At 58.6% G+C, this 57671-nt stretch carries 51 protein-coding genes and 1 pseudogene (1 of these 52 running past the window's edge); 19 read left to right on the forward strand and 33 right to left on the reverse strand.

What is annotated here, in order from left to right; translation table 11 throughout:
- Positions 1–365: transposase (locus DCC24_RS07805; protein WP_199446252.1), on the forward strand; the 365-nt coding region annotated here is incomplete at its 5' end.
- A 145-nt stretch (positions 366–510) separates the two neighbouring features.
- Here the strand turns inward: DCC24_RS07805 and DCC24_RS07810 are convergent.
- From DCC24_RS07810 to DCC24_RS07850, 9 genes are all read right to left on the reverse strand, one after another.
- Positions 511–705 carry a hypothetical protein gene (locus DCC24_RS07810; protein WP_110099372.1) on the reverse strand — a complete coding sequence of 65 codons (195 nt, stop codon included), beginning with the start codon at positions 703–705 and terminating at the stop codon, positions 511–513.
- 188 nt (positions 706–893) lie between these two features.
- The gene (locus DCC24_RS07815) at positions 894–1286 is read right to left on the reverse strand and encodes a hypothetical protein (protein WP_110099373.1); all 393 of its coding nucleotides are present in this window, start codon (positions 1284–1286) and stop codon (positions 894–896) included.
- Positions 1287–1572: 286 nt separating this feature from the next.
- Positions 1573–1965, reverse strand: coding sequence for a hypothetical protein (locus tag DCC24_RS07820; protein WP_110099374.1), 393 nt, complete (start codon positions 1963–1965; stop codon positions 1573–1575).
- A 47-nt stretch (positions 1966–2012) separates the two neighbouring features.
- Positions 2013–2807: a hypothetical protein gene (locus tag DCC24_RS07825; protein ID WP_110099375.1), complete on the reverse strand. Its 795-nt coding sequence runs from the start codon at positions 2805–2807 to the stop codon at positions 2013–2015.
- A complete protein-coding gene (locus tag DCC24_RS07830) occupies positions 2804–3319 on the reverse strand; it encodes a hypothetical protein (protein WP_110099376.1) in 516 nt (171 codons plus the stop codon). The genes DCC24_RS07825 and DCC24_RS07830 overlap by 4 nt, the downstream gene beginning before the upstream one ends.
- Positions 3320–3391: 72 nt before the next feature.
- The gene (locus DCC24_RS07835) at positions 3392–4636 is read right to left on the reverse strand and encodes a hypothetical protein (RefSeq protein ID WP_110099377.1); all 1245 of its coding nucleotides are present in this window, start codon (positions 4634–4636) and stop codon (positions 3392–3394) included.
- 26 nt (positions 4637–4662) lie between these two features.
- Positions 4663–5001 (reverse strand): hypothetical protein, encoded by a 339-nt coding sequence (locus DCC24_RS07840; RefSeq protein WP_110099378.1) that lies wholly within the window; start codon positions 4999–5001, stop codon positions 4663–4665.
- A gap of 181 nt (positions 5002–5182) precedes the next feature.
- A complete protein-coding gene (locus DCC24_RS07845; protein ID WP_110099379.1) occupies positions 5183–5491 on the reverse strand; it encodes a pore-forming ESAT-6 family protein in 309 nt (102 codons plus the stop codon).
- Between the two features lie 73 nt (positions 5492–5564).
- Complete coding sequence (locus tag DCC24_RS07850; RefSeq protein ID WP_110099380.1) at positions 5565–5900, reverse strand: hypothetical protein; 336 nt, start codon at positions 5898–5900, stop codon at positions 5565–5567.
- Between the two features lie 479 nt (positions 5901–6379).
- Here DCC24_RS07850 and DCC24_RS07855 point away from each other — a divergent pair, with 479 nt between their 5' ends.
- From DCC24_RS07855 to eccCa, 4 genes are all read left to right on the forward strand, one after another.
- The gene (locus DCC24_RS07855; RefSeq protein WP_183145634.1) at positions 6380–6661 is read left to right on the forward strand and encodes a hypothetical protein; all 282 of its coding nucleotides are present in this window, start codon (positions 6380–6382) and stop codon (positions 6659–6661) included.
- Positions 6658–7965, forward strand: coding sequence for an EsaB/YukD family protein (locus tag DCC24_RS07860; RefSeq protein WP_158524635.1), 1308 nt, complete (start codon positions 6658–6660; stop codon positions 7963–7965). Before DCC24_RS07855 ends, DCC24_RS07860 begins: the two co-directional genes overlap by 4 nt.
- A 63-nt stretch (positions 7966–8028) precedes the next feature.
- Positions 8029–8964, forward strand: coding sequence for a hypothetical protein (locus DCC24_RS07865; protein ID WP_110099382.1), 936 nt, complete (start codon positions 8029–8031; stop codon positions 8962–8964).
- Positions 8961–13214, forward strand: a complete 4254-nt coding sequence (eccCa, locus tag DCC24_RS07870) for a type VII secretion protein EccCa (RefSeq protein WP_233492029.1) — start codon at positions 8961–8963, stop codon at positions 13212–13214. The genes DCC24_RS07865 and eccCa overlap by 4 nt, the downstream gene beginning before the upstream one ends.
- Before the next feature lie 18 nt (positions 13215–13232).
- Here the strand turns inward: eccCa and trpS are convergent, their stop codons facing one another.
- From trpS to DCC24_RS07890, 4 genes are all read right to left on the reverse strand, one after another.
- Positions 13233–14303, reverse strand: a complete 1071-nt coding sequence (gene trpS / locus DCC24_RS07875) for a tryptophan--tRNA ligase (RefSeq protein ID WP_369860123.1) — start codon at positions 14301–14303, stop codon at positions 13233–13235.
- Positions 14304–14470: 167 nt separating this feature from the next.
- Entirely contained in the window at positions 14471–15394 is a 924-nt protein-coding gene (locus DCC24_RS07880; protein ID WP_369860102.1) for an exodeoxyribonuclease III, read from the reverse strand.
- Positions 15395–15429: 35 nt separating this feature from the next.
- Positions 15430–15993, reverse strand: coding sequence for a hypothetical protein (locus DCC24_RS07885; RefSeq protein ID WP_199446253.1), 564 nt, complete (start codon positions 15991–15993; stop codon positions 15430–15432).
- A 70-nt stretch (positions 15994–16063) separates the two neighbouring features.
- Positions 16064–17644, reverse strand: a complete 1581-nt coding sequence (locus DCC24_RS07890; protein WP_369860104.1) for an MDR family MFS transporter — start codon at positions 17642–17644, stop codon at positions 16064–16066.
- Between the two features lie 121 nt (positions 17645–17765).
- Here DCC24_RS07890 and DCC24_RS07895 point away from each other — a divergent pair, with 121 nt between their 5' ends.
- Positions 17766–18227 (forward strand): MarR family winged helix-turn-helix transcriptional regulator, encoded by a 462-nt coding sequence (locus DCC24_RS07895; protein ID WP_110099384.1) that lies wholly within the window; start codon positions 17766–17768, stop codon positions 18225–18227.
- Here DCC24_RS07895 and DCC24_RS07900 read toward each other — a convergent pair.
- Both DCC24_RS07900 and glyA read right to left on the reverse strand, forming a co-directional pair.
- Entirely contained in the window at positions 18224–19111 is an 888-nt protein-coding gene (locus DCC24_RS07900; RefSeq protein WP_110099385.1) for a bifunctional methylenetetrahydrofolate dehydrogenase/methenyltetrahydrofolate cyclohydrolase, read from the reverse strand. The genes DCC24_RS07895 and DCC24_RS07900 overlap by 4 nt on opposite strands.
- Before the next feature lie 27 nt (positions 19112–19138).
- The gene (gene glyA, locus DCC24_RS07905; RefSeq protein ID WP_110099386.1) at positions 19139–20419 is read right to left on the reverse strand and encodes a serine hydroxymethyltransferase; all 1281 of its coding nucleotides are present in this window, start codon (positions 20417–20419) and stop codon (positions 19139–19141) included.
- Positions 20420–20818: 399 nt separating this feature from the next.
- On the opposite strand from glyA, the gene DCC24_RS07910 reads away from it, so the two are divergent.
- Positions 20819–21367 (forward strand): Fur family transcriptional regulator, encoded by a 549-nt coding sequence (locus tag DCC24_RS07910; protein WP_110099387.1) that lies wholly within the window; start codon positions 20819–20821, stop codon positions 21365–21367.
- Positions 21368–21412: 45 nt separating this feature from the next.
- The gene (locus DCC24_RS07915; RefSeq protein WP_110099388.1) at positions 21413–22870 is read left to right on the forward strand and encodes a catalase; all 1458 of its coding nucleotides are present in this window, start codon (positions 21413–21415) and stop codon (positions 22868–22870) included.
- A gap of 125 nt (positions 22871–22995) precedes the next feature.
- Here the strand turns inward: DCC24_RS07915 and DCC24_RS07920 are convergent, their stop codons facing one another.
- Positions 22996–25854, reverse strand: a complete 2859-nt coding sequence (locus DCC24_RS07920; RefSeq protein ID WP_110099389.1) for a fibronectin type III domain-containing protein — start codon at positions 25852–25854, stop codon at positions 22996–22998.
- Between the two features lie 186 nt (positions 25855–26040).
- Between DCC24_RS07920 and DCC24_RS07925 the strand changes: the two genes are divergently transcribed.
- Both DCC24_RS07925 and DCC24_RS07930 read left to right on the forward strand, forming a co-directional pair.
- A complete protein-coding gene (locus tag DCC24_RS07925; RefSeq protein WP_110099390.1) occupies positions 26041–26919 on the forward strand; it encodes a formyltetrahydrofolate deformylase in 879 nt (292 codons plus the stop codon).
- A gap of 44 nt (positions 26920–26963) precedes the next feature.
- Positions 26964–27503 carry a gamma carbonic anhydrase family protein gene (locus DCC24_RS07930; protein ID WP_110099391.1) on the forward strand — a complete coding sequence of 180 codons (540 nt, stop codon included), beginning with the start codon at positions 26964–26966 and terminating at the stop codon, positions 27501–27503.
- On the opposite strand, the gene DCC24_RS07935 is transcribed toward DCC24_RS07930, so the two are convergent.
- From DCC24_RS07935 to DCC24_RS07950, 4 genes are all read right to left on the reverse strand, one after another.
- A complete protein-coding gene (locus tag DCC24_RS07935) occupies positions 27500–28756 on the reverse strand; it encodes an ABC transporter ATP-binding protein (protein ID WP_110099392.1) in 1257 nt (418 codons plus the stop codon). The genes DCC24_RS07930 and DCC24_RS07935 overlap by 4 nt on opposite strands.
- Positions 28757–28822: 66 nt before the next feature.
- A complete protein-coding gene (locus tag DCC24_RS07940; RefSeq protein ID WP_110099443.1) occupies positions 28823–29686 on the reverse strand; it encodes a carbohydrate ABC transporter permease in 864 nt (287 codons plus the stop codon).
- 35 nt (positions 29687–29721) lie between these two features.
- Positions 29722–30705: a carbohydrate ABC transporter permease gene (locus DCC24_RS07945; RefSeq protein WP_233242732.1), complete on the reverse strand. Its 984-nt coding sequence runs from the start codon at positions 30703–30705 to the stop codon at positions 29722–29724.
- Entirely contained in the window at positions 30702–32003 is a 1302-nt protein-coding gene (locus DCC24_RS07950) for an extracellular solute-binding protein (protein WP_199446254.1), read from the reverse strand. Before DCC24_RS07950 ends, DCC24_RS07945 begins: the two co-directional genes overlap by 4 nt.
- A 384-nt stretch (positions 32004–32387) precedes the next feature.
- Between DCC24_RS07950 and DCC24_RS07955 the strand changes: the two genes are divergently transcribed.
- The 4 genes and pseudogenes from DCC24_RS07955 (at position 32388) to glsA (ending at position 37456) form a co-directional block, all read left to right on the forward strand.
- Positions 32388–32954, forward strand: a complete 567-nt coding sequence (locus DCC24_RS07955) for a hypothetical protein (protein ID WP_110099393.1) — start codon at positions 32388–32390, stop codon at positions 32952–32954.
- Positions 32955–33465: 511 nt separating this feature from the next.
- Positions 33466–33893 (forward strand): annotated as a pseudogene (locus tag DCC24_RS07960) (transposase); the annotation flags it as partial.
- Positions 33894–34419: 526 nt separating this feature from the next.
- On the forward strand, positions 34420–35412 hold the full coding sequence (locus tag DCC24_RS07970) for an NAD(P)-dependent oxidoreductase (protein WP_110099396.1): 993 nt from the start codon (positions 34420–34422) through the stop codon (positions 35410–35412).
- 97 nt (positions 35413–35509) lie between these two features.
- Positions 35510–37456, forward strand: a complete 1947-nt coding sequence (gene glsA, locus DCC24_RS07975) for a glutaminase A (RefSeq protein ID WP_110099397.1) — start codon at positions 35510–35512, stop codon at positions 37454–37456.
- A gap of 99 nt (positions 37457–37555) precedes the next feature.
- Here the strand turns inward: glsA and DCC24_RS07980 are convergent, their stop codons facing one another.
- From DCC24_RS07980 to purN, 4 genes are all read right to left on the reverse strand, one after another.
- Positions 37556–39781: an NADP-dependent isocitrate dehydrogenase gene (locus DCC24_RS07980; RefSeq protein WP_110099446.1), complete on the reverse strand. Its 2226-nt coding sequence runs from the start codon at positions 39779–39781 to the stop codon at positions 37556–37558.
- 172 nt (positions 39782–39953) lie between these two features.
- Positions 39954–41327 carry a magnesium transporter gene (gene mgtE / locus DCC24_RS07985; protein ID WP_110099447.1) on the reverse strand — a complete coding sequence of 458 codons (1374 nt, stop codon included), beginning with the start codon at positions 41325–41327 and terminating at the stop codon, positions 39954–39956.
- A 325-nt stretch (positions 41328–41652) separates the two neighbouring features.
- On the reverse strand, positions 41653–43374 hold the full coding sequence (gene purH / locus DCC24_RS07990) for a bifunctional phosphoribosylaminoimidazolecarboxamide formyltransferase/IMP cyclohydrolase (protein ID WP_110099398.1): 1722 nt from the start codon (positions 43372–43374) through the stop codon (positions 41653–41655).
- Between the two features lie 65 nt (positions 43375–43439).
- A complete protein-coding gene (purN, locus tag DCC24_RS07995; protein ID WP_110099399.1) occupies positions 43440–44102 on the reverse strand; it encodes a phosphoribosylglycinamide formyltransferase in 663 nt (220 codons plus the stop codon).
- A gap of 160 nt (positions 44103–44262) precedes the next feature.
- Between purN and DCC24_RS08000 the strand changes: the two genes are divergently transcribed.
- Positions 44263–44667 (forward strand): hypothetical protein, encoded by a 405-nt coding sequence (locus DCC24_RS08000; RefSeq protein WP_110099400.1) that lies wholly within the window; start codon positions 44263–44265, stop codon positions 44665–44667.
- Positions 44668–44673: 6 nt separating this feature from the next.
- Here the strand turns inward: DCC24_RS08000 and DCC24_RS08005 are convergent, their stop codons facing one another.
- Entirely contained in the window at positions 44674–46020 is a 1347-nt protein-coding gene (locus DCC24_RS08005; protein ID WP_146206304.1) for a DUF6350 family protein, read from the reverse strand.
- 249 nt (positions 46021–46269) lie between these two features.
- Between DCC24_RS08005 and gdhA the strand changes: the two genes are divergently transcribed.
- Positions 46270–47610: an NADP-specific glutamate dehydrogenase gene (gene gdhA / locus DCC24_RS08010; RefSeq protein WP_110099402.1), complete on the forward strand. Its 1341-nt coding sequence runs from the start codon at positions 46270–46272 to the stop codon at positions 47608–47610.
- A gap of 71 nt (positions 47611–47681) precedes the next feature.
- On the opposite strand, the gene DCC24_RS08015 is transcribed toward gdhA, so the two are convergent.
- On the reverse strand, positions 47682–48164 hold the full coding sequence (locus tag DCC24_RS08015; RefSeq protein WP_110099403.1) for a thioesterase family protein: 483 nt from the start codon (positions 48162–48164) through the stop codon (positions 47682–47684).
- A 50-nt stretch (positions 48165–48214) separates the two neighbouring features.
- A complete protein-coding gene (locus DCC24_RS08020) occupies positions 48215–49504 on the reverse strand; it encodes an App1 family protein (protein ID WP_233492030.1) in 1290 nt (429 codons plus the stop codon).
- A 98-nt stretch (positions 49505–49602) separates the two neighbouring features.
- Between DCC24_RS08020 and DCC24_RS08025 the strand changes: the two genes are divergently transcribed.
- Both DCC24_RS08025 and DCC24_RS08030 read left to right on the forward strand, forming a co-directional pair.
- Complete coding sequence (locus DCC24_RS08025; protein WP_158524636.1) at positions 49603–50523, forward strand: inositol monophosphatase; 921 nt, start codon at positions 49603–49605, stop codon at positions 50521–50523.
- Positions 50524–50595: 72 nt separating this feature from the next.
- Positions 50596–51135: a pyridoxamine 5'-phosphate oxidase family protein gene (locus tag DCC24_RS08030; RefSeq protein WP_233492031.1), complete on the forward strand. Its 540-nt coding sequence runs from the start codon at positions 50596–50598 to the stop codon at positions 51133–51135.
- On the opposite strand, the gene DCC24_RS08035 is transcribed toward DCC24_RS08030, so the two are convergent.
- Together DCC24_RS08035 and DCC24_RS08040 are read right to left on the reverse strand one after the other, a co-directional pair.
- Complete coding sequence (locus DCC24_RS08035; RefSeq protein WP_110099450.1) at positions 51132–51458, reverse strand: DUF202 domain-containing protein; 327 nt, start codon at positions 51456–51458, stop codon at positions 51132–51134. The genes DCC24_RS08030 and DCC24_RS08035 overlap by 4 nt on opposite strands.
- Positions 51459–51462: 4 nt before the next feature.
- Entirely contained in the window at positions 51463–51852 is a 390-nt protein-coding gene (locus DCC24_RS08040) for a YidH family protein (protein ID WP_110099405.1), read from the reverse strand.
- Positions 51853–51970: 118 nt separating this feature from the next.
- Here DCC24_RS08040 and DCC24_RS08045 point away from each other — a divergent pair, with 118 nt between their 5' ends.
- Entirely contained in the window at positions 51971–53059 is a 1089-nt protein-coding gene (locus DCC24_RS08045) for a VIT1/CCC1 family protein (RefSeq protein ID WP_110099406.1), read from the forward strand.
- On the opposite strand, the gene DCC24_RS08050 is transcribed toward DCC24_RS08045, so the two are convergent.
- The 4 genes from DCC24_RS08050 to sucC form a co-directional block, all read right to left on the reverse strand.
- Entirely contained in the window at positions 53056–54438 is a 1383-nt protein-coding gene (locus DCC24_RS08050; RefSeq protein WP_110099407.1) for an aspartate aminotransferase family protein, read from the reverse strand. The genes DCC24_RS08045 and DCC24_RS08050 overlap by 4 nt on opposite strands.
- A gap of 61 nt (positions 54439–54499) precedes the next feature.
- Positions 54500–55528, reverse strand: a complete 1029-nt coding sequence (locus DCC24_RS08055; RefSeq protein ID WP_110099408.1) for an AEC family transporter — start codon at positions 55526–55528, stop codon at positions 54500–54502.
- Positions 55529–55704: 176 nt separating this feature from the next.
- Positions 55705–56622: a succinate--CoA ligase subunit alpha gene (gene sucD, locus DCC24_RS08060; RefSeq protein ID WP_110099409.1), complete on the reverse strand. Its 918-nt coding sequence runs from the start codon at positions 56620–56622 to the stop codon at positions 55705–55707.
- 22 nt (positions 56623–56644) lie between these two features.
- On the reverse strand, positions 56645–57671 hold the 3' portion of the coding sequence (gene sucC / locus DCC24_RS08065) for an ADP-forming succinate--CoA ligase subunit beta (RefSeq protein ID WP_110099410.1). 143 nt of this gene lie beyond the right edge of the window; only the last 1027 of its 1170 coding nucleotides appear in the window; its start codon lies beyond the right edge, outside the window; its stop codon occupies positions 56645–56647.

Below are 57671 nucleotides of genomic sequence, written 5' to 3' on the forward strand. Positions count from 1 at the left end.
CGTCAGCGGTCGCGACCTGGACAAACGCCTGGGAGCGTTTCGTGCCGTTTTTGGCGTTCCCGCCAGCGCTGCGGCGGGTGATCTATACGACGAATGCGATCGAGTCATTGAACTATCAGCTGCGCAAGGTCACGAAGAACCGCACTCAGTTCCCCACCGACGACGCGGTGGTGAAACTCTTGTGGCTAGCGATCTGCACGATCGAGGACAAACGCGCACGCCAACGAGCCAAGGAACGCGGCAAACCCGCCAGCCAGCGCAAAGCCGCCGGCAGACTCGTCGAAGGACAAGTCACCACGAACTGGAAACAGGCACTAGCCCAACTCGCGGCAGCCTACCCCGACCGAATGAACCCATACCTGTAAACCCAACCCCCGTACACAACAGAATTGACAACCTCCGACAGCTCGCCGATCAGTTCGGCGATTTCCGGGTTTTCCATCAGCTTCGCGCTGATCTCATTGACCCTACTCGGGTCATAGCCTTTCTTCGGTACCACAGTAGTCATTATCAGTGAAACTCCTTCAGGATCAGAGCCTCACACACAAAACTCCTGACACCCTCGAAGTGGTACCCCACAGCACCAATCAAACCGATCACAGCCATGACCAAGGAGCCAATAGTCAGAGCCGTAACGACAAAGTCCGTGACTAAACCGCCCCAATATCCCGAGATTTCGTGCAACATCAATACGGCAATAGCCATGAAACGGGGAACAGTACGGGATGACCCCACAGGTTAGGAATTTCACGGTGGTCCCTATACCAATCGGTGTTCTCTTGCAAGCGCACAAAGATCATGAAATAGATAAACACCGCGGTCGAAACAACGAACAGCCCGATCTAGAGCAAAATCTCCATGAGAAACGACCTTCCTTCCCAGTACTGCCTAGGCTATCCGCCTTCTTTTCGCCTCCGACGACGCGCCTTCCTTTCAGCACGATCTTTCTTACGTCGCTCAACCACCCAGCGGGGAACGAAAGGCCACGGTAAGGGGATACCGAGCAACCCCAATAGCCCAATCAGACCCATGAGGAGGGCAATTATTGCGACAACCCGCAACAGATTGAAGACGACAACACCGCCCCAATACCCCGACAGTTCGTACAGCTCACCCAATGCAACGAAAATCACCATCGGAGTCCAGTAGGGCATAATCCAAAGATTCCCCGGCTCGCGCCAATCGTCATACCATTCCGCGTTCTCTTGAAACCGAACATGGAACATATAGAAAATGAATACCGCCGTGGTAACGACGAGGATACCTATCCAGAGAAGAATCTCCACCAGCTCACGCCCCTTTTATGACACCGTCACTGGACCAATCCGCAGGCCTACCACGTAGAAATCATTCGCTGTCTCGGCAGCTGATAAGAAGCCATCATGAACAACATCCAGGCGTCGACCGGCTCCAAATAGTGCGCTTTTCCAAAAAATTTCCCAGGTTGCAAAAAGAAGGACAGATAACCGTGTGGAGTCGACATCCAAGCAGTCGCAATCGGCGTTGGTCCCTGCTCAGTAGGCGATTCAGAGACAACAACAACCTGCTGATAGAAACCTCGACGAATCTAGGCTATCCGCCTTCTTTTCGCCTCCGACGACGCGCCTTCCTTTCAGCACGATCTTTCTTACGTCGCTCAACCACCCAGCGGGGAACGAAAGGCCACGGTAAGGGGATACCGAGCACCCCCAATAGCCCAATCGGAATCATGAGGATGGTAATTATTGCGACAACCCGCAACAGATTGAAGACGACAACACCGCCCCAATACCCCGACAGTTCGTACAGCTGACCCAATGCAGTGACAATCATCGCCGGAGTCCAGTAGGGCATAATCCAAAGATTCCCCGGCTCGCGCCAATCGTCATACCATTCCGCGTTCTCTTGAAACCGAACATGGAACATATAGAAAATGAATACCGCCGTGGTAACGACGAGGATACCTATCCAGAGAAGAATCTCCACCAGCTCACGCCCCTTTTATGACACCGTCACTGGACCAATCCGCAGGCCTACCACGTAGAAATCATTCGCTGTCTCGGCAGCTGATAAGAAGCCATCATGAACAACATCCAGGCGTCGACCGGCTCCAAATAGTGCGCTTTTCCAAAAAATTTCCCAGGTTGCAAAAAGAAGGACAGATAACCGTGTGGAGTCGACATCCAAGCAGTCGCAATCGGCGTTGGTCCCTGCTCAGTAGGCGATTCAGAGACAACAACAACCTGCTGATAGAAACCTCGACGAATATCGTCAGCCATGTCAGGTGATACTTGGGCGACCAGCTCTGAGGCTTGTCGTTGGGCTAGTTGTTGGGCTAGTTGCTGTTGTCGTCCAGCATCTGGACCGACTACCAGACTTTCCCATGTCTTGGCTGGGATCTTGACAGCATCTACCGACACGAAGTTCGTATCGGCAATAGCCACCAGTCCCATCAAATCAATCAACACGGTATACCGGCTTGAGAGTGGATGAGATCGCAATAAAAAGGTAGGAGCATCAGACCCTGACTGAACCTGGATGGTTTCAGCAGTCACGCACGCGTCTCTCCCCAGCCACAAAAACCTATTGTCTTCAATTCCGACACCATTTGTGGAAGAAATTGTGACGTTGTAGCGCTGTGTCTGAAGCGTATTCCAGATCTCTTCCGTGCCCTGAGCGACGTGCTGGCTACTAAAGACAACCCGCTCGTTCACATCGAAAATTTCAGATCCATCGTGAGGCACTCCCTGATCCAGCAGGGTCATGAAAGTCTCAGCACTGAGTTCTACACCGGAGCCTTCCCGGCCGGTGCTTCGTTGCTCAATCATGATGCCACCTCCTTCCACAACAGTCCATGCCCCATGTCTAAAATCAGTTGAGCGCGCTCTCCGAACATCTCTGTCGGGTAGGTGATGGTGAGGTCAACTTGGACGTTATTTTGTACTACCACCCACTGAAACATCGTCAGAGGAAGGTCATCGGGGTTTTTATAGGACGCTACACGAAGCAACCCGAGAAGACCTTGCACTCCAATGGTGTCTGCATCCAGATGCAGTAGCCGATAATCCGCTAAGGCTTCGGGATATGAAGCTTCAACAGGTTCTTGGGCGCGTGCTAAAGCTTCCAACGATTCGGTGCCAGGTTCAGCTGCTCGCTGGATGACAACGATATTGGGACGAAACTGCTGGTTCCAGATCTCGTCGGAAAGGTAGATGAAGACCCCGCGATCAGCTCCGGAGAGGTCTTCTTCCCACCCGCGAGGTGCAAAAACCTCAAAGACCATCTCCGGATGGGTATAGGTTGTGTTGTCCGTTGACCCTGCCTTGCCTGAGTTAGGCATTCCATCTCCTTACAACTTATCGCTACTCCCGAGCTCCCTGAATAGCGCCGGAACTTGAACGTCTCAACAACGTCAGTTAAATAATCCGCTGACGAGGTCTTTGGCCTTGTCGCCGATCCAGCCACCAGCCTTAGATCCTGCAATACCGCCGACAATACCGCCTGCGACACCGCCAACCACAGTACCAACGGGGCCTGCGAAAGAACCAACGGCGGCGCCAATTGACGCACCGGCCTTGCCACCGGCCCATCCACCAGCGGCAGTAAAACCACCAGAAACAACCGCCCGTGTGCCTTTTTCACCGTTACCCATATTGGGATGTGTACTGGAGTCGGTCTGCCAAGACTCCACGATAGAAGTTCCAAAGGACAAGACGTTCCCGGTACGGGAGGCAATCTTGGACCCCTTCGCGACTCTGTCCCACGTGCCACCTTTGCCACCATGACCCGCATTGGGGATTCGCGAGTTCTTACCATCAAGCTTGAGGGTACTCCGTGCAATCACCGTCTGAAGGGCTTCAAAGGGGCCCTTCGGGTGTGCCATCGGATTCATTGGCGAGTTCTTGGCAAGGAACTGACCGTTGTTCGTGACAGCGCTAGCGTCCCATTTGGACAGGATCCTGGCCAGACCTTCGCCAAACTTCCCCCTCCCTGCAAGGTTCTGCAAGAGCTGAGGGGCCCAACCTTGCCGCAGTTGAACACGACCGTTCCTGACGAAATACGCCATACTGCCGTACTTGACGGAATCAGCACCCAGTCGACCAACCTGAAATAATGTGCCCAAGGCTCCCTCGACATTATTGTTGCGGAAAATGGCATTCAACAACGTTTCACCAATGCCATCACCAGCGCCTTGAGCAGCCGACCGGATCGAGGTGGCACACTCTGAATCTGCTTTTTCTACGCCTACCCTAAGGTGAAAACACTTCCTATGCAGTTCGGCTTCCCACCGCTTGAAATACTCCAGGACTGCAGGATCGCTAAGATCAGCCGCCACGTTCGCCGCCTGGTAAGCGGCAATTTCCCCTAAAAGGGCTTCTCTACGTTGTTTCAACACCGCCAGTTCAGAAGAGTATTGGTCCAACTCAGTGCCAACTTTATCCGCGGCAGACATCAATTCTGTCGCCATCTCTTCAGGTGTCCTCATTGCGCGATACACTTGGCTTGCTTCAGGCGCACGATATTGGCCACGAATCGGTTGCCAAGCGCTGGAAGCATCTTTCATCTTCTGGTCGATCTTCTCCCCAGCAGTCCTAATCTCCTGGGCACCAGAGCTCACGACCGACGGACTGTCCACCTCCGGGACATCAAAAGCCATCTCAATTCCTCTCTGGTCAATCCCTCTTACCGAACACCTGGCATATCAGTAACGTTGACCTGTTGCAGTGCCCCATCAGCAGCCACGCACATAGCTTGATCACCGTTGCCATACTCATTGACGGCTTCCGTGGTGGCGGAAATATTGTTTTGGAGCATTGAGACCAACGCTTCTCCAGCGGACTGGAACGCCTGGCTGACGTCGCCGTTCAATGCGCCCGAGGTCTGCGGACTGTAGGAAAGCTGGCCTCCCAAGGACGATGCCTGAGATTCCAGAGAATCGTTAGCGGACTCGATTTCAGGTATTTTGCTACTCGTTTGCGAAATGGTGGACCGGGCTGCTTCGGGGTGAATTTCGTAGAACATCTTAGATCTCGCGACTTTCTGGGGCTTTGAAATACAAGAAGTAGTAGTCAGTCATCCTCGCCAAAACTCACAGCACAGTTGTAGAGGCGACGGGGTACAAAAGAACCCTTGTCTCGCAAACGGGCGGACGCCATCGCCGAAGGAAATGCGCCCGCCCATAAGCAAGGAACGTCGGTAACGACTACCCGATGTTGGACACAGCCTGACGAGTCCGCGACTGGGTCGTGGTGGCGGTCTGATCGTTGGTGGACAGGGTCTCACGAACCAGAGCGATAATGGCTTTGACCTCGTTGGAGGCATTGCGCCACCGGGTCTCCACATGCTGGTACTCGGCGTCAACGCCATCCATCTGGAAATCAGACATAGCCTGAGCGACCTGTTGGTCTCGCTGGCTCATCAGGTTTTCCAAACGGCCGACAATGCCGTGGATATCGGACTGAACGTTTGCGGAGACGTCGGTGTCGTAGGAAATACGATCCATAGTTGCCATGATGAATTACTCCTGTGAAGTAGAAAAGTCTGGGTTATCTCTCAGCAGTGACCTGACAGGCACCGGGAGGAGGTTAGCGGCTGGAGGAGAACCGGGCGCCTTCGAAGTTGGCCTTGCTCTGGCTCTGGCTGGCGTTGTCTGCGGTCTCCTGGTCACCGGTCACGGTGGCAGTATCCATCTCGGACTGCCCCTGGACGATGCGGGCCAACGAGGAGTTCAGGTCATCAGCTACCTCATCGGTGCGAGCCTTGAACTCGTCAAACCGAGCGCGACCTTGACCGTTGAACTTACCTTCCAGCGGAGTCACGGCATCAACAAGCTGACGGACCAGTCCGCCCAGATCATCATTGGAACCGGAGGTCTGCTGGTTCAAGGTGGACAGGGTGCTTGAGCCCATATCGAATTTCACGATAACTCTCCTTTGATCTTCTCTACGACGCAATACATCGAAAGTCTAAAAATTAATGATTCACGGACTGTCTTCACATTGTCGACCGAACTTTCCGGGTACAGATGCAACTATTGCAGATACGCCCCGCCAGAATCCACCGTTCATCCCTGATAATTTCCTGAGTATTCCGAAGTCAGCGACGGATCGAGACGCTGCTTCCGCATGAGCATGGGGACGTAGCGAGATTGTCGTGATTCTGAATAACTTTGCACTGACCTGGGAGAGTAACGACCACCCAAACGCAGGTTACTCAGATTTAACCCTTTATTCATCGGAGGGAAACACTTATCCACTCCGAGGGGATTTATTTTCGTTTGCAGATTTGAAATACCTGGCACGGCTTGGGGTTATATTGATTTTTCCGACTAAACCGTCAAAAATGAAGTGTGCCCACCTGGGACAACTTTGCCCCCATGACAGAAGTACAGGACTAGTTGATGCTCGATCATGACGAACAACTCCTAGAGTCTCTCTCGGTTCGTCGCCAGCGACTAACGATGGCTTTTCTTTTTGGCCGCGAACGCCGCAATAGAAAGTACAACGACGGAATCAAACACGCCATTATTAGCCTCGTGGTGGCCGCTCTGATTTGCGCAGGATGCGTGGGATATTCCTTCATCATGCATCTGTTTCAACAACAAGAGCGGCAACGACTGAATCCTCACGGTGCGGTAGTGGTGATGATGATCGATCAGGATGGAATGCACGTCGAGTCATGAGCAAATACTTACGCCTTACTGTCTTATCTGACCAGCGCAATGTCGAGCTGATGCTTCCGGAGTCCGTTCCAGTCGGTGAGCTGATGCCCGAAGTTCTCAAGCTGACCCACCCACAATCTCCGCCGAACCCCCGCGAACTGACCTTGACTCCGGTTGGTGGTCGCTCCTTATCGACCTCTCAGACCCTGAGTGACGCCTCGATTGTTGATGGCGCACAAATTCGGCTGGATCGTCGAGATCAAGCCATTCATGCCCCCATCGTCTACGACCTGGCCGATACCACCGGGCAACTCACCTCCGATTCCGCCGCCACGTGGACCATTCGCCGAGGCCGGCTGACCACGATTGCTCTGCTCACGATGCTGCTCACCGTGCTCGTGACCGGCCTACAAGGTCAGCTTGAGCCCGATCTGGCCCGCAATATCGGACTAGGTATCTCCGCCGGCCTCCTCGCTCTGATGGCCGGCCTGGGGCAGGAACTGGTCAAATGCGACCTGGAACTGGTCATCCCCTCAGCACTGATCTTCGCGCTCACCCAGTGGAACTACCGCGACGGGATCACCTCGGCGTGGTTTGAATCCTGCCTATGGTTCGGACTGCTAGTGCTCTGTCTAGCCGTTACGCATCGAGCGATGCACACCATCGTGATCGCGGTGACCTCCATGGTGTTCTTCGGACTACTGTGGTGGGCTGGAATCACCTGGATCGATGATCTGGGCTACCGGGGCATGTCTTTGGCCACCGCAACCGTGATTATCATCGGGATCTTGCCACGCTTCGCCCTGATCCTCTCCGGGCTCACCAGCATCGACGATCACCTAGCCGCCGGTGAGCGACCCCAGCGAGTCCGCATCTCCCGGGCGGTCAGCCAGGCCCACGAAGGTCTCTCCACCGCGGTACTGGTATGCTGCCTGTCCTTTGTGACTGGGCTGTATCTCCTCCGTGAGCTACGGGATAATGGCTGGGCCATCGGATTGGGTCTGGTGCTCTTGGCACTGATCGGACTGCGAGCGCGCACCATGCCGCAGGTGATTGAACGTACCGCCATGATCGCGACCCTCTTACTGGGCTTGGTCTACTACGCCTGGCTGTTCCGTAACGACGTGCCCGACTGGCTGACCATGGTGCTGTTGATCGCCACCATCGTGATCGTTGTGGCCGTGCGGCTGCTTCAGTTGCCACCGCATATCGCCGCCTGGCTGCGGATTGCCGCCCGCCGGGCAGAGATGCTGTTGGCCATCACGATCTTCCCGCTGTTGATCGGAACCTTCGGTATTTACGGCCAACTGGTCAATGTGTTCTAGCCGGTCATTGACTCCCGCCGGTGACCACCACATCATGTCCCAAATTTGAGAGGACTTACCGAGATGAACTCTCACGGAAATGTTTCTCGCCTCAATTCCACTCCCCCACCCCAACAGCAGAACCCGCTACCCGAAACTCCGCGTAGCCAACGTCGCCACCAACAACCCGCGCCCTCCTCCCCGGAGTTGCCGGCGCGTCGCGGCGATAGCCTGGTGCTACGTGGCTGGCGAGCGGTGAAATACCTGTTCGCCTCCGATCCCTTCCCGGAACAGCTCGAGGACGCCCTGGAGATGTGCCAGGCCCCGGTGACCTCGGGGCGCCGGATCGCGGTGATGTCGCCGGTGGGCGGGGCTGGGGTGAGCACCCTGGTGGCCTTGATGGCACGCCAATTTGTCTCGATTCGTACCGAGCCGATCTATGCCGTTGAGCTCAACCACCCGTTATCCGCTGAGGCCGGCCTGCAACGACGGATCGACCCGGATCCGGCCGAGAACCTCACCGTGGTCAGCGAGTTCGCCACCCACCCCGATGATCTGGATCGCGAGTGCATCAACGATGCCTTCCAGTACTACGCCCAGAACGCTGCGGTGACACTCTTCGACCTGCCACCACGCCTGGACCTGCTCGAGCCACTGCACCACGGGCTACACGAGCTGATCATTCCGGTGCCGTGTTATCCGGCTGCCGTGGAAGCCACTGAGAAATTCTGCACCCGGGTCGCCGCGGCCTACCCGGAGCTGGCGATGATGCCGTTGCTTGTCGATAGCTACCGAACCAGCCGGGCCACCCGGCGCGATTTCTGGAAGATGGCGCGCCACTCACGCTTAGAGGACCATTTCGCGGCCACCCGACGGCGTTCGCTGTTGACATTGCGCTACGACCTCCACCTGGCCGCCGGAGCCCCGGTACAACTATCACTGTTATCCGAGAAGGCGCGCCTCCAGGTGGCCTCGATTGCCGGCCGCGCCCTGAAAATTGCCACGGACGGAGAACTGTGAGCCTACGAGCAACGACCAAAACCGCGAACCCAGAACCACAGGCAGAAGAATCGGCCACCCCCGTTCACGAGGCCACCGCCCTGACCGATAGCCGGATCGACACCGGCGGGCTCTTTCACCGTCCGGCCCGCTCCACGGTTCCGGTCAGCGAACCGGAACCGCATAACGTCAATAAACCCCCGATGATCGAGGATACTGGTGCAGCCGGAATGGGCTTTATCGGGCTGATCCCGCTGATCGGTATTGCCGCGGCCATGTCGGTGATGATGTTGCTACGCAATTCCCCGTTCGCCGCCGTCGGGGCGATCATGATGGTGGTGACGGTGATCGGGGCGATCGTGATGATGATGTCCCAATCCGGTAAGGCAACCCGCAAGCGCCAGCGCGCCAGGAATTCCTATCTGGAATACTTGGAGAGCGTCCGTGATGAGTTAACCGCCAAAGAAAATCAGCGCCGCCAAGAACTTGCCGACGTCAATCCGCCGCCGGATGCCCTGATCGAGTATCTGGCCACGCCCTGGCGTGCCTGGGAACGTCGCCGGCATCACTCCGACTTTCTCGACATTCGTCTCGGTGTCGGCGATGGCGCCGGGTTCCCGATCCGCCTGCAGGGCGAAGAGGACTACTCCCAGCAAACCGACCCGCACCTGACCGAACAACTGCAGGTGCTCCAGGACCGATTCGCCACCACCCCGGAATTGCCACTGACGCTGAATCTTGCCCAACAGCACACGGTTTCGGTGATCGGATCCTCGCTTTTCTGCTCGACGGCGATCCGGAATATCATCCTGCAGCTGATCAGCCTGCACTCTCCCGAAGACGTGCACTTAGCGGTCGCGGTACCCCGGCATGCTCAGGCCGAATGGTCTTGGCTGCGCCGGGTTCCCCATATTCTGGATCAGCGTCAGCCCACCCAACGTGGCCCGCTGCCCCGGCTGGCCCCGAGCATGCCGGAGCTAGCCAAGCTACTCAAACAGGATCTGGCCCACCGGTATCAGTCCTCGGCCGAATCGCGCCGCAATACCATCCACGCCAAGATTCTGCAGACCGCGGTTCCCCGGTTGATCATTATCGATCTGACCCGGTCCCGCTCGGTAGAGAATTTCTCGGTCCCGGGTACCGAGACCAGCCACCAGCTGGGTGTCACCGTGATTCACGCGGTTGCCGAACAGCTGGATGAGCCCGGGGAGATCTCAGCCCGCATCAAGGCCACCGGAAATATCGGGGAAACCCAAACCCGGATCGAAAATTTCGGTCTGGCCGGCACTGGAACCCCACAGACCTTCTTGGGCGCACTGGATGATTCCGGTCCGGCACTGGCCGCCGGGATCTCTCGGATGGTCGCCCCGATGCGGCTAGATCATGACTCGCTGGAGCACACGGAAAATGATCAGGCCCAGTCCTTTACCAAGCTCTTGGAGATGACCGAAATGACCGATCAGGCCCTGGAGCGGGCCTGGCAACCCCGGATGGGCCCGGACTTTCTCAAAGTCCCGATCGGCCTGGATGATGCCGGGGACCCGGTGTTGCTGGATATCAAAGAGTCCGCCCATAACGGTATGGGCCCGCACGGGCTGTGTGTTGGGGCCACCGGCTCGGGTAAGTCTGAACTCTTGCGCACCCTGGTGCTCTCGCTAGCGCTGACCCACCCGCCCGATATGCTGAACCTGGTGCTGGTCGACTATAAGGGTGGTGCGACCTTCGCGCCCTTTGCCGGGATCCCTCACGTCTCTGGTATTGTCACCAATCTGGCCGATGATGTCTCGCTGGTGGATCGCATCTATTCCTCACTGCAGGGCGAGATCCTACGCCGCCAGGAGCTACTCAGCCAGGCCGGCAACTTGTCCTCGATCACCGAGTACCAGCAATTGCGCCACCGGTTGGCCGATACGCCTGAGGGTGAGGCCATGCCCCCGCTACCGCACCTATTTTTGGTGATCGATGAGTTCGGCGAGTTACTCTCGGCCCGGCCAGACTTTATCGAACTGTTCATGTCCATCGGCCGTATTGGGCGCTCGATCGGGGTGCACCTGCTACTGAGCTCCCAGCGCCTGGAAGGCGGGAAGATCCGCGGGCTGGATACCTATTTGTCCTACCGGCTGGGCTTGCGAACCCTCTCGGAGGCCGAATCCCGCACGGTGTTGGAGACCCCCGATGCCTTCCACCTGCCGCCGCTACCCGGCTACGGTTATCTCAAGGTCGATACCACCGTCTATACCCGGTTCCGGGCCGGTTTCGTCTCCGGACCGATGGCAGCCGAAACCACGGACGACTCGGTTCCGGTCACCGACCACCCCGGTGCGATCCCCGAGTTCTACTACGCCAGTGAGCTGCTCGACGATATTGCCCGGGTCCGGGCCGAGGAGCTGGAGGCCGAGCACCAGCACGAACTGGCCGAAGCCGAGGGAGACGAAGGCTGTGGCGAACAAGAGCTGGTCCCCGGTGGCGGGCTAGAACCTGAAACCCAGGGCCCCACGGTGTTGGGCACCGCGGTGGAGCTCATGCGCTCCAAACCGCGGGTCACCGACCCGATCTGGCTGGCCCCGCTACCGGATTCGGTGAGTTTGGATGTCGCGGTGGCCTCCACCGGGCGCACCGAGGCCCCCGGGGTCTCCACTGCCGCCCTGGCCGAGACCCCCACTGCGGGGCGTGGCACCCACCGCCATGATTCCTCGGCGCCGGGACCGCTGACCGCGACCCTGGGTCTGCTCGATGATCCGGCCCACCAGTGGCAGGGGCCCTGGCAGCTGGACCTGACCCGCGCGGGCGGGCACGTGGTGATCCTGGGCGGACCCTCCTCGGGTAAGTCCACCGCGTTGAAAACCCTGGCCCTATCGCTGTCCGATAACTACGACCCCCGCCAGGTCAGCATCTTCGGCTTGGACCTGAAGGGCACCGGTCTGCTGGGCATCTCGGAGCTACCGCACGTGGCCGGGGTCGCTGGGCGCACCCGGCGCGAACGGCTACGCCGTACAGTCGAAGAGGTGGCCGATCTACTCACTGAACGCGAGCAGATTTTTGAAGAGCGCGAAATCGACTCGCTGGCCACCATGCGTCAGCTCTTCGACGACGGGCAACTGCCCAATATTGATGTCCGCGATGTGGTGTTGATCGTTGATGGCTGGGGTGGGCTGCTCGAGGAGTTCGATGAACTCCAGGACGCGGTCTACTCCATCCTGACCCGCGGTGGCGGATTCGGTATCCACGTGATCGCCACCGCGACCCGCTGGAATGAAATCCGGCTAGCCCAGCAGTCCTTCTTCGGGACCCGGTTGGAACTGAAACTCTCCGAACCGGCCGATTCTGTCCACGGTTCAAAGATCGCCAAGAATATCCCCGGTGATAAACCGGGCCGCGGGTTCCACACCGATGGGCTGATCGGTCAAATCGCACTACCCCGCCTGGATGCCAACCCCGATCCGGCCACCCTGGGTCAGGGGCTGTCGGTCACGATTACTCAAATCACCCAGAAGAACCCGGTCTCCTCACCGCATACGGTCCGGTTGCTACCGCACCTGATCCGCCAGGATGAGCTCGTCGCACCCACCACGCCGGGCACCCTGCGCTTGGGCATGATGGAGCGGGATTCCTCAACTCGGTATCTGGATCTCACCGGGTCTAGCCCGCACCTGTTGATGATGGGCGATAACGATTCCGGCAAGACCTCCACGCTGATCGCGCTGGCCCAGGAGCTGATGTCCCAGTACACCAGTGAGGAACTCGTCTTCGCGGTCTGCGACCCGCGCCGGGAATTGCACGAGGTGATCCCGGAGCAGTATATGGGCGGTTATGCCACCTCGGCATCACTGGCCACCCAGCTCTCGGAGGCGGTGGTCAAGGAGCTGACCAACCGGGTCCCGCAGGATCCCACGCCCGGGGCCTTCCAGCCCTCAAGTGAGAACCAGATCGTATTGCTGGTTGATGACTACGATGTGCTGGCAGCCGGCGGGGTTTCTCCGCTGACACCGTTTGTGCCTTTCGTGCCCATGGGCGTGGATATCAACTTCCACGTGCTGATGGCGCGCCGAATCCGGGGTGCCTCCCGGGCGATGTTCGAGCCGTTTATCACCAGTGTGCGCGAGACCGGTGCCACCACGATCATGCTGGATGGGGATCCGGATGAGGGCCGGCTGATCGGTCGCAACAGGCCACGGAAATTCCCGGTCGGGCGCGGGATGATCATCGGTGATGATCTGCAACCGCGCACCATTCAGTTGGCAGCCCCCTCCGATATCGCCCAGCCCGGTTAGCCGGGACTCACTACCCGGTTAGCCGCGCGGAGGCAGGAACCCGACCTTGGCGTACACCTCGGCCAGCACCGGGGTAGCAATCTCGCGCGCTTTCTCGGCACCGGCGTCCAGAATGCGGTCTAGTTCGGCGGGGTCATCCAGTAACTCCAGCGCTCGGGTGCGCACCGGCTGCAACCGGGTAGTGACTGCCTCGGCGAGATCGACCTTCAGGTGCCCGTACATCTTGCCCTGGTACTCGGCGACGATCTCATCGATCTCGCACTCGGAGATCGCAGCGAAGATCGACAGCAAGTTGGATACCCCGGGTTTAGTTTCCGGGTCGAAGCGGATCTCGGTCTGCGCATCGGTCACCGCAGACTTAATGCGCTTGGCGATCACCTTGGGCTGGTCGAGAATGTTGATCAACCCATTCGGTGACTCTGCGGACTTCGACATTTTCTTTGTCGGTTGTTGCAGATCGTAGATGCGGGCACCGGTTTCGGGGTAGAAGCCGTTGGGGACCACAAAGGTCTCCCCGTAGCGGGAGTTGAACCGTTGCGCCAGATTACGGGTCAGTTCAATGTGCTGGCGCTGGTCGTCACCAACTGGGACTCCCTGTGGCTGATATAGCAAAATGTCGGCGGCCATCAGCATCGGGTAGGCCAGAAGCCCCACCCCGGCGTGCTCGGTACCTTCCTTGGCGGACTTGTCCTTGAACTGGGTCATCCTCGTGGCTTCACCGAACCCGGTCATGCATTCCAGCACCCAGGCCAGCTGGGCGTGCTCAGGCACTTGGGACTGGACAAAGAGGATGGAGCGTTCCGGGTCGATTCCCCCGGCAATGTACTGAGCGGCAGCGACCCGTGTGCGTTGCCGGAGGTTTTCCGGATCCTGGGGAACGGTGATGGCGTGTAGATCGGGGATGAAGAACAGCGTTTGGAAATCCTGCTGAGTCTTCACCCAGTTCACCAACGCCCCCAAGTAGTTCCCCAGGTGCAAGGAATCCGCCGAGGGCTGCATGCCTGACAGCACCCGGTGCTCGGTGCCAGAGGCCCCAACCAGGTGGGCGGTCTTGGACAGATCAGTGGCGAGCACGTCGGCCGGGCCCAGCGGTCCCGATCCGATCTCGGTCGGTGCTGCGGGGGTCGAGGAAGTGCTGGATGCATCACTCACGGGAATCTTGGCCTTTCTGAGCTCGTGGCGCGTCGAGAAGAAGAACAGGGGAAAACAGGACAATCAGGACTACAGCATCAACATCACCGACACCAGGGAGAGTCTTAGAACTGGTAGTCCACCACCAGCGGCGAGTGGTCGGAGAACCGGGTGTCATAACTGGGGGCTCGATCCACCACGGCAGTGATGGCTTTGTCGGCCAGATCGGGTGTGGCGATCTGGTAGTCGATCCGCCACCCCGCGTCGTTATCGAAGGCCTTGCCCCGGTAGGACCACCAGGTATAGGGGCCGGGGATATCTCCGGCCAGGCTACGCCCCACGTCAACCCAGTTCAGCTGGTCCGGGTCAAAGAACCGGTCGAAATAGGCACGTTCTTCGGGCAAAAATCCAGAGTTTTTCACGTTGCCTTTCCAGTTCTTGATATCGAGTTCGGTGTGTCCGACGTTGAGGTCACCGGTGACCACAGCCAAGCGATGCTCGGTAGCCAATTCGGGCATGCGGACCAACATTTGGTCGAGGAACCGGTATTTATCATCTTGTTTCGGGGTGTCGACTTCACCGGAGTGCACATAGGCGGACACCACGGTGACCGGTTGACCTGACGGAAGCGTGAGATCGACTTCCACCCAGCGCCCAGCGTTGTCGAAGTAGCTATCCCCAATGCCGGTGCGGGTCTGGTCAAACTCCCAACGGGAGGCGACGGCCACCCCGGCACGGCCCTTAGCTTCTGCCTCAGCGTCGTGAATGTGGGTCACATCCCATTCGTCGCCGGTGATCTCGCCAAGCAACTCGCGCAGGATCTCTCCGTTGGCCCGGACTTCTTGCAACGCGAGAATGTCTACTCCGCGCCCATCGAACCAGGACTTCATCTCTCGCCGGTAGGCGGCACGAATGCCGTTGACGTTGACTGTAGCCACCCGCACTGCATCTTGGGGTTTGGGGGCCCCAGCATGGGCGTGGCGAACGCTGGCTGTGCCCCGGGCGGGTGCGGTGGTCTCTGGGCTTGGGGTCTGCGGCGAATCAGTCACCCCACTAGCCTACCGCGTGAACCCAGCAGCCCGGATTAGTTAATGACGGTCCCGGAGACCGCTCCCCCGCCGGAGTCTTGATCGTCATCAGAACGACGGTGGCGATCCGGGCGGATCATGTCCCGGGCATTGGCAGCGGTCATTTCAATGGTGTCGAGGGCGCGGTCGATCATCTCCGAATCGGCGTCTTGGCCTTTGGCCAGTTCCTGAGAGATCACCCTCTTTTGGACTTCCACGATCTTGAACGAGTGGTCCAGTTTAGTATCGCGCATCGGATCGGTTGCCGGCTCATCCACCACGGTGGTTCCTCCACCGCTAGCAGAACCGGGGTTGGCCTGAGCAGCCAAATTGGCGTTCAGAGTGGTGGCCTGCCGGCTAATGGCTCGGGCGCCTTTGCGTACCCAGAACATCGCGATAATAGCCAGGATCAACCAGGCACCGCTGATGATCACCACCAGCCACCCGATCACGTCATTCTGGTTGGCCGCGAACACGATGGCCACCAGCAACACGATAATCATGACCGTCAACGACAGCCGAGAAACACTCAGAGTGGTACGGCGGGATTGTTGTTGCTGGGATGAATCCAAGGACTGCATGCTATTTAGTATCGCTGAACCATCGCGTGCCACGCCAATTGGGTCTGCAATGTTGCCACCGGGCCGGACTCTACCCACCGGTGCGGTGAATCACCTCAGCAGGTTGATGGTGGTTAACACTAGTGGCCAATGGCGTCTTGCGCACGAACAGTAAAGCGATAAAGGCCACAGCCACTAGTGGGGTGAGAAACAGATAAATCGGCAACAGCGCGTCGTTATACGAGACCACAATTGCATCTTGCAGTTGTGCGGGTAGCTGGTGGACTGCTTCCGGGGTCAAGGAGTTCGCGTCGCCGTCAACACCGGCGACCTCCCCAGAAAGAAGTTCCGGGAGTCGGTCCTGCAATGCTGCCGTGAGTCGTTGAACGAACAGTGACCCGACGACGGAGGATCCGGTGGTGGCACCAATTTGTCGGAAGAAGTTGGTGGAGGCGGTGGCGGTTCCGACCATGGAATGCGGGAAGGCGTTTTGCACAATCAGGGTGAGAATTTGAAGCGACATGCCCAGCCCGATACCGAAGATCGCCAGGGTGGTGCACAGCCACCACAGCGGTGAGTCCACACGCAACTCGGACATCAGCACGAGCCCAAGGATGATCACGATAGTTCCGACCAGTGGGAAGATCTTATAGCGTCCGGTGCGTGAGACCAGCATACCGGTCACAATGGAACTGGCCAGGAAGAAGCCCATGAGCGGGACCATCAGCAGTCCGGCCTGGGTGGCGTTGACGCCGGTGACCATCTGAATATACGTGGGGAAATACCCCAGGGCACCGAACATGGCAATCCCGACCATCAGCGAGGCCAGGGAGGACAAGACGAAATTCGGTTCCTTAAACAGCGACAGCGGGATCACCGGTTCAGTGGCCTTGGCTTCGATCCAGATAAATGCGACGGCAAGTACTACCACCGCACCGATCAGCCCCAGGATGGTCGGTGAGTTCCAGGCGTATTGGTGTCCACCCCAGGTGATCACCAGCACCAGACAGGTGGTGGCGGTGGCCATCACGGTCATGCCCAAATAATCCAGTTTCACATAACGGGCGTGTTCGTGGCGGGGCAGGCGCATAAAGAAGGCCACAGCAAGGACCGCTACCAGTCCCAGCGGCGGGTTGATCCAGAAAGCCCAACGCCAGCCGGGACCTTCGGTAAACCAACCACCCAGCAAGGGGCCTACTACCGAGGACAGGGCAAAAACTGCCCCCATCAGTCCCATGTACTTACCGCGTTGTCGGGCTGGGACCACATCTGCGATGGCTGCTTGGGAGAGAATAATCAATCCGCCACCGCCGATACCTTGGACTGTGCGGGAAACGATCAGCCACTCAATACTTTGCGCTAATCCACCGACCAGGGAACCGGCCACAAACAACCCAATCGCAAAGAACAGCAGGGGTTTTCGGCCAAAAATATCGGAGATCTGCCCAAAGATGGGCATGGCAATAGTGGTGGCAAGAATGTAGCTGGTGATCACCCAGGTCATCTGGTCAACGCCACCGAGTTCACCGACGATGGTGGGTAGAGCGGTGGAGAGAACCGTCTGGTTCATCGAAGCCAACAGCATGGTAATCATCAGGCCGATAAAGACCATGATGACCGAAGTCGTCCCGGAATCCTCGGCCGATCTGTGCTGGCTACTGGCAGTACTCACCCAAACTCCTGAACAGGAAACCTCACCGTCAGTTCGATTTCGAACTCTCTTCCGCTCAGGCTACTGTAACACCCGCTAATTCGAATTCAAACTCACCGCGGAAAGCTCGTAGGATAGCCTCATGATGCCCGCTCATGATCTGTCCGATGACCAGGTGCAGACCTACACCGCGTTGATGACCGCGGCCGCCTATTTGAGGCGTCAAACAGAACGCCTCATGCAGGAGAACCACGAGCTCACGCGGGTACAGTTTCATATTCTGGATCGGCTCAATCGCCACCCGGAGGGCTTGCGTATGCATACCCTGGCTGATTATTTGGCGCATTCGCGCTCGGGGATGACCTACCAGGTCTCTCAACTAGAGAAGTGTGGAATGGTGCAACGGGCAAGCAACGCAGATAACGAGCGGGCAGTGGTGGCCCAAATTACCGAGCTCGGGGCGCAGGTGTATACCAGTGTGCTAGCTGATCATCGTTCCACGGTGAAAAGGCACTTCCTGGATGTGCTCACGGAGGACGAACAGCGTACTATTCGGCAGGCTATGTCGAAGGTGTTAGATACCTTCGACGGTCCCCGTGATTAGCCGGCGTTGGCCAGGGCTCGTTCGGCAGCTTCCACCACGTTGGAGACTAACTCAACCCGGGTCATGGGGCCCACGCCACCGGGATTGGGCGCCATCCACGAGGCTTTTTCTGCCACAGCAGGGTCAATGTCTCCGGTAATTTTGGCCTTGCCATCCTCACCGACGGCGCGCGTGACGCCCACATCCAGCACGATCACACCGTCTTTGACTTTGTCGGCGGTGACCATATGCGGGGATCCTGCAGCTGCAATGATCACATCGGCTTGGCCAAGTAGCTCATCGAGATTGGTGGTGCCGGTATGAGCGAGGGTCACCGTGGCGTTGACATCTTTGCGAGTCAGTACCAGGCCCGCGGGGCGACCGATGGTCACCCCGCGACCAATCACCAGAACGTGCTTGCCGGCTAGATCAATGCCGTAGTGCTTGAGCAAATCCACGCAGCCTTTAGGCGTACATGGCAGAGGAGAATTCAGCTCCGCTGAGGCCGAGGCAACCAGTGCCCCCAGGTTCATGGGGTGCAATCCGTCGGCATCTTTACTCGGATCAATCGCCTCCAGCACAGCTTGGGTGTCAATGTGCGCGGGCAAGGGCAATTGCACAATGTACCCGGTACAGTTGGGGTCCTGATTGAGTTCTTCCACCACAGCCAACACCTGATCCTGGGTGGCATCTGCAGGCAGTTGCTTCTGAATGGAGTTAATGCCCACCTCAGCGCAGTCACGGTGCTTACCAGCCACATAGGATTGTGACGCCGGATCATTGCCGACCAGCACAGTCGCAAGCCCCGGTGTCCTGCCCCGCTCACGCAGAGTTGCCACGCGGTTTTTCAGGTCTTCTTTGATGGCTGCCGCTGTAGCTCGGCCATCAAGTTTCTGAGCCGTCATGAAATGAAGTCTCCTCCGGCAGCGTCGTTACCAGTTTTCCAATCCCGAGTACAGCGGAAAGTTCTCGGTCAGCTTCACCACGCGAGCACGTAGCTGCTCTTCATCGGCACCAGGTTTCAGGGCGGTTGCGATGATATCGGCAACTTCTTCGAACTCGGTAGCGCCGAATCCGCGGGTAGCCAGTGCAGGAGTCCCAATGCGCAGGCCGGAGGTGACCCGCGGCGGACGCGGATCCCACGGCACAGCGTTGCGGTTGACAGTGATGCCGGCGCGGTGCAACAAGTCCTCCGCCTGCTGACCGTCCATGGCCGAGTTGCGCAGGTCCACCAGCACCAGGTGGACGTCGGTACCACCGGTGAGCACAGAAACACCGTGCTCAGCCACATCTGAGGCGCTGAGACGCTCGGCCAGAATATTGGCGCCTTCCAGTGTGCGCTTCTGACGCTCGGCGAATTCTTCCGTACCAGCGATCTTAAAGGCCACAGCCTTACCCGCAATGGCGTGCATCAACGGACCACCCTGCTGACCCGGGAAGACCGAGGAGTTGATCTTCTTGGCCAAATCCGCGGTGGAGAGAATGAAGCCAGAACGGGGGCCGGCCAGGGTCTTGTGCACGGTGGAGGTGACCACATCAGCGTAGGGCACCGGGTTGGGGTGCAAACCGGCGGCAACCAAACCGGCAAAGTGTGCCATATCGACCCACAGTTTGGCGTCGACCTCGTCGGCGATCGACCGGAAGGCTTCGAAGTCCAGTTGACGCGGATAAGCCGACCAGCCGGCGACGATCACCGCGGGGCGTTCGGCCTTGGCCTGCTCGCGCACCTGATCCATATCGATGCGGTAGGTATCTGGGTCTACTTCGTAGGCGACCACGCGGTGGTTGCGTCCAGAGAAATTGATCTTCATCCCGTGGGTCAGGTGACCACCATGAGCCAACGATAGGCCCTGCATGGTGTCACCGTGGTCCATCAGTGCCTGCATGACGGCCACGTTGGCTTGAGCTCCAGAGTGGGGCTGAACATTGGCGTGTTCGGCAGAAAACAAACTCTTGGCCCGATCAATCGCCAGGTTCTCAGCGACATCGACGAATTCACACCCACCGTAGTAGCGCTTCCCCGGATAACCCTCGGCGTACTTATTGGTCAATACCGAACCCTGAGTTTCCAGGATGGCCCGCGGAACAAAGTTCTCCGAAGCGATCATTTCGAGGGTGTTACGCTGCCGGCCTAATTCATCGTTAATGGCGGTAGCAATTTCGGGGTCGAGCTCTGCTAGAGGTTGGGTGTTGAGCGAATTCTGCTCTGTCATCGTGATCCTTCACAATCGTGGGCCGTCAGCCACCGGCAAGGTGGTCTCACGGGTGCGCGACTCGTTGCGCACGTTCGTTTCAGGAGTGCGGAACCCTGGTGAACGGCTCCATCACCCGCTCTATCTCAGCGCAGTAGCGGTGACACAGTGCAACGTACCTGACGAAAAAACGCCTGGCAGATCACACCTCGCACAGCTAGTGCTGGTCACTTTCCGCTGGTGTGGCCACCTACGCAGTGTGCAACCGCTTCTATCCTAGCTGGCTTCGCACCCCAGCTACGCTGTCGATGACATCAGTTTCAGGGGTCACTCCAACCCATGAGAAACGGTTATTTTGAATCATTCATGCTTAGGTGCACCTCACTTTTCTGAGTCATTCAAAATTGGGAGACTAGAAACATGATCGCAGAGCATGGACACCGACCTCATGATGCTCCGGGGACGCTTCAAGCCCCGGTGTCGCATGACTGGCGTCCTGAACTTCGCGAGGCCGGGCTTCGAGTCACCAAACAGCGCCTTGCGGTGTTGGAAGCTCTTGAGGCCACACCCCATCAAACGGCCGACAACGTCTTAGACATGGTCCGACGCACTCTGCCAGGTATCACGGTCCAATCGATTTACACCGTGATCCACTCGTTGGTTCATGTTGGCCTGCTCCGTAAGCTGGAATTGCCAAATTCCCCCGCCCGTTACGAACCCGAACTCAACGACAACCATCACCACGTGGTCTGCACGGGGTGCGGTCGCATCGATGATGTCAGTTGCGCGGTCGGCCATGCCCCATGTATGCACCCGGAGGGCTACCACGGGATGAAGATCACCGTGGCCCACGTGGTCTACCACGGGATCTGCACTGAGTGCGCAGCTCAACAGGCCGAACCTGAAGTTCTCGACCCAGCGTCTGCGGTTGCATCACGGTCACAGAACAACGAAACCGCACCCGAATGATTTCCTGCCCCTACTATCCACCCCACTATTTCAAGGAGTATTGACATGGCTGATTCCAAGAACGTCAATCCCGGTGGTTCCACCACCCAGGCAGGTATTCCTGCCGTGAGTGACCGGAACTCGCTGACCGTTGGCCCCGATGGTCCGATTGTCCTGCACGACCACCACCTGGTCGAGACTCTGGCACACTTCAACCGGATGAACGTTCCCGAGCGTCGCCCGCACGCTAAGGGTTCCGGCGCTTTCGGTAAGTTCACCGTCACCGAAGATGTCTCGAAGTACACCAAGGCCAAGGTCTTTCAGCCCGGTGCTGAAACCGAAATGCTGGCCCGTTTTTCCACCGTTGCCGGCGAGTTGGGCTCTCCGGACACCTGGCGTGACGTTCGTGGCTTCGCGCTGAAGTTCTATACCGAAGACGGTAACTTCGACCTGGTTGGTAACAACACTCCGATCTTCTTCGTGCGCGACCCCATGAAGTTCCCGCACTTCATTCGTTCCCAGAAGCGTCTGCCGGACAGCGGCCTGCGTGATAAAACCATGCAGTGGGACTTCTGGACTCAGAATCCCGAGTCCGCACACCAGGTCACCTACCTGATGGGACCGCGTGGTTTGCCAAAGTCGTGGCGCAACATGAACGGCTACGGCTCCCACACCTACCTGTGGTATAACGAAGCCGGCGAGAAGTTCTGGGTGAAGTACCACTTCATCTCCCAGCAGGGCGTGGAGTACCTGTCCAACGAAGAGGCCCAGCAATTGGCCGGTGAGGACGCTGAGTTCCACCGTCGCGACCTGATGGAAGCCATCGACGAAGGTAACTTCCCGAAGTGGGACCTCTACGTTCAGGTCATGCCCTATGAAGACGCCAAAACCTACCGCGTGAACCCCTTCGACCTGACCAAGGTGTGGTCGAAGAAGGACTACCCCCGCATCAAGGTTGGTGTGATGGAGCTGAACCGTAACCCGGAGAACTTCTTCGCACAGATCGAGCAGGCTGCCTTCTCCCCGGCGAACATGGTTCCCGGTATGGGAATGTCACCCGACAAGATGTTGCTGGGCCGTAACTTCGCTTACGCTGACGCACAGCGCTACCGCATCGGTACCAATTTCCAACAGCTACCGGTTAACAAGCCGATCGTTCCGGTCCACACCTACAACTTCGAGGGAAATATGTGGTACGAGCACACCGGTGCCCGCTCCTACTACGTGCCGAACTCCTTCGAGGATTCTTACTCCGATGAAGAAGGCGTTGTGCCTAGCTCGTGGGAGGCCGATGGCGAGCTGGTTCGTCAGGCCTACACCTTGCGTGAGGACGACGATGACTTTAGTCAGCCCGGTGCCATGGTGCGCGAGGTCTTCAGCCAGCAGGAGCGCGACGACCTGGTAGACACCGTCTCCGGTGATCTCAGCCAGGTCATTGAGCCGGTGGTCTCCAACGCCATCGAGTACTGGAAGAACATTGACCAGACAGTCGGCGAAGCCATCGAGAAGAAGGTTCGTGGCTAGTCTCTTTCGATAAGTTTCCACCCCACCTGGAATAACGATAAAGTCCCGGCTCGGGGCCTCCCGTGAGGTTCCCGAACCGGGACTTTTGCTGTCTGGCCTCTGATCGACACGGCCCGAACATCAACCTAGTGTTGGTGAGGGTGTCTGCGTCTCAACAGCCATCCACAGCCCACCAAGGCACCAGCCAACAGAATCATCCCGCGGACGGTTGCACCGGTCTTGGCCAGAGAGGATCCTACCGAGGCCTCGTGCTCATCACTGGCTTCAGCACTACCGCGCGCCTGGTCCACACTTTGGGTGTGATCTGGCGTTGAGGCAGCTGCGATTTCACTGCCGCCCGGCTGCTGGCTCGCAGAAGCCGTCTTCGGGGCGACCACCGTGAATGCAACTCGACCAAGTTCATCGCCAGCTTGACCCGCGGGGAATACGACAAACTCATGGTCACCCACCGCGGCCTGGCCCGGCACCGTAACTTGCACTGTTCCCTGCTCGGTGATCGGTGCACCATCGGCAACGTGAACTGGTTCCGAGTGGAACCACACGTCAACTTGCTGTCCAGCCAGTGACTCCATGCCGCCCACGGTGACAGTGTCTCCAGCAGTCCCCTGTGCTGGATCGACCGTCAGTGTGAGGTGCTGATGGTCGTCGGCACCATCGGTTGCACCGTCGGGAGTACCGTTCTGGCTTGGAGACTCCTCAGTGGCGGTATCAGTTGGGGGTTGTGACGTTGAGGGTTCAGCAACGTCCACACTGGGCGAGGTGGTTGCTGCTGGCGCGCTCTCAGTCGGTTCGTTGGATTCAGCATCGTCGGTTTCGACGTCCTCAGGGGTCTCAGACTCTGACTGAGCCGATTCTGAAACGTCAGGTTCGGATTCCGAAGCAGTTCTGAAGGTGATGTCCGTTGCTTCGCCGGTAAAGCGCTTGTCTTCAACTGAACGCACGTAAATACTGGCCGTGTATTCTCTGTCCGGCTCCAGTCGGCTGAGCGTGTAGTGGGAAGCACCAACTTCTGCATCAACAACCCGGCGTGCGGTCTGACCACTTCGGCCATAGGAGATCATCACCTGAACATCCTCGCGCTCCAGCTCATCCCACCGAATATCAGCTGAGGTGGCGTCAACAGACTCAGCTCGCGGATTCGCTACCTTCGGCAATGCTTCCCGCGGTGCGTTGGTGGTGAACTCAACGAAAGCTGGGTCACCGAGGGCATTGTTCTCGTCGAGATCATCGTAGCGAACACGCACCACGTAGCTGGTCTGCGGTGTCAGGTTGTCCAAGGTCACTGTAAAAGGTCCCCAACCACTCAACGAGGACGCCTCGCGATACGCTGAGTCTGGTTCGTCTGCTTTTTTGATTTCCACCAAGGCGCCCCGAGGCTCCTCCTTACCAAAACTAATGCTGGCACGAACGTCAAAGACACGGTCAACCTGGAGGTTCTCTGGGGCCGACGAACGTTCTTCTATCTGCCCCTCAAACAAGGCCGTACGCTGTTCATCGGTCAGCTCGATCTTGGCCTGATAGATCGCGGTGTCCGGGGTCAGATGCCCCACACCGGTCCAGGCAGCCACCCAATATTCACCAGCCGGGTTCAATTTATCGGCGGGAACTGTCAACGTGGAGCTGTGTTCCTGCCCGTTGGGCGTTTGCATACCGTAACTCAACGCGTCAGAGGTAGCCAGTGGCGTAGCTGAGACCGGCTGATCAAAAATTCCCATCATCATCGCGATCTTCCTGCGCCCGGTTGGTGCCGGCAGATCCTCGAGCGTCAAACCAGGCTGTGAGATCTCCAGCCCCAGGCCATCGATGGCATCAGCGGAGGTGATTCGATGCGTGACACCGTAGTTCTTCGCCTCCGTGGTGAAGGTTCGGGTCTTCCAGTCAGTGAAGTTTCCTCCAGCCACTGAACGAACCCGCACCACGTACTGAGTCTTGGGCTCAAGGCCGGTGATCTTGGCGGACTGGTCCGATTCATCTACCAGATCAGTCCAGTCTTCCTCGCCAGAAGCACGATATTGAGCTTGGTAGCCCGTGGCACCATAGGCTTCCGACCAGGACACCACCGCGCTGGTGTCCGTCACGTCTTTGACCTGCAGGCTGGGTACCGCGAAGAGGGCATCGTCTTCCAGCTCGGATAGCGTGTAGGATACCGAGATAGCCTGCGGTAGCTTCTTCGGGTCCGCAGCACCGCCTGAGCTGTACCAGTAGGCTCCCAACCCGGTCGCTTCCACGAAGTCAATGAACTCTTGGGGGAAACTACCCCAGTTCTGGCCTTCCCGCTTCTGCGGTGTTGCGACGTTGCCCACCGCGACGCCCTGATAATCCGGAGTCACTGAGACACCGTCCTCACTCAGGTCCACGGAGACGTTATGAAACGTTGCAATGTCCACGTCTTCAGCACGTTCTAGAATTTCCCATTTGGAAAAGTCATCAATCGCCGAACCATACCCTGTCATGTCTGCGGTAACGGCCCCGTGACCATCCTTCAAGGTCAGGACCGGGTCATGGATCGTGAAGTACACCATCCCGGAGTAGAACATCACGGTGAAACTACCGTCCCATTCGATGCGACCGGAGTTCGTTTCTGGGTCCACATGGCCGGTCCCGTTCGCAATATTGACACGCGACCCCGGTCTGTAGCGGTTCTTCACAGTATTGACCTCGCCATCAGGCCCGGTGATCGATACATTGCCTTCCTGGCCGCTGAAGTACTGCTCAAATTCTTCATTCGATAATGTCCGCGCACCGCGGGTGGAGCCCTCATTGATGTTCGGGACCTCCCCGGCAATGAGCAGATTGTGACCAAACGGGGCCCGCCCCGTCGCCTCGTCATTGACGCCCCAGCTGAAGGTCGCTCCCTCAACTCTTTGTATCGCAGCCATGGCCGGCTGGGTCACCCCGAGACCGGTCACGACAACAGCAGTTGCCACAGCAACCGCGATCAACCACCTCACCATATTTTTATGCAAGGTCAGACTCTTGTACATAGATCACTCCAACGTGAGTTAATGAGTTTTACTTAGGTAATCCTTTTCTAGCTATGTCGGAAAGTCAAACGTACGACACCCGCTGGTCAAAGTCTCCTCGGAGCGTAGGATTGACACCGACCGAACCGTTTGCTCGCCACACACACAGTGCTGTGGCGAGTGCATCTGACGATGATAAGGATTTGAATGCCCGCCGATACCGCCGCTGAGCACCGTCTGGTCGTGACCCTGTCATGTGCCAATCAACCCGGAATCGTGCATGCGATCACCGGTTGTTTGCTCAAGTTAGAAGGTGACATCACCGAATCACAGCAATTCGGCTCACCAGACACGGGGACCTTTTTTATGCGGGTGACCTTCACATCCCCCTACAGCCGGGACGAAGCTGACCCGATCTTCGACCAGGTCCGCGAGGATTTTGCTATGGACCTGAATGTCTGGGACGCCAACGGACGGACCAAGACCATCATCATGTGCTCCAAAGACGGCCGAACACTGAACGAGCTACTCTTCCAGCAGCGTGCCGGGACCTTGCCTATTGATGTTCCGGTCATCGTGTCCAATCACCTCGACCTGCAGCCGATGGCATACTTCTACGACATCCCCTTCGTACATATCCCGCTGGTGAAAAACGCCGACGGTACCGACAACAAGGCCGATGCCGAAGCCCGCCTGATGCAACTGGTCAACGAATACAACGTGGAACTGGTGGTGCTAGCACGGTACATGCAGATTCTCTCCGATGAGCTGGTGCAGAAGCTCGAAGGCAAGGCAATCAACATTCACCACTCCTTCTTACCCTCCTTCAAGGGTGCCAAGCCTTATCACCAGGCCCACGCTCGGGGTGTGAAGCTGATTGGTGCCACCGCACACTACGTGACCGCGGACCTGGATGAAGGCCCGATCATTGAACAACGCGTCCACCGGGTTAACCACGGACTCACCGCAGGCGATTTTGTCGACCGCGGTCGCTCTGTGGAGGGGGCCACGTTAGCGCAAGCTGTCCAATGGCACGCTGAACACCGAGTGCTGTTGGATGGACGTCGCACGGTGATTTTCGAGTAGTCCCGCCGGCAGACAACCGCCGGCCCACCCGTTAAGATGGTGTTATGGCACACATTGTGACGATTGCGGGCGCACGCCCGAGAATTGATTCCACCGTTTTCTTGGCTCCGACCGCGACTCTCAGCGGAGATGTAGCGATGGAGGAGAACTCTTCGGCCTTCTACGGCGTCTCCGTTCGTGGAGATACGGCACCGATCCGTGTGGGGCGCAATACCAACCTCCAAGATAACGTCGTCTTGCACGCCGACGCGGGTTTTCCGTGCACCATTGCCGACAACGTTTCGGTAGGACACTCCGCGGTGATCCACGGGGCCACCGTTGAGACCGAATGTTTGATCGGGATGTCAGCGACCGTGATGAATGGTTCGGTGATTGGTGAGCAGTCGTTGATTGCTGCCGGTGCCCTGGTGACTGAGGGCACCGTTATTCCGCCCCGGTCACTTGTCGCTGGTGTTCCGGCCAAGGTGCGCCGGGAGCTGAGCGACGAAGAAGTGGCCCAGCTACAACGCAATTGGGAGATCTACGTGAAGTTGGCCGCCCAACATCAAGACGCTCCCGAAAACCAAAGCCACCTTGACCGTTAGTGCGGTTGCTCAGAGCGGGCGAGCTCCATTTCGCGAGCCCGTTCTTCGGCCTTAAGTCGCGTCAGCTCCCGCCCACGTTCAGCGTCACGTGTCAGGTTTTCCCCGGTTTCCGGGTCGAAGATGTGGATCCGGGAGGAATCGAGCCACAATTTCTTGCTCTGCCCGGGGCGGACCAGCGACTCAGAAGACAGCGTGGCCACGATCTGGGGACGCAGCTCATCAGCATCCAGCTCGCTGGCCAGCTGGTCAAGGTGTCCAGCCACGCGCGGATCTTGTTCGAAAGGAATGTATCCATACTGTTCTGAGCCCAGCCACTCCACGTGGCTGATATCGGCGGAGAACACCGAACCGTTGTCGAGTTTGCGTTCATCAACCAGGCTGGCGTCTTCGAAGAATTCAGGTCGCAGGCCCACCAAGACGATATCGCGACCAGATGCTGCCTGGCGCAGTCGTTCGGTTGCCGGGATATCGGCCACCGGCGAGGACAGCACCGGACCATCCTCTGTATCTTTCAGCGTGGCAGGTAAGAAGTTCATGGACGGGGAACCGATGAATCCGGCTACGAAGAGGTTCAGCGGTTGTTCATAGAGCTCACGGGGTGAGCCCACCTGCTGAAGTTCACCTTTTTTCAACACCGCGACCCGATCGCCCAGGGTCATCGCTTCGGTCTGGTCGTGAGTGACGTAGACCGAAGTCACTCCGAGACGCCGCTGGAGCTGAGAGATTTCAGCCCGCATCTGACCACGCAACTTGGCATCGAGGTTTGACAGTGGCTCGTCAAACAGGAACGCGTCGGCATCCCGGACGATAGCGCGCCCCATGGCCACGCGCTGACGCTGACCGCCGGAGAGGTTGGCGGGCTTGCGCTCCAAATGTTCGGTAAGCTCCAAAAGTTTAGCGGCCTCCGTGACTTTTTCGGTCACCTCAGCATCGCTGGCTTTAGCCAGACGAAGGGGGAAAGCAATATTCTCGAAGACGCTCAGATGCGGATAGAGCGCATAATTCTGGAACACCATGGCCAGGTTGCGGTCTTTGGGCGCATCTTCATTGACGCGCTGACCGTCGATGTACAGGTCGCCGGCGGTGATGTCTTCCAATCCCACGATCATGCGCAACAAGGTCGACTTGCCGCAACCGGATGGACCGACAAGGATCACGAATTCTCCGTCCGAGATCTCCAAAGAGACGCCTTTAATGGCGGGGAATCCGTCGTCGTAGTGTTTGACTATCTGGTCCAGAGTAATCGATGCCATGATCCTGCTGGTGTCCTATCTATTGGTTGGATGTTCTGTCATGCTACCGCCGGGGCCGGCGCTGGACTAGCCCTTCACCGCACCGCTGGTCAGGCCCGAGACAATCTGGCGTTGGAAGAGCACCACGATAATAATGATCGGAATGGTGACCACTATCGCCGCGGCGGAGATCGCACCGGTGGGGTCCTCGAACTGCGAGGCGCCCGAGAAGAAGGCGAGCGCCGCCGGTACGGTACGAGCAGATTCGGTGGAGGTCAAGGACATGCCGTAGACGAAATCGTTCCAGGCGATAAAGAACGCGATGATCGCGGTGGTGAACACTCCGGGGGCAGCCAACGGCACAATGACTTTGCGGAAGGCCTGGAATGGGGTGGCGCCATCGACCTGGGCGGCTTTTTCCAGCTCCCAGGGGATCTGCTGAAAGAACGCCGCAAGTGTCCAGATTGAGATCGGCAGCGTCAGCGACAGGTAGGGAATAATCAACCCGAGCCAAGTGTCGTAGAGACCGACGGTCCGCCACATATTGAATAGTGGTGTGACCAAAGAGATCACCGGGAACATCGAGACCATCAGGGACACCCCGAGCACAATCCTTTTGCCGGGAAATTCCAGTCGCGCGATGGCATAGGCGGCGATAGTGGCTAACACGACGGCGATCGCGGTGGCGATCACCGAAATGCCGATGGAGTTCCACAAGGCGGAGAGGAAGAGCTCACGGGAGTCACCCACGATGATTTCTTCGTAGTTGACCAGGGATAAGTTGGTGGGCAGGAAATTGCGGTTGGACAAATCCGCCGGGGTCTTAAAGCTGGTGGCCAAGATCGAGGCGACCGGGAACAGGCACCATAGGGTGACAAATCCAACCAGCACGATCCAACCGACCTTGATCCATAAACCGCGACGTTTGGCTTTCTCCGCGGTGGCCTCCATGGAGGTAGCCTCACCAGTGCTGCGAACCGTGGTGCTCATTTCTTGGATCCTCCTTGACCGGTCAGATCGACTTTGAAGATCTTAATAGAGACCAAGGCAATCAGTGCGACTGCCAAGAACAGCAGTACCGAGACAGCAGATCCCAAACCAATTTCGAGTCGTCCGATCGACGTGCGATAAGCCAACAGACTGAGCACCTCGGTGCCGTAGGCGCCCTGCGTCATGATGAAGACCGCGTCGAAGATGCGGAAGGCATCCAGCGCGCGGAACAGCACGGCCACCATGATGGAAGCCTTCATATTGGGGATGATGACGCGCCAGAGTCGCTGGAACCAATTTGCGCCGTCAACCGCAGCAGCTTCCTCCAGTTCCTGAGGCACCTGGGCAAGCCCGGCCAAGAGCAACAGCGATATGAACGGCGTGGTTTTCCAGATTTCGGACAACATGATCACTGTGAGTGCGGTACCGGCCTGGGCAAACCAGTTCAGGTTTTCATCGACTCCAGGCAGAAAGTCCAGCCACGAGTTCATGTATCCCGAGTCGGAGGAGAACATGTAGTACCAGGCGTAGGCCGACACTACGGTAACCAGCCCATAAGGAATCAGAATCACGGTGCGGACGAAACCACGGGTCCCGCGTATGGCCTTATGCATCACCAGTGCGAGCGCGAAGCCCAATACCAACTCCACCAACACCGTCACCACCGTGATCAGTACGGTGACTCCTAGGTCCCGCCAGAACACCGCATCGGTAAGCACTGTGGCATAGTTACCCAATCCGACGAAGGCACGGTCATCGGGTGCGGTCAGACGGTAGGAGAACAGCGAGTCCCACACCGCTTGGAGCAACGGGTAGAAGATCACCAGCACCATGATGAAGAAAGCCGGTCCGGCCAAATACCACCCGAGACGGGCTTCGGATTTTGAGCGTTGGGACCGTTTCTGTTTCCCTGGTGCCGGCGCGTTTGTCGTCGGCCGGCCGGGTTCTGGGGTTTGTTGAGTAGGAGTAGCTGAGCTCACAATAACGCCTCGCCTCGAAGTACTTCGGTGATGAAGTTCCCGGTACGTCCCGCGGTCTCTTCGCTCACCTCAGACGGTGGTGTGAATTCTTGCTGGATGGCGGTCGAGACCTCGTTGTAGTACGGGGTCTGTGGACGTGGGGCTGCGATGTCCAGAGAATCCCGGATGGCGTCTTTCATCGGGTACTGTTCATCGATGCCCGGGTAGTCATAAGCCGACGCCGAGGCCGGCGGGTTGCCGTTGCTGATGAAGTATTCGGCTTGGTTCTCGGGACTCACGATGCACTCAATGGCGTCCCAAGCCAACTCCTGGTGTTCTGATTCGGCACCTACACCGAGGTTGATGCCTCCGGTGGGTGGGGCGGCTTGCTGATCAGCGAAGGTGCGCGGGTATGTGGTCCAACCAATATCGTCGAGTAAGGACTCGTCGAACTGGCCTTCTTCCACTGCAGACTGGGTGGCCGGCCAGATAAACGGCCAGTTGACCATAAAGGAGCCACGGTCTTGCTGAAAGACCAACATGGCTTCGTTCTCGGCTTGGGTTGGTAGCCCAGGGCTCCCCAGGCCTTCGGACCCGATCGTGCCGACGATCTCGGCAGCCTTGCGACCTGCCTCAGAGTCCAGACCAATTTCCGTATCTTCCACCGAAGCTTCAGGGTTCTCCACGATCTGTTCACCACCGGATTCCATCATGGCGTTGACCCAGACCGTCATCGACTCGGCTTGTGCGCCGTGGACTGCTAGGAATTTGTCCTGATCACGAGCCACCTCGATGAGTTGATCCCAGGTGACCGGTTCATCCATGTCCAGTCCGGCTTCTTCAACCACGGATTTGCGGTACCACAGCAGCTGGGTGTTGGCCCAGAATGGGACGCCCATGAGCTGGTCTTTCCACGTCGCGCCTTCCAGCGCACCGTCGAGGGTATCGTGGGTGGTTCGCTCGGCCACGTCATCTGGTACCGGAGCCAAGAACCCTGGTTCGGACAACTCTGGCAGATACGGCGGGTCCAGACTCATGATGTCCATGGTGGAGTCGCCGGCGGCCAGCCGTCGGGTGAGTTGCTCGCGTTGCGAAGAGGCATCACGCGGTAGCATCGAGGTTTCGATGCGGTAGGCGCCGTTAGCTTCGGCGGTACACTGTTGGGCCAGTTCGGCCTGTCCGCCGTCATCGGGGTTGGTGTACCAGGTCAGCACCGGAGTTTCGTCTTGCGGACCGCATCCGGAAACCACGAGAGACAAGGCGGCACCCAGGCAAGCGAGGGTGCCCGCTCGGTGGCGCCGGGTGGACTGATGTGCCACAACAATCACTTCGCTTCACAATATCGGTGGTCCTCACGCCAGGTGACTCTGCCCGATCATGAGGAGCGTTTATGGCCTAACCTTAGACCCACCATGGCGCAATTTGAAATATTTCACACCAAACTGGTACCGCTACTCGGTTGTTGTCAGGGAATAATACGCCGCTCAAACCATTCTGTGCTGATCTCCCCCACCTCTTCGGGCGGACGCCGGTGCCACCCAGCCAGCAGGCCAATCATCTCGCACAAAAGTGTGATATCCACCATATCAGGTTACCCTGTTAACAAAAAGATACGCCGCTATTCACATTGGGGCGCATCGTGATGTAACTTAGGTCATACAGTCAGTTAGTGAACCATACAATCAAAGAATGCGAGGTTAGCCGTGAAAAATAAAGTACTAGCGTCTGCGGGCTTCGCTGTGTGTTTCCTACTTGCAGGTTCCCCCGCGGCAATTGCGCAGACTGATCATCACCAAGACAATCCTCCAGCTGTCTCCACAGCTCAAGGAGAAGGCAATACAGTCGAATACAATGCATTTTTTGAACGCACCGAAGAGGGCTCGGAGTATATCCATCTAGAATTGTCGCACGGCAAAGCCTCTCTTCAAGAAGACGGAACCGTCATCGTTACCTCCGATAATGGTGAACTTGTCGAAAAGCTAGATACGAAAATCCCCGTCCCTGCCTACGACGAAGTAGTCGAGGTGTCATACGAAGTCAGCGACGACGGTCAAGATATAACCGTATCACTCCCATCGTTACACTCAGAGAGTAATTCAGAAACGGATATTGTGGCTGTGCCGTATGAGGTCGAATGTGGCCTCCCTGGCCTTCTCGTAGGGCTAGGTGGCGGAGCCTTACAGGGACTAGGCGGCGGGGCAGCCGGCGCTGCACTCGGAGCATTAGGTGGAGCCATCACGTCCGGCATCGCCGCCGCAATTGAATGCTAAGCCAAGAATCGCGTCATGACCCGTGCGCCTTTACCTGATTGCGTTATGACTGGATACCTTGGAGCCAAACATGAACTACCTACAGGCCTTTATATCTGGCACATTGACAGGCCTTGCAAGTATTTTGCTAGTGTATATTTTCGATGACACGCTCTCGGTAGTTACCGCCCCTATATTTCTAATAACACCAATAGCAATAGGACTTGCAGCTACATTTATATCTAAGAAACACTCAGCTAAGGGGCCCCCAGAATAACACTGGCGTGTGGGCGAGTCTTCAAATTCGAAGACATAGCTTGGTGTCCCACATTTGCGAATGTCACACAGGGATCGGGCCAGGGCGTCTGGCACTTTAGCACCGAGTGGCGTCGAGCCGGTTGCAGAACACCTCGACGTGTTGCGCGTAAGGTAGCTGTACCCCTGATCTGCCAGTTGACAACCATGTGCGTGACCAGATCGGTCACAGCCGTGGAATAGCAAAATGCGGCTCTTCGTGTTTGAGGGGGTGCCCCTACACACCGGTGCGGGATTGCTCACTGAACGTCAGCAGACGCGCTTAGACGAACTATTCCATAACGACCAGCATGTTGAGGTTGAAGCCACCAGAGAGCGTTCTATCAGTGGATGGTTACCGCCTACCGGGACCGGGACCCAAAGAAAGGCAAACAAACCATGCAACACGTCATCAACTCTCTAACCAGTGGTATCTCGAGCGTGTTAGGCGAGGTTCGTCAGCTCGCCGGCACCCTGAAACAACGAGTTGGAGACATCCTCGCCTACGTCGACCACCCCGGCAGTAGCAACGGGCCCACAGAAGCAATCAACGCCCGACTCGAACACCACCGTAGCTCAGCCCTCAGGTTCCGGAACCCAACCAACTACATCACCAGAAACCTGCTCAAGGCCGGCCGATCCAGACCCCACCTGCACCCTCAGTAACAATGAGCCCAAAATGCAATCTCGCTAGGATGCGCTCATGAGCACTACCAAGATCATTATATTCGGCGCACTACTAGGCCTTGTAAATATATTAGCCATTGCACTGTCAAATGACCCATTAACACCGTTTTCTATCTCTGCCTATTTTCTCATGCCAATCGCGATCGGATTTTTAGTTAAATTCCTTTTTAGGAATGAATCGAAAGAATAACACCACATTACACCAGCACATACATGAGTGACTCTTAACCAAGCTCCGGACCAGCGCAATTAGTTCAGTCAAAGCTTCCGATTCGTTGGCGCGGTGGGCCAAGGCAACCTCGCCGAGCTCTACCAGAGAAGGATAGGGTCCCGACTTCTAATACAGATCTCGGGCTCATCGACACTCGCGGGTGAGTTTTTTCTGGTCATCCCCACCTCGGCTTCCACCACTACGTGGTCAGCGCTCGCCACCACACCTGCAATCTGGTCTCTGCTTGCCGCAGAGTCCCTGACATCAGGGAGCCTGATATGCAACGATAGAATCATGACACAGCACAGTAGCGCGCAGACGACAGATCGCCTGTTGATCTTGCCCAGTGACGAGGACCGACGCGGTACCCGGTACGACCAGGCGCACCGGGTCACCGAGCAGTTGGCCCATGAGCACGGCATCCCGCGAGTCGAGCAGGCCGAGGGCACCGCGACGCTACTGGTCATTGTCCAAACCATTTCGCCGACGACATTACGCACCGCGCTGGAGCAGAACCCGCACCTTCGCTGGGTCCAATTCCCCTTCGCCGGAATCGAGCCACTTTTACCGGTGATTCGTCAGGCTCCCGAGATCACCTACACCTCGGCGGCCGGTAGCTACGCCCCACCGGTGGCCGAGCATGGTTTGGCGCTAACCTTGGCATTATTGCGCCACCTGCCCGAACGCCTTCGTGCCACTAGCTGGGGCCAGCCCAAAGGAACCACCTTGGACGGTTGCCATATCGCCATTATCGGTGGTGGTGGCATCGGCCGAGAACTCGTGCGATTATTCTCCACCTGGGATACGAAGATCACTGTGGTGCGCCGGACCGAAGCCGAGGTCCCAGGCGCCTACCGGACTTTGACTCAACAGCATCTGCACGAGGCCATCACCGACGCTGACGTCGTCGTCCTGGCAGCTGCTGCCACAGATCAAACCGCCGGGATGTTCTCGGCCCGAGAGTTTGCTGTCATGAAGCCCTCAGCGGTGCTGGTCAATGTGGCGCGCGGGAGCCTGGTCGTCACCGACGATCTACTCAAGGCCCTGACAACCGGGGAGATTTCGGCTGCCGGCCTGGATGTCACCGATCCGGAGCCACTCCCCGATGGCCACCCGCTGTGGTCAACACCCAACGTGATCATCACCCCACACTCGGCCGATACCGCAGAAATGTGCATTCCGCTGTTGGACGAGCGGATCCAGCACAATCTCATCGAAGCTCTACGCCATCGTGACCTGGCTGAGGCCGACCTGCAGGGGCGGGTCGATCTCGACGCGGGTTACTAAGTTCTCTCACCGTCTCTCCCCCCTCGGTCCCATCTTCGCCCATTTACTCGACGAGGCCCGCGCGTGATGCGCGGGAGAAAGAAGTCTGTCGCTCATCATGCGTTCTCCTCTGCAGGATTATTTGGAGCAGCTCGTCACCGACTTGCGTCCGATGCGCCATGGCGCGGTCAATCCCGTAACTGACTCAGTGGTCAACCCAAATCCAGATCACCTCAGCATCACGCTGACCACGGTCAACGGCCAACAGTACTCGGCCGGCGATGTGGATCAGCGCTTCGCCATCCAGTCCATCGCCAAGGTCTTTGCCTACGCGCTGGCCCTGGACGATTTGGGCCCCCAGAAAGTCGGGGAAAAGGTTGATGTGGAACCCTCCGGGGACTCGTTCAACGAAATCTCTCTGCAGTCCGGGACGGGACGCCCAGATAATCCCATGATTAATGCCGGGGCGATCGCCACCGTCGGGCTGATTAAAGGTCGCGGTGGTCGTAATCGCATCGGACGGCTCATGCACGCGTTCGAGGAAGCCTCAGCCGGATGCGACCGGGAACTGAAGATCATGGAGCAGATTTATCGGGCGGAGAATAAGCATGGCCACCGTAACCGGGCACTGGCCTGGTTACTACGTTCCTTCGACATCATCGAATCAGACCCCGAACCCATCGTGGACGACTATTTCCGGCAATGTGCGGTCGGACTCACCAGTGCTGAGCTGTCCATGATGGCCGCTACCCTGGCACGACGCGGTGAAAACCCGGTCACCGGCCGTCAGGTCTTCACGCCTGAAACAGTACGTCAGGTGGTGTCGGTCATGAACACGTGCGGTATGTACGATTCGGCCGGTAACTGGGCCATTGACGTGGGACTGCCAGCAAAGTCCGGGGTTGATGGAGGCATCATGGTGGTGCTTCCCGGACAGCTGGGCATCGGGGTGTTCTCTCCCCCACTGGACGAACACGGCACCTCAGTGCGCGGGGCCGCCGCCATTGCACGGATCACCAGTGATCTGGGCCTGCACTACGCCGATGCCCCACCACTGGGCCGGTCTACCCTGCGTGCCCACTACTCCCTGGCCGATGCTTTCTCAGGTGTCATCCGATCCACCGATCTGTCCCGGGCGGTTTCAGCCTATGGCCACCGATGCCAGATTTTGGAAATCTCTGGCGACCTGGGCTTTGCCGAAACCGAAGCGTTGCAGCGTAGCATCGTGGAATTCGACGACGACGTCTCGACCATCATGATCGATCTCAACGGGATCGATGAGTTCGGTCGTTCCGCGATACGCGTCTTGGCCTCCCTGGCTTCCAAGCTCAATGCAGATAACCGAGACCTGGCAATTATCGATCACGAAGACCGGCTGGTGGATCATATTATGGACTTCGTCAACAGCACCGAGGGGCTGGACGTCGAAGACCCACGGGAGAAGGCCAAGGCTGCCTCGGAAGGCGAGTTGGTACTCTCCGATGGCCCCCGGTCCGCATCCTCGAACGCCGAAGTTCAGGGCACTTTCCGCCTGTTCGAGAACCGTGCGGCAGCGCTGGAATGGGCCGAACACCGACTGGCGCAACGGTACGCACAGGACAATCTGCCCGCTTCGAGCGAAGAACCAGAATCAGCTCCGTTATTCGAGTTCCTCGACGATCGCGACGTGGATGTGCTGGCTGCGATCATGGAACGGCGCAAATACAAAGCCGGGGAGATTATCCGCCGTGCCGGCCAGCCTTTCGGCGGCATCTACTTCATCCGCTCCGGACGGGTAGAAACCACCTCCCACGGTTCCGGTGGGGCTCGGTATCGGCAGACCTATCTCTCCCCCGGTACCACTTTCGGGGAGATCGCCCTGGGTCGTAGCGGGCGTCAGGTCTCCACGATTCGTGCCGTGGACGATGTGGTGTGTTTGGTGCTCACCGCCCAGATGATCGCATCGGTGGAAGAAACCGATCCGAACCTGGCGATCAAGCTGTGGACCGCTTTGACACGTGAGGCCTACACGGTACTGGAACAGTCAGCCCGCGAGGCCGGCGCTCGTGAGGAATTCGCTGACTAGCGCCGGCAACGTACTCGGCGCCAGGCCACCGACCCACCATCGGCCGGTGCCCGCTTTGAAAGCAGGAACCGGCCGATTCTGACCCGGGTCGTCAATTTTTTAGCGCTGGTCGAGGCTGGAGATAATGCTGTTGAGCGTTTCGGAGGGACGCATAGCAGCAGAAATCTTCTCCACCGAGGGGTAGTAGTACCCGGCGATATCCACCGGCTCACCCTGGACGCTATTGAGTTCTTCCATAATCTGGTCTTCTTTGGCCCGTAGCTGGGAAGCGACATCCTTCATGGCATCAGCCAGCGGCTGGTCATCGGTCTGGGCTGCCAGTTCTTCAGCCCAGTACAGCGCCAGATAGAAGTGGGAGCCACGGTTGTCAATCTCCCCGGCTCGACGGGACGGGGAACGCCCTTCTTCCAAGAAGGTACCGGTGGCGGCATCCAGAGTATCGCCGAGCACCTGGGCGCGGGAGTTGTCGAAGGACTGGGCCAGGTGTTCGAAGGAGACGGCCAGGGCCAAGAATTCACCCAGTGAATCCCAGCGCAGGTGGTTTTCTTCCACGAACTGTTGGACGTGCTTGGGAGCCGATCCGCCGGCACCGGTCTCGAAGAGCCCACCACCATTAATCAGTGGAACAATCGAGAGCATCTTCGCCGAGGTGCCCAGCTCCAGGATGGGAAACAGGTCGGTGAGGTAGTCGCGTAGCACGTTACCGGTTACCGAAATGGTGTCTTCACCGGCACGGATCCGCTCCAGGGTGAACCGCGTGGCCTCTTCGGGTGCCAGGATGCGCAAATCCAGTCCGTCGGTGTCATTTTCGGGTAGGTACTCTTTGACTTTGGCAATCAGCTGTGCATCGTGAGCGCGCTCAGCGTCCAACCAGAAGACCGCCGGAGTCTTCGAGGCCCGGGCGCGGGTGACTGCAAGCTTAACCCAGTTGCGCACCGGGATGTCCTTGGTCTGGCAGGCCCGCCAGATGTCATGTGCTTCCACCTGGTGGCTTGTTAATACATCCCCGTCCGAGTTGATGATCTCCACGATGCCGGGCGTGTCCTGGATAAAGGTCTTGTCGTGAGAGCCGTACTCTTCAGCCTTCTGTGCCATCAGCCCCACATTGGGCACGGTGCCCATGGTGGTCGGATCGTAGGCGCCGTTGGCACGGCAGTCGTCAATCACGGTCTGGTAAACGCCAGCATAGGAGGAATCCGGGATCACAGCCAAGGTGTCCTGGGTTTCGTCGTTCTTATTCCACATCTGGCCGCCGGTGCGAATCATCGCCGGCATGGAGGCATCAATGATCACATCCGAGGGCACGTGGAGATTGGTGATGCCCCTATGCGAATTGACCATGGCCAAATCCGGGCCGTTGGCGTAGCCATCAGCAATCGCCTGTTTGATGCCTTCAGCGGTCTGGTCGTCCAGCTGGTCCAGACCGTTTTCGATCGAGGCCAGCCCGTTGGTGGCCGATAGCCCGGCAGCGGCCAGCTGGTCACCATATTTTTCAAACAACTCCGGGAAGTAGGCCTTAACCACGTGGGAGAAGATCACCGGGTCGGAGACCTTCATCATGGTGGCTTTCAGGTGAGCGGAGAACAGCACGCCCTGCTCTTTGGCTTTGGCAACCTGTTCTGCCAAAAAGTCATCCAGGGCACGGGCCGACATGAAGGTGGCATCCACAATCTCGCCCTTGAGGACTTTGAGCTCGTCTTTCAGGATGGTGACATTGCCGTCAGCGTCGGTATGCCGAATGGTGAGCACATCGTCGGAATCCATGGTCACCGATTGCTCATTGGAGACGAAGTCATGGTCGTGCATGGTGGCCACGTTGGTCTGGGAGTCCGCAGACCACTCCCCCATGGAATGCGGGTGCTTCTTGGCGAAGTTTTTGACCGCCCGCGGGGCGCGACGGTCCGAATTTCCTTCGCGCAACACCGGGTTAACCGCCGAACCTTTGACCGAGTCATAGCGGGCCCGAGCATCCTTCTGTTCCTCGGTGGCAGGCTCGTCAGGGTAGTCCGGCAACTCGTAGCCGGCCTGTTGCAGTTCTTTGATGGTGGCGACCAGCTGCGGGACGGAGGCGGAGATATTAGGAAGCTTGATGACGTTTGCTTCGGGTTCTTTGACCAATTCACCCAGTTCGCCCAACGCATCATTGGTGCGCTGTTGTTCGGGCAGGACGTCGTTGAAAGCAGCCAGCACACGTCCGGCCAGGGAGATATCGCGCGTCTCCAGCTCAACACCGGCGGTGGATGCAAAAGCCCTCACGATCGGCAACAGCGATGCTGTGGCGAGCATGGGGGCCTCATCGGTGTGAGTATAGATAATCTTGGACATGGGTGTACCAATCTCCTCGTGGATGCTCATCCGTCTCGGATTTCTCATGGGTGCGCCCTAAAGCACACCGACCAACGGTGCGAACACCGTCGACCAACACAGGTTCTTTCTTAATCTACCGGAGTCATGGGTCGATAGGTAAAGGCAGTTGCCGGCAGATCTGGCGCAGAGCTTAGAGCCCCAGAACGGACTGGGCGACCATGAAGTAGATGATCAGCCCCAGAGCGTCCACCACCGTGGAGATAAATGGGTTGGAGAACACCGCCGGGTCCACACCGATCTTGGACGCGATGAGCGGCATCATCGAGCCCACCGTAGCAGCCACCGTGCAGATCGCCAGCAGTGTCAGTCCGATCACTGTGCCAATATCCCACCCGAAGATCAGTCCGGTAATCACAAACCCGAGGACACCTAAACAGGCGCCCAGGGTGCAACCCACCAGTGCTTCCCGCCCGATGACCCGCCAGACGTCTCGGGGCGTCACTTGGCCCAGGGCGATGGCACGGGTAACGGTGGTGGCCGCCTGGTTACCGGTATTTCCACCGGTACCGGTCAGCAACGGAATGAACAAGGTCAGCACCACCATGACCGCAAGCATCTCTTCAAAGACCTGCAATACCTGCACGGTCAGTGTTGCCCCGATCGCCAGCACCAGCAGCCAGACGATGCGGGACTTGACCAATTGCATGATCGAAGTGGTCAGATACGGCTGGCCCAGGGGTTCGGCACCACCGGAACGATAGGTATCTTCGGACTCTTCTTCTTCCAGAATACGCTGGGCATCATCAACCAGCAGCATACCGATGAGCCGTTCGGCGTCGTCGACCACAGGCACCGCTTGAACTCGGTGGTGCACGGCCATCCGCGCGGCCACTTCGGCTTCTTCGGTCGCATTGACCGTATCGGTGTCGTGCATGATGTCGCGGACCAAGGTATCCGGCTCAGCCCGCACGAGGCGGGTCAGGTCGACCAAGCCCAGGACCTTGTGCGTGGAGGAGGCGACCGGCAGGGTGGCGAGCTCATTTTCATCGTCGGCGTCGACGTCAGCGGCTCGCACGGCTTGCAGGGCTTCGGTGGCAGTCATGTGGGCACTGAGCTCGACCGTGATGGGGGTCAGGCGTCGACCCACCGCGTCTTCGGGGTACCCGAGCACGCGCCCGGCTTGATTACGATCGGCAGCCGAGAGTCCGGACAGCAACCGTTGGGCGACCTCGGCGGGCACCTCATCGAGTAGCCGAGCCTGGGAGGTCGATTCCAGTTCGCCGAAAATTTCCTGCACCCGGCTGGTTTGCAACCCGTCAATGAGATCCGACTGCAACTGCGGTTCCATGGTCTCAAACACGGTCACGGCCGCGTCTTTATCCAGCAGGCGGAAGGCCACCGGCAACATCGTGCGAGAGGTCCGGTCCAGGAACCGCTCCAGATCAGAGGGGCGTAACCGTCGTAGCTCGACGGTGGCTTCAGCCAGCCGATCTTCTTTGAGGTGGTCTTGGATGGACTCTTCCAGTGCCTCCACGTCGTAGATCGTGGTCTGCTGTTTCGACATGATCCCGCCTCCAGTTCCCCAGATCAGGCCACGACCGGCCACCGTCCGGACCGGGAGTGCGGCCCAGGGTGGAGTCGTTGCAAACGCGCCGGCACCGTAGGGACACAGCAACACCTGAGCTCAACGTCGGTCAACACCGTGAAGGAGTCACGGTGACCCCGGAGACGCCGGTGGCTACGCGGGATTATCTGAAAGAGCTGAGTGATGAGGCTGTGTCGCTCAGGCGCTGGCTGAACGGTCACTAACACTAGCCGACCGCAGAGACCAACTTCAAACTTTGCCAGCCTGCGGTCAGTTGGCACCACCTGAATGATTACAGCCGTGCTTAGCCGTGGTAGAAGTGTCGGGAATGGGTCAGGTACATCGTGATCCCCGCCTGGCGCGCTGTGGCGATAACGTCCTCGTCTCGGATGGAGCCACCGGGTTGTACCACGGCACGCACCCCAGCATCGATGAGGATTTGGAGCCCGTCGGGGAAGGGAAAGAACGCATCCGAGGCTGCTACCGAACCGCGAGCGCGCACCGGGGCCTGCTCGGTCGAGGTCGGGTTGCTAGCGCCTCCGACCGATCTCACCTGATCGTTGGTGCCGGTCTGTTGAGCACCGGTGGTTGCCATACCGAGGGTGTTGGCACGTTCGATGGCTAACCGGCAGGAGTCCAGGCGGTTAACCTGGCCCATCCCGATACCCACGGCTGCCTGCTGATGGGCCAACAAAATGGCGTTGGATTTAGCCGCGCGCACGGCTTTCCAAGCAAAAGCCAGATCTGCCAGGGTGGTTTCATCGGCGGGCTCGCCCGAAACCAGTTCCCAGTCGGCAGGGTTGTCGCCCTGAGACTGGAAGGTGTCGGCGACCTGTAACAACATGCCCCCGGAGACCTGCTTATACTCCACGCAGTCGCGGTGAAAGCCTGCGGGCAATTCGAGCAGGCGCAGGTTCTTCTTCGCCGAGAGGATCTCAACCGCCTCGGCCGAGAAACTGGGGGCCACCATCACTTCGGTAAAAATGTCCTTGACCTGGGTGGCGAACGTCGCGGTGATCTCACGGTTCGCCGCGATCACTCCCCCGAAAGCAGAAACCGGGTCCGTGGCGTGAGCTTTAGCGTGAGCATCAGCGATCGGGTCGGTGGCATGTGCATCCCCGACGGCCAGACCGCAGGGGTTGGCGTGCTTAATGATGGCCACGGCCGGATCGCTGAAGTCGAACGCGGCGCGCACCGCGGCGTCGGCATCCACATAGTTGTTGTAGCTCATCGGCTTGCCATGCAGCAGCTGCGCTTGGGCGATACCGGTACTGGCCCCATCCTCGACATACAGGGCAGCGGGCTGGTGGGGATTTTCACCATAGCGCAACGATTCGGCACGGCTCAGCGATACCCCTACGTAGGGCGGAAGCTGGCTGACGGTGGATTCCTGCTCGGGAGCTTCACCGAATTGCGCGGCAGTCCAGGCCGCCACCGCGTTGTCGTAAGCGGCAGTATGCGCAAAAGCCAACGAGGCCAGTCGCTTGCGAGTGGCCAAGTCGAAACCACCCTGCTGGGCTGCGGTGACAACGTCTTGATAGGAGCGCGGGTCGACGACCACCGCGATAGAGGGGTGGTTCTTCGCTGCCGCCCGAACCATGGAGGGCCCACCGATGTCGATCTTTTCAATCACGTCGTCTTCCCCCGCGCCAGAAGCAACGGTTTCGACGAAGGGATAGAGGTTGACGATGACCAGGTCAAAAGGTTCGATGTGGTGTTCGTCCAGCTGGGCCCGGTGCGATTCCAGGCGGCGATCAGCCAGAATGCCGGCGTGAATGCGCGGGTGCAGAGTTTTCACCCGCCCGTCAAGCACTTCGGGGAACCCGGTAATATCTGCGACCTCGGTAACATCCACCCCAGTGGACGCAATGGTTTTGGCAGTCGACCCGGTCGAGACAATCTGCACACCGGCATCAGCTAGACCGCGAGCTAGATCCTGAAGACCGGTTTTGTCGTAAACCGAAATCAGTGCACGTTTGAACGGGATTTTATCTGTGGATTCTGCCACGCCAGCTACTCCTACCATCGGTTCGCGGTCACTCGAAAATACATTGGGCGTGAACGGGCCAGCGCTCCATTCACAGTTCAAGTCTAGTCTGGACTCGAGTGTTCTTTTGATGCCTCAGTAGCGTCCGCACCGGCGCGTCCCCGTCGCTTCTGGGCAAATTGTTCGGCCAGTTCCAGCGCCGTGTGCCCCGCAGCCACGGCGGCCAGGGTGTCAATCAGCATGTCTCGTTCGACGACTTTGATGCGTTCGTGCAGACTGTCCTGGTCATCATCTGCGGTGACCTCGACCTCAGTCTGAGCAATGATCGGGCCGGTGTCCACCCCGGCATCCACCAGGTGCACGGTGGCACCGGTGGTGGTGACCCCGGCCTGTAGAGCGTCCCGGACCGCGTGGGCTCCGGGAAAGCTCGGTAGTAACGCCGGATGAGTGTTGATAAATCGACCGTGGTAGGCCCGGACAAATTCTTCACCGACCACCCGCATCAGACCAGAAGAGACAACCAGGTCGGGTGCATAGCTATCCACCACAGTCAGTAGCGCCTTCGTCCACTCGGTGCGGTTGTGATAATTGGCCCAGTCCACCACGAAGGTCTCCAACTTGGCCGCATCTGCACGATGCAGACCGTAGGCCTCGGCGGTATCGGACCCCACCGCAACGATCTCGATCGCCAGGCGCCCGGCCTGAACCGCGTCGAGCACGGCTTGAAAGTTGGAACCGGAGCCAGATAGCAATACAACAACGCGCATAGTATGGGGGATCCTTCCGCCAGAGGTGAGCTAGATGCGAGCCAGACGATCATGACCGGCCTTAACTCTAACGCGAGGCCCGACGCAAAGAGTGGCTACCTCTGGCTAGGATGGTGTTCTGGACATCACCCCAACGACGGAATAGAGGACCACCACGATCGTGTCGAATAAGACCTCGGCCTCATCGACCAGTTCTCGCACCGGATCGCTGAGTCAGCTGGTGCTCTGGTTGTTGGCCGCGTTGATCGCCACCTACGCCGGGTCGGCGTTACCTCTGCCGTATAAAGTCGTCACCCCGATCTTTGGGATTGCTGGTGTCGTGGTTGCGGTCGTGTTATTCCGAGGTGCCACTCAGGTCAAAACCACCATGCTGACCTGGTTAGCAGGCACTGCCGGAGCACTGGGTTGTGTCCTGTTTACCGCCATTGCGGTTGCGCAGATGATCTTGTGGGCCCCCACCCAGGACTATGAACAATGCTTGCACTCGGCGATCACCCACACTGCGGTCAGTGAGTGCGATCAGCAATACTCCGATGTCCTCCATCAGCTCAGACTGACTGAGTAGTAGCACTCAGTCGGGGTCAGCCGATCCTGACGTGACCGTTGGCTGGGTCTGGTCCTTCGTACTGGAGTACAGCGGAGCGTCAACCAGCGGAGCCAGCACATAGCCCAGCATGGCCCCGACCCCAACTTCGCCGCCCAGGGTCAACCCGCTGAGCCATGCGGTGGGGCCGACCTCGTCAAATTTGCCGAAACCCCAGGACCCTGAGGACAGCCACCATACCAACATCATGACCACCGCAACGATCGCAGCCAAGATGACCCCAGTCGTCAGGGTGGCCAGCGCGGGCGCGACGATGGGGTGGCCAACCCGTTGAGTGATCCAATCTTCTACGTGATTTTCCCCGTCACGGAAGAGCCACACACCGGCGACGATGCCGCAGGCCACCGGGATCAACAGCACCCACCACGTATCGGCCAAGGAAGACTCCGGTGGAATGGCAGCCAGTAACGGTATCGCCGGTTGAGGGCCCAGAATCGTTCCGGCTGGGGCGATCAGTGAGCCGGTGCCCAAGCTGAATCCAATACCGGTCATCCACGACAACACCCACAGCACCAGGTTCGGTAACAGCGCCGCCTGCAACAGGGTCAGCGCCAGGCCACCCCATATTCCGGTACCTAAACGTTGATAGACCTCGGTAATCGGCGCCCACTGCACTCCGATGAGCACGACGGTCAGTACTGCCGCGCTGGCCACTGCGGCCAGGATTCCCACGGTGGCAGCTTTGACCATCGAGGCCAGGAAGCTCAACATCCAGCGCACCTGCTGGGAACGGGCACTCATCCAGGTGCCGATCGCCTCGGTACCCAGAAAACGCCAGCTACCGTAGCGTCGGCGCACCCCGAGCACAATACCGAGTCCAAAGATCCCAAGGGGTGCCAGCACGCCCGCCGGGGGAACGTGGATGCGCTCAACAGAAATCAGTGAGGAAAGCCCAAAAGCGAACAGCCCGTAGGCCAGTACCGCGGGGATCAGTGCCTGCCAGAGTTTGCGAGCCTCGCTGGCTCGAGCCAGTCGGTGCCCGACGCGCGTGGTGAGATACAGCAGGATCGCGGTCAGGCCCAGCGGGAGGAACCACAAAGTTCCCGACATGATCTCTTCGGTCCCAGGTTGGGGAACCGACAGTGCTACCGGGGTTCCTTGACCGGCCAGCCACAACACGCCAGCAAGCTGTCCCACCGCCAGTAGGTCCATATTGGCCCAGGCTCCAAAAAGCCACATCCCAATCAGGAGCACGGCAAGCCCGGCGATACCCATCAGAGCTGCAGCACAGGATTCGATCACGCCTTGAAGCCACAACGGCATCGGCAGGGGACGAATCCCGCGGGAAGGCTGGGGGGAAGTTTTGTCTGGCACATTCCCTATGGTGCCATTATCGACGCTCGATCTGGGGATTTACTGTCTCGGAGCGAAAGACTTCCGAACCCGCTGAAGGTAAATGTTGCGAGATAATGGCAACTGGTATTTTCCTTTGTCGCCTCAAGGTGTTATGGTGATACGTGGTAGACAACGGCTGTCTCCCCGAGAGGGTGCAGCCGTACCCTACTTTCGGAGGCAGCCTCACCGAATGATCTATGACTCCAAAGATAAAAGAGGTTGCCTGATATGGATGCAGCATTAGAGAAAGTCCACGAAGAAGTTCTCCGTCGCAATCCCGGCGAATCGGAATTCCACCAGGCGGTCACCGAGATCTTCGAGACGCTGTCCCCGGTCATGAAGCGCCATCCCGAATACGCTGAACAATCCATTTTGCAGCGGATGTGTGAGCCTGAGCGCCAGATTATTTTCCGGGTGCCGTGGCTCGACGATGAAGGCAACGTCCACATCAACCGTGGCTTCCGGGTGGAATTCAACTCCGCACTCGGCCCTTATAAAGGCGGTCTACGTTTCCACCCCTCGCTGTATCTAGGAATCGTGAAATTCCTCGGCTTTGAGCAGATCTTCAAGAACGCATTGACCGGTATGCCGATCGGCGGCGGTAAGGGCGGATCTGACTTCAATCCGGCCGGACGAAGCGAAGATGAAATCATGCGCTTCTGCCAATCGTTCATGACCGAGCTGTACCGACACATCGGTGAGTACACCGACGTTCCTGCCGGAGACATCGGTGTCGGTGGCCGTGAGATCGGCTATCTGTTCGGCCAGTACAAGCGCATCACCAATAAGTGGGAGGCCGGCACGCTGACCGGTAAGGGCATCTCCTGGGGTGGTTCCTTGGCCCGTACCGAGGCCACCGGGTACGGCGCGGTGATGTTCACCGATTCGATGTTGCACACCAAGAACCAGTCCATGGATGGCCAAACCGTTGCGGTTTCCGGTTCGGGCAACGTGGCCATTTACGCCATCCAGAAGGCCACCCAGTTGGGAGCCACCGTGGTGACTGCCTCGGATTCTTCCGGCTACGTTCATGACCCTGACGGCATTGACCTGGACCTGTTGCGCCAGATCAAGGAAGTTGAGCGTGGCCGGATTTCAGACTACGCCGACCGCCGCGGTGGCAAGGCCACCTATCAATCCTCTGGCTCGGTGTGGGATGTTCCGGTCACCGTCGCTCTACCGTGCGCTACCCAGAATGAGCTAACCGAAGAGAATGCCAAGACCCTGATTAAAAACGGCGTGGTGGCTCTGGCTGAGGGGGCGAATATGCCATGTACTCACGACGCCGCCGCAGCTTTCAAAGAAGCCGGAGTATTGTTCGGGCCGGGAAAGGCTGCCAATGCCGGCGGTGTGGCTACTTCGGCTTTGGAAATGCAACAGAACGCGGTGCGCGACAGCTGGAGCTTCAGCTACACTCACGACCGTCTCGAGCAGATCATGACAGATATTCACGATCGTTGCGTGGCTACTGCCGAGGATTTCGGCGTCCCCGGTGACTATGTGATGGGCGCTAATATCGCCGGCTTCACCAAGGTCGCCGACGCGATGCTGGCCCAAGGTGTTGTTTAAACTCGGCGAGCCCACCCCCCCTCCGGTCATGACCGGTACCACCGTCTCGGCGTCCCAGAGGCACCGGCGCGCTAACCGTGCAACCGCGCTTTCTGTTCATCATTGAGCCGCACTGGTCGTCCCGACTCGGCATCAACGAAGACCATGGTGGAGCTGGCGGTCACTGCCACCTCGGCAGTCACCGGGTCGATGAATTCATAGCCCACCTCGATCGCGGCGGCCTTCACCTTCGTGATTTGCAGACGGACGTGGACCGGTTGGCGCCGGTAGGGCAGTTGTCGCCGATATCTTACGGTGTGCTCGGAAATCAGGGTCAGCACGCCTTCGGGGACGGAACTAATCAAGTCAATCGGGGCCGCCACCTCCGGCTGGTCTTCGGATTCGGGAGCTCCAGTGCCCGAGGGAGTTCCGAAAGCCAGCACGCGGGCTTCTTCCATCAGACGCACGATTTGGACGTTATTGACGTGCCCATAGGCGTCCATATCGCCCCAGCGCAGGTGGATCTGCACGGTGGTGTTGACACCGTGGAAGCTGTTGGTTGATACCGGACTCATAGTGGTGGCCTCCTCGAATGTGTCTGCTGACCTAGCCCGCCACTGGCTCATTAGTCTTCCCGTGGAATATCTTGGGTAAATCGCGGATAGTCTTGTTGTAGCTCAGCGACAGCCTTGGACTCATTTTGCTGAATGGATGCCGGCCAGGCCAACGGCGAGGCAGTTTCGGACTGGGGATCCAGGATACCTAAACGCTCTAGTTGCAATTCCAATGTGGCCCCATCAGGGCCGTATACCCACGGGATGCCCGGCGTCGAGTAACGGGTTTCTTCAGCCCGACCGCCAGCCAAGAGCGCTTCAGAAGGCGTCAGCTGACGGATCGCAATCGCGCGTACCTGGTGCGGATAGTCTCGGGCGAAATCGGCATAGATTTCGGGATCGTGCTGCCCATCGTCACCGATCAAAATCCACGTAATATGCGGGAAGTCCTCGGCCAGTCTGCGCAGCGCCGTAACCTTATGTTCCACACCGGAGCGGAACCAGCGGTGTTCGGTGGGCCCCCAGCTAGTCAGTAACAGTGGGCCGAACGGGTAGAGGTTACGCGCTAAGAACCGCGTGAGAGTTTGGGCGACGTTCCATGCCCCGGTAGAGACATAGAACACCGGGGACTTCGCTTCGGCTTCGACGATCCGGTTGAGTAGCACCGACATCCCCGGAGTGGGCGTTCTAGCGTGTTCGTCGAGAACGAAGGAGTTCCAGGCTGCCAACAACGGACGTGGTAGGGCGGTGACCACCACGGTGTCGTCGACGTCGCACATCACTCCGGAGCGGGCCTGGTCGGAGATCACGAAAATATCGGCATTAGCGGAGTCACCGTCAGCTACATGAAGGGTGATCGACTGCCATCCCTCGTCGAGCGCGGCCGGTAGCACTGTGTCCACCACGCCACTACGATCAGCACGCACCGTGTGGGTGACACCGTCGATATCGACGTGGACTTCTGCATACGGCAGCGGTGGGGAGACGAAGTTACGCCACCCGCGGACTCCATCTTGAACGACTTTAGTCAACCGGTGCCCAGCTTCGAAGGCGTCCTCACGGGCGAGCAACACTCGTGCAAAGACTCGGACCCAGCTGGTGGAACCGTATCCGATGAACGGTAGCAGAGTCGGCACATCTCCGCGGTCGAGAGCTTGTTTCTTGCGCATGCCTTGGTACCGGTAATAAGCCCAGGTCACCAAGCGTTCTGGCACCGGGTCCTGACGATCGTGTTGCGCGGCAGCACGGATAGAGTTTCGCCCCTGAACCAACTTCCGCTGAGCAAGCGCCGAGGTGTCCCGCCGTGATGATGTGGTCGATGTGGCCCTCTGACGTCCGGCGCGGCGAAAGATTTTTCCCATGCTCTCTAGTATCCCCCATTATTAATGCTGCTGTGACCACACGGGCGTGGCCGTTGCCTGAACCGTTGGATGATGTAAAACTGGCTAGGATACACACCGTGGCCACTGCATCCCGTCATAGCACAACGATCTCTGGACCCTCAGCCTTGCGCCAGCTGGCGCTCGCGGCTGCACGCTCTGCCACGAGAGTTTTAGACCCACCAAACAAACATCAGGTTAACGATGGAACAGTTCGGTGGGGAACTACCCATAAAACCAACCACCACGATGTGGTCACCGACCTCGATCGTGCTGTGGAGATCCACCTCAGGGAGTTTTTGCACGAGCGGTTACCGACCTCACAAATCTTTGGCGAAGAATTCGGTGAGCACTCCCCAACTGGAACCTCGGCGCTGGAGCCCCGACCAGACCATGCCGTGGTGTGGCTCATCGATCCGATTGACGGGACCTCAAACCTGGCCCACGGTCTCGACACCTATTCCATCTCCATCGCGGCGGTGATCGACGACCAGGTGCTCGCCGGAGTAGTCGTTGCCCCGGCGATGGGCCTCGAGTTCTCTGCCGATATCGAGTCAGGCACCGCCTGGGTGAACGACTCCAAACTCCGCGTCCGACGTCCGTGCCCGCAACGGCTCCAGGACTACAATCTGGTGACCTCGTTTCCGGCAGCCGAAATCTTGCAGGCTAGCCCACCGACTCCTCACACCGCGTTGGAGATTTTTGGACAGGCGGTCTGCCAGTTTTCCACCGTACGCCGAATGGTCTCCGGAGCACTCGAATTGTGTTTAGCCGCCCAAGGAGTTTTTGACCTTGTCATCGGGGTGGACACCAAACCCTGGGATATCGCGGCCGCACAGCTGATTCTGCAGTGTGCCGGTGGCCATTACCGGCCCGGCTGGTTCTCCCCTGCCGAGTCCGGTCCGGCGCACAGGGCGCCGTGCTACCTCGGGCTCGCACCGGGCAGAGACCCGGCTGCGGCCAGCGAGATCTTCGAGCGGATTCTGCACCTACCTCGATGATCAGCAGGGCATCACCGGATCCTCGGCGCGTCATCGATTCCCCTCACGACCTAAATGGGAGACAATAGTGAGATGAACCACCTGATGTTTGAGCACCCCGAAAACGAACCGGTCCTGACCCTGACCGAAGAACAGTGCCGGAAGTTGCTGGACAACACTCGCCACGGTCGTTTCGCCTTTGCCGATGGTCCCAAGATCGAGATCTTCCCCATCAATTATGTCCGCGACGGTGACTTGCTCTATTTCCGCACCGCACCCGGGAGTAAATTAGCAGCCGCCGAACACGGACTCGATGTGGCCTTTGAAACCGACGGGATTCTCCCCGAGCAGGCCTGGTCGGTGGTGGTTCGTGGCGTCGCGCGGATGGTCACCGATACAGCGGAGCTTGAACACGTGCGCCAACTCGGTATTGCTCCCTGGGTTCCGACACTGAAAGACTTCTTCGCCTCAATCTCAATCGAGGAATTATCCGGTCGCCATTTCATTTTTGGCCGGCAACCAGAGCGCGACGAGGACCGTGGGTTCCGCTACGATCCGGACCTGAAAACCTCCGAGCCACCCCGCCACCCCGATACCTCTCGGTTGTCTCGCCACGACGGTTCAGCCAATTAGAGCCACAACGCCATCAGCCCCAAGCCGGCCACCGCGACCACCAAAGCGGTCATCAGTCCCACCGCGATGAGGTTGGCTTCAACCTGGCCACGGACGATTCCGCGCGACTGGAGCGCGTAACGGTGGCGTTGGGTTAGCTGGATGACCAACCCCGCCACCACGCATCCCACCGCAGGGGCCAGAGAGATCAGCCCGACGTCGGGATACCAGCGGAGAAACAGGCTCGAGACCACACACAGTACCAGTATGGTGCGGGACCAGGACAGGATGGTGCGTTCCGGTTGTAACGCAGGATCTTCGTGGAGACGGTAAGTGGTGGCCATCACACTACCCCGTCACCACAGCGAGCATCACCAGCACCGCCGTCACTGCGCAGACCACAGCCACCAGTGGCCCCCACAGTGGCAACGGTAGCGGACGTCCGGTGCGCATGGACCGCTCGACGCGCACCCACCGAATCGCCGCTGAAATGGCCATGAAGGCTCCCAATACCAGCAGGATCGAGGCCAGGATCTGACGAATTGGCGTCTCAAACACGTGCGTGGTAAAGGCTTCAATCCCGATCCCCGCTGCGAGCAGTGCCAACGCGGTTCTGATCCAGGCTAAGAAGGTGCGTTCGTTGGCCAATGAAAAGCGGGCATCTGGTTCCTCCCCCTCGGCGAGGAGTTTCGTACGCAACGATGACGCTTTCGATGAATCGTGTGGATCAGTGCCCATACCTCTCACAGTACTCTGGGCGTGCCCGCTTTCAGTAGACTTGACCAGGTTACAAGCCGAAGCTGCACACTCGTACACGAATCGGGGCTTGCAGTACTAAGGGAGTCGTGAGACACGAATGAGTGCACCCACTAAAGCGCAGATACGCCGGTGGCGACGCTACTTAGCAGACGAGATCGCCGAGGGGGCCATTTACGAACAGCTCGCCGAGCGAAAAACCGGCGAAGAACGCGAAATCTTGTTGGATCTGGCCACAGCGGAAAAACGTCACGAAGAGCACTGGCGCGATCTGTTGGGAGAACACGCCAACAATCCGCCCCGACCATCACTGAGACGCTCGCTATTACGTTTCTTGGCTCGCATCTTTGGTTCGGTGTTTGTCTTGGCACTGATGCAACGTGCCGAGACGGATAACCCGTATGCCCGTGACGCCGATGCCACCCCGAGCATGGCTGCCGATGAGGCCATCCACAGTGAAGTCGTCCGTGGACTGGCGGCCCGAGGCCGTCAAAAACTAGCCGGGAACTTCCGTGCGGCTGTCTTTGGCGCCAACGACGGCCTGGTGTCGAATTTGGCCCTGGTGATGGGTGTCGCAGCCACCTCAGCGACCAATGAATTCATCCTCGTAGCCGGCATCGCCGGACTGCTGGCCGGGGCGATGTCCATGGGCGCCGGTGAATTCATTTCAGTGCGGTCCCAACGCGAGCTGATCGAGGCCTCCTCACCGACCCAAGTAACCCTGGAAGCTGCCCCGCATCTGGATTTGAATTCCAATGAGCTCGAGCTCGTCTATCGGGCCCGTGGCATGTCACAAGAGGACGCCCGACACCGCGCCATGGAGCGCATGGGCTATTTCAACTGCGACTGTAACCCCAGCCTGTCGGCCCGCCCTGATGGCTCCCAGGGGCCGGTGGATCGCTCCACGAAGCACGAAGAACTCGGTAGCGCGTGGGGCGCTGCCTTTTCGTCGTTCGGTTTCTTCTCCTCCGGAGCGATCATTCCCGTCCTCCCGTTCCTTTTCGGAGTGACCGGTACTGCCGGCATCCTCTGGTCGGCAGGGTTGGTCTCGGTAGCCCTGTTGTTTACCGGTGGTGTCACCGGTCTGCTGTCAGGAACCTCTCCGGTCACTCGAGGACTGCGCCAACTGGCGATTGGTTTAGGTGCCGCGATGATCACCTACCTGGTGGGATTGATCTTCGGGGTTTAGCCGCCTTCGTAGTAGCTATCAGCAACGTCGAGGGCTGAATCCAGAATCTCCAGGCCACGACGGGCATCCGCGTCGCTGATGTTCAATGGCGGGGCCAGGTGAATGCGGTTGGCGTTGGAGAACGGCAACAGGCCGAGCTTCTTGCACTCTGCTACCACGGCGTTCATGGCCGGCGACGAGCCACCATAGGGTGCCAAGGGTTCTTTGGTCTCCCGGTTCGTCACCAATTCCAGAGCCCAGAAAGCCCCGAGGCCACGGGCGTCACCCACAGAGGGGTGTTTTTCGGCCAACTCGACGACTCCCGGTCCCAGGATCTCCCGACCCAGCCGATCGGCGTTGGTCACCATACCTTCTTCGTCCATCGCCCGAATACAGGCCACCGCGGCAGCACAGGCCAACGGGTGACCGGAGTAGGTCAGCCCCCCGGGGTAGGCCCGGTCAGCGAAGCTGGTGTAGATTTCATCGGAGATAATCACACCGCCTAACGGCACGTACCCGGAATTCACACCCTTGGCAAAGGTCACCAAATCCGGTGTCAGGCCCCAGTGCTGGAAACCAAACCACGCACCGGTTCGACCGAAACCAACCATGACCTCATCGGTGATGAACATGATCCCGTAGCGACGAGCCAGGCGTTGCACCCCCGCCATGTAGCCGGGAGGTGGCACGTAAATCCCGGCGGTTCCCGGAACAGTCTCGAGGATAATGCAGGCGATGGTGTCGGGACCTTCAAAAATGATGGTTTGTTCCAGATGGTCCAGAGCTCGCTGGGTTTCCTCTTCCAGGGTGGTGGACCCGAACAAGGAGCGGTAGAAGTAAGCGGGCATGAAGTGCACCACCGACTGACTGGCGGTATCGACCGGGAACCGACGGGTGTCGCCGGTGATGTTGATGGCTCGTTCGGTGCCTCCGTGGTAGGAACGGTAGGCCGAAAGGATCTTGGGCCGTCCGGTATGCAAACGCGCCATGCGGGTGGCGTGCTCGACCGCTTCAGCACCAGCGTTGGTAAAGAACACGTGGTTCAAATGGTCCGGAACGAGGTCACTGATCAACCGAGCAGCCTCCGAGCGAGCGTCATTGACGTGTGCCGGAGCGATGGTGGCAATCCGAGCTGCCTGCTGCTGGATAGCGGCCACCACGGCGGGGTGACTGTGCCCGATATTGGTGTTGACCATCTGGGAGGAGAAGTCCAGCAGTTTATGTCCTTGACCGTCCCAGACGTAACTGCCCTCAGCTTTGATGACGGTCATCGGGTCTAGTTGCGCCTGCGCCGCCCAAGAGTGGAAGACATGTTCACGATCGAGACGATAGGCCTGCTGACCTTGTTCGATCTGCTCCGGGGTAATTGTCGGGTCAGCTTCTACGTACTCGGTGCTCACCGTGACGATCCTCCTGTGGGGTGTCTGAACAACGTTCTGGCGTTGGGCTTTCTCTGTGAGTCTAAACGTTATCTAAACCATAATCAGCATCACAGGCACGGTGAACAGAGAAGCCACCGTCGTGATGGACAAGATGGAAGCGGCCAAGGGACCTTGTCTGTCGTATTGGGTGCCCAGAATAAACACGGTCGTCGATGGAGGGTGTGGCTGCCATCAGCACCAGGACGCCGAGCCAGTCTTCGGGTACCCAGAACGACAGCACAACCGCCACCAGGAAGGTCATCGCCGGCACCACAAAAGCCTTCGTCGCCACACCAATCAGCACCAGCACGTAGTTCAACGAACCGGATGTGAAAGCCTGCAGGGCCGGGTGGATGGCCAGCCCCACCGCGCAGAGGGACAAAGGCACCGCAGTTGCACCCAACAGCGCCACGGACTCGCTGATGACCTGTGGTAGCTCAAAGGGCGTGAGCATCACGATCAACCCCAGGGCGGCGGCGATGAATAAGGGGTTGAAAAAGAGCCCATCGACCACCACACGAATGAGCACAGAAGTCAGCGAACCGTGGGTTTTTCGTTGCTGTGCTGGGACGGGATCAGCTGATCCACCAGCCTGAGCCAGGGTTCGGTAGTTCTGTCGCATATTCACGGTGGTGCGCACCAAGGGGAATCCCAGCAGGAAGACCATATTGTGCACCATGCCGATCACCACGGCAGGAATGATGGACTCCTCGCCGAAGAATGCGATCGATAACGGGATGCCCAGATATCCCACGTTGCCGAAGACCGCTGAGACCGACAGCGTAGAAGCTTGTGTCTCCTGTGAGCCCAACAGCCAGCGGGCCCCGAAGTAGAGCACAATGGCTAACACGATAGGCACCAGTCCTGCGATCGCCAGTGTTCCCCAGGGAACGACGTCGGGTATGGGTGCGGTCACCATGGAGGAGAACACGAAAGTCGGCAACGAGATGTGGAAGACAAACCCGTTCAGGGCTGGTTGCCATCCCAGAATCTTATCCGAGAATCCGATGGCAAAGCCCAGCCCCAAAATCAGAAAGAGCGGGACCATGGTCGCCAGCATCTCTGCCATGTGCTTTCCTTCCCCGGTGGTCTGTGTTGGCCACGGTCAAACGCTATCTAGGGTACCGCCGTTGTCACTCACCGGGTGGGGTGCATGCCGTATTAAGACACCAGTCGTTAAACCCCGGTGCCCCGAACCAGAACGGTTCGGGGCACCGGTCACTACATAGTTCACACTGCGCGCACTTAGCCGTTGTTAAGAATCTCGCGCATCAGCTCCGCGGTTTCGGTCGGAGTCTTACCGACCTTGACGCCGGCTGCTTCGAGAGCTTCCTTCTTCGCTGTAGCGGTTCCGGAGGAGCCGGAGACAATCGCACCGGCATGGCCCATGGTCTTACCCTCGGGCGCGGTGAAACCGGCCACATAGCCGACAACGGGCTTGGTGACGTTTGCCTTGATGTACTCGGCGGCACGTTCCTCGGCGTCACCACCAATTTCACCGATCATCACGATGGCCTTGGTGTCGGGGTCGTTTTCGAAGGCCTCCAGCGCATCGATGTGGGTGGTGCCGATCACCGGGTCACCACCGATACCGATACCGGTGGAGATACCGAAGTCCGAGAGTTCGAACATCATCTGGTAGGTCAAGGTTCCGGACTTGGAGACCAGACCGATCGGGCCGGAACCGGTGACCGAGTTCGGGGTAATACCCGCCAGGGATTCGCCGGGGGTAATAATACCCGGGCAGTTCGGGCCGATGATGCGTGTCTTGGCCTGACCCTGCTCGTCAGTTATCGACTGAGACAGTGCGAAGAACTCGGCGGTGTCCTGAACCGGGATGCCCTCCGTGATGACCACCAGCAACGGAATTTCAGCCTTGATGGCCTCGATCGCGGCGTCCTTCGCGAACTTCGGAGGCACGAACATCACCGACGCATTGGCACCGGTTTCGCTCATGGCTTCTTCGACGGAACCAAAGACCGGTAGTTCAACGGTGTTACCGTCTTTGTCCTCATGAGTCACGGTGGTGCCGGCCTTGCGAGCGTTGACACCGCCGACAATATTAGTACCGGCCTTGAGCATTAGCGCGGTGTGCTTGGTACCTTCACCACCGGTAATACCCTGGACGATGACCTTGGAGTCTTTATTGAGATAAATCGACATTGTTGTTCAATCCGTCCTTAACTTACTTGGCGGCGTGGGCCAGCTCAGCGGCCTGGTCAGCACCGGCGTCCATGGTCTTGGCAATGTGCACCAGCGGGTGGTTGGCATCGGCCAGGATCTGGCGGCCGGCTTCCACGTTGTTGCCGTCCAGACGCACGACCAGCGGCTTGGTGGCTTTGTCACCCAGGATGTCTAGGGCCTGAACAATACCGTTGGCCACGGCATCACAGGAGGTAATACCACCGAAGACGTTGACGAACACGGACTTGACCTGATCGTCGTTGAGGATCACATCCAGACCATCGGCCATCACCTGCGCCGAGGCGCCGCCACCGATGTCCAGGAAGTTGGCGGGCTTGACGCTGCCGTGGTTCTCACCGGCGTAAGCAACCACGTCGAGGGTGGACATCACCAAACCGGCCCCGTTGCCGATAATGCCGACATCACCGTCAAGCTTGACGTAGTTCAGTCCCTTAGCCTTGGCCTTGGCCTCCAACGGATTCTCGGTGCGCTCATCGACCAGCTTGGTGTGGTCTTCGTGACGGAAATCCGCGTTATCGTCCAGAGTGACCTTGCCGTCCAGGGCCAAGATGGTGCCGTCACCGGTCTTGACCAGCGGATTGACCTCAACCAGGGTGGCGTCTTCTTCGTCGAAAACCTCCCAGAGCTTGACCAGTACCTCGGCCACAGCATCAACCTGCTCAGCGGGGAATTTCGCCTGAGTGGCGATGTCCTTGGCCACCTCGAGGGTGATTCCCTCCAGAGCGGAGACCGGAACGCGTGCCAGATCGTCGGGACGTTCAGCGGCCAGTTGCTCAATTTCCACGCCACCTTCGACGGAGCACATGGCCAAGTAGGTGCGGTTTGCGCGGTCCAGCAACACCGAGAAGTAGTATTCTTCAGCGATATCTGCACCGGCAGCGATCATCACGCGGTGGACAGTGTGGCCCTTGATGTCCATGCCCAGAATCTGCTGGGCGTATTCGTAGGCCTCGTCCGGGGTCTTAGCGACTTTGACGCCACCGGCCTTACCACGCCCGCCGACTTTG

The sequence above is a fragment of the Auritidibacter sp. NML100628 genome (genome assembly GCF_003185985.1).
GTDB classification, from domain to species: Bacteria; Actinomycetota; Actinomycetes; order Actinomycetales; family Micrococcaceae; genus Auritidibacter; species Auritidibacter ignavus.

Coding starts and splice junctions, on each gene's coding strand:
- DCC24_RS07830 (WP_110099376.1), bottom strand. CDS start 3,319: ATGCCTAACTCAGGCAAGGCAGGGTCAACGGACAACACAACCTATACC.
- DCC24_RS07845 (WP_110099379.1), bottom strand. CDS start 5,491: ATGGCAACTATGGATCGTATTTCCTACGACACCGACGTCTCCGCAAAC.
- DCC24_RS08030 (WP_233492031.1), top strand. CDS start 50,596: ATGAACCACCTGATGTTTGAGCACCCCGAAAACGAACCGGTCCTGACC.
- DCC24_RS07825 (WP_110099375.1), bottom strand. CDS start 2,807: ATGATTGAGCAACGAAGCACCGGCCGGGAAGGCTCCGGTGTAGAACTC.
- DCC24_RS07910 (WP_110099387.1), top strand. CDS start 20,819: ATGATCGCAGAGCATGGACACCGACCTCATGATGCTCCGGGGACGCTT.
- sucD (WP_110099409.1), bottom strand. CDS start 56,622: ATGTCGATTTATCTCAATAAAGACTCCAAGGTCATCGTCCAGGGTATT.
- DCC24_RS07855 (WP_183145634.1), top strand. CDS start 6,380: ATGCTCGATCATGACGAACAACTCCTAGAGTCTCTCTCGGTTCGTCGC.
- glyA (WP_110099386.1), bottom strand. CDS start 20,419: ATGACAGAGCAGAATTCGCTCAACACCCAACCTCTAGCAGAGCTCGAC.
- DCC24_RS07900 (WP_110099385.1), bottom strand. CDS start 19,111: ATGACGGCTCAGAAACTTGATGGCCGAGCTACAGCGGCAGCCATCAAA.
- DCC24_RS08045 (WP_110099406.1), top strand. CDS start 51,971: ATGAGTGCACCCACTAAAGCGCAGATACGCCGGTGGCGACGCTACTTA.
- DCC24_RS07915 (WP_110099388.1), top strand. CDS start 21,413: ATGGCTGATTCCAAGAACGTCAATCCCGGTGGTTCCACCACCCAGGCA.
- DCC24_RS07920 (WP_110099389.1), bottom strand. CDS start 25,854: ATGTACAAGAGTCTGACCTTGCATAAAAATATGGTGAGGTGGTTGATC.
- DCC24_RS07980 (WP_110099446.1), bottom strand. CDS start 39,781: ATGTCCAAGATTATCTATACTCACACCGATGAGGCCCCCATGCTCGCC.
- DCC24_RS07970 (WP_110099396.1), top strand. CDS start 34,420: ATGACACAGCACAGTAGCGCGCAGACGACAGATCGCCTGTTGATCTTG.
- DCC24_RS07925 (WP_110099390.1), top strand. CDS start 26,041: ATGCCCGCCGATACCGCCGCTGAGCACCGTCTGGTCGTGACCCTGTCA.
- DCC24_RS07940 (WP_110099443.1), bottom strand. CDS start 29,686: ATGGAGGCCACCGCGGAGAAAGCCAAACGTCGCGGTTTATGGATCAAG.
- DCC24_RS07930 (WP_110099391.1), top strand. CDS start 26,964: ATGGCACACATTGTGACGATTGCGGGCGCACGCCCGAGAATTGATTCC.
- gdhA (WP_110099402.1), top strand. CDS start 46,270: ATGGATGCAGCATTAGAGAAAGTCCACGAAGAAGTTCTCCGTCGCAAT.
- DCC24_RS07860 (WP_158524635.1), top strand. CDS start 6,658: ATGAGCAAATACTTACGCCTTACTGTCTTATCTGACCAGCGCAATGTC.
- DCC24_RS08035 (WP_110099450.1), bottom strand. CDS start 51,458: ATGGCCACCACTTACCGTCTCCACGAAGATCCTGCGTTACAACCGGAA.
- DCC24_RS07935 (WP_110099392.1), bottom strand. CDS start 28,756: ATGGCATCGATTACTCTGGACCAGATAGTCAAACACTACGACGACGGA.
- DCC24_RS07810 (WP_110099372.1), bottom strand. CDS start 705: ATGGCTATTGCCGTATTGATGTTGCACGAAATCTCGGGATATTGGGGC.
- DCC24_RS07885 (WP_199446253.1), bottom strand. CDS start 15,993: ATGCAGTCCTTGGATTCATCCCAGCAACAACAATCCCGCCGTACCACT.
- DCC24_RS07895 (WP_110099384.1), top strand. CDS start 17,766: ATGATGCCCGCTCATGATCTGTCCGATGACCAGGTGCAGACCTACACC.
- DCC24_RS07840 (WP_110099378.1), bottom strand. CDS start 5,001: ATGTTCTACGAAATTCACCCCGAAGCAGCCCGGTCCACCATTTCGCAA.
- glsA (WP_110099397.1), top strand. CDS start 35,510: ATGCGTTCTCCTCTGCAGGATTATTTGGAGCAGCTCGTCACCGACTTG.
- mgtE (WP_110099447.1), bottom strand. CDS start 41,327: ATGTCGAAACAGCAGACCACGATCTACGACGTGGAGGCACTGGAAGAG.
- DCC24_RS07835 (WP_110099377.1), bottom strand. CDS start 4,636: ATGGCTTTTGATGTCCCGGAGGTGGACAGTCCGTCGGTCGTGAGCTCT.
- DCC24_RS08055 (WP_110099408.1), bottom strand. CDS start 55,528: ATGGCAGAGATGCTGGCGACCATGGTCCCGCTCTTTCTGATTTTGGGG.
- DCC24_RS07865 (WP_110099382.1), top strand. CDS start 8,029: ATGAACTCTCACGGAAATGTTTCTCGCCTCAATTCCACTCCCCCACCC.
- DCC24_RS08040 (WP_110099405.1), bottom strand. CDS start 51,852: ATGGGCACTGATCCACACGATTCATCGAAAGCGTCATCGTTGCGTACG.
- DCC24_RS08020 (WP_233492030.1), bottom strand. CDS start 49,504: ATGGGAAAAATCTTTCGCCGCGCCGGACGTCAGAGGGCCACATCGACC.
- DCC24_RS08015 (WP_110099403.1), bottom strand. CDS start 48,164: ATGAGTCCGGTATCAACCAACAGCTTCCACGGTGTCAACACCACCGTG.
- purN (WP_110099399.1), bottom strand. CDS start 44,102: ATGCGCGTTGTTGTATTGCTATCTGGCTCCGGTTCCAACTTTCAAGCC.
- purH (WP_110099398.1), bottom strand. CDS start 43,374: ATGGTAGGAGTAGCTGGCGTGGCAGAATCCACAGATAAAATCCCGTTC.